The organism is Companilactobacillus jidongensis (genome assembly GCF_003946575.1).
Taxonomy (GTDB): Bacteria; Bacillota; Bacilli; order Lactobacillales; family Lactobacillaceae; genus Companilactobacillus; species Companilactobacillus jidongensis.
Genome location: NZ_RHOP01000010.1, coordinates 1 through 57671, shown reverse-complemented (window position 1 = coordinate 57671; position 57671 = coordinate 1). Strand labels below are relative to the sequence as shown.

The 57671-nt window shown below is 36.6% G+C and carries 61 protein-coding genes and 2 tRNA genes (1 of these 63 running past the window's edge); 24 read left to right on the top strand and 39 right to left on the bottom strand.

Going from position 1 to position 57671, the window contains the following annotated elements; translation table 11 throughout:
* The 20 genes from EKM68_RS07705 to EKM68_RS07610 form a co-directional block, all read right to left on the bottom strand.
* Positions 1-1101: the 5' portion of an FtsW/RodA/SpoVE family cell cycle protein gene (locus EKM68_RS07705; protein WP_125589467.1), read on the bottom strand. Its footprint begins 102 nt before the window's first position; 1101 of the gene's 1203 nt are visible here — the first part of the coding sequence; the start codon lies at positions 1099-1101; its stop codon lies beyond the left edge, outside the window.
* Between the two features lie 11 nt (positions 1102-1112).
* A complete protein-coding gene (locus tag EKM68_RS07700; RefSeq protein ID WP_125568574.1) occupies positions 1113-1334 on the bottom strand; it encodes a DUF2969 family protein in 222 nt (73 codons plus the stop codon).
* Positions 1335-1343: 9 nt separating this feature from the next.
* Entirely contained in the window at positions 1344-1637 is a 294-nt protein-coding gene (gene yidD, locus EKM68_RS07695) for a membrane protein insertion efficiency factor YidD (RefSeq protein WP_125589550.1), read from the bottom strand.
* Positions 1638-1642: 5 nt separating this feature from the next.
* The gene (locus EKM68_RS07690) at positions 1643-1825 is read right to left on the bottom strand and encodes a DNA-directed RNA polymerase subunit beta (RefSeq protein ID WP_125589465.1); all 183 of its coding nucleotides are present in this window, start codon (positions 1823-1825) and stop codon (positions 1643-1645) included.
* Positions 1826-1833: 8 nt separating this feature from the next.
* Positions 1834-2823 (bottom strand): rod shape-determining protein, encoded by a 990-nt coding sequence (gene mreB / locus EKM68_RS07685; protein WP_125589463.1) that lies wholly within the window; start codon positions 2821-2823, stop codon positions 1834-1836.
* Positions 2824-2929: 106 nt separating this feature from the next.
* On the bottom strand, positions 2930-4252 hold the full coding sequence (gene murA / locus EKM68_RS07680) for a UDP-N-acetylglucosamine 1-carboxyvinyltransferase (RefSeq protein ID WP_125589461.1): 1323 nt from the start codon (positions 4250-4252) through the stop codon (positions 2930-2932).
* A gap of 29 nt (positions 4253-4281) precedes the next feature.
* Positions 4282-4512 (bottom strand): DUF1146 family protein, encoded by a 231-nt coding sequence (locus EKM68_RS07675; RefSeq protein ID WP_025024258.1) that lies wholly within the window; start codon positions 4510-4512, stop codon positions 4282-4284.
* A 159-nt stretch (positions 4513-4671) separates the two neighbouring features.
* Positions 4672-5103 (bottom strand): F0F1 ATP synthase subunit epsilon, encoded by a 432-nt coding sequence (locus EKM68_RS07670; protein WP_125589460.1) that lies wholly within the window; start codon positions 5101-5103, stop codon positions 4672-4674.
* 15 nt (positions 5104-5118) lie between these two features.
* The gene (gene atpD / locus EKM68_RS07665; protein WP_125589458.1) at positions 5119-6573 is read right to left on the bottom strand and encodes a F0F1 ATP synthase subunit beta; all 1455 of its coding nucleotides are present in this window, start codon (positions 6571-6573) and stop codon (positions 5119-5121) included.
* A 20-nt stretch (positions 6574-6593) separates the two neighbouring features.
* Entirely contained in the window at positions 6594-7511 is a 918-nt protein-coding gene (locus EKM68_RS07660; protein WP_125589456.1) for a F0F1 ATP synthase subunit gamma, read from the bottom strand.
* Positions 7512-7528: 17 nt separating this feature from the next.
* The gene (gene atpA / locus EKM68_RS07655) at positions 7529-9055 is read right to left on the bottom strand and encodes a F0F1 ATP synthase subunit alpha (protein WP_125589454.1); all 1527 of its coding nucleotides are present in this window, start codon (positions 9053-9055) and stop codon (positions 7529-7531) included.
* A gap of 15 nt (positions 9056-9070) precedes the next feature.
* Positions 9071-9619 (bottom strand): ATP synthase F1 subunit delta, encoded by a 549-nt coding sequence (atpH, locus tag EKM68_RS07650; RefSeq protein ID WP_125589452.1) that lies wholly within the window; start codon positions 9617-9619, stop codon positions 9071-9073.
* Complete coding sequence (atpF, locus tag EKM68_RS07645; RefSeq protein WP_125589450.1) at positions 9606-10127, bottom strand: F0F1 ATP synthase subunit B; 522 nt, start codon at positions 10125-10127, stop codon at positions 9606-9608. The genes atpH and atpF overlap by 14 nt, the downstream gene beginning before the upstream one ends.
* Before the next feature lie 76 nt (positions 10128-10203).
* Positions 10204-10416, bottom strand: a complete 213-nt coding sequence (gene atpE / locus EKM68_RS07640) for a F0F1 ATP synthase subunit C (RefSeq protein WP_025024264.1) — start codon at positions 10414-10416, stop codon at positions 10204-10206.
* Between the two features lie 24 nt (positions 10417-10440).
* Positions 10441-11151: a F0F1 ATP synthase subunit A gene (atpB, locus tag EKM68_RS07635; protein WP_125589448.1), complete on the bottom strand. Its 711-nt coding sequence runs from the start codon at positions 11149-11151 to the stop codon at positions 10441-10443.
* Positions 11152-11240: 89 nt separating this feature from the next.
* The gene (gene upp / locus EKM68_RS07630; RefSeq protein WP_125589446.1) at positions 11241-11870 is read right to left on the bottom strand and encodes a uracil phosphoribosyltransferase; all 630 of its coding nucleotides are present in this window, start codon (positions 11868-11870) and stop codon (positions 11241-11243) included.
* A gap of 46 nt (positions 11871-11916) precedes the next feature.
* The gene (locus EKM68_RS07625) at positions 11917-12927 is read right to left on the bottom strand and encodes an L-threonylcarbamoyladenylate synthase (protein WP_125589444.1); all 1011 of its coding nucleotides are present in this window, start codon (positions 12925-12927) and stop codon (positions 11917-11919) included.
* Positions 12928-12930: 3 nt separating this feature from the next.
* The gene (gene prmC / locus EKM68_RS07620) at positions 12931-13815 is read right to left on the bottom strand and encodes a peptide chain release factor N(5)-glutamine methyltransferase (RefSeq protein ID WP_125589442.1); all 885 of its coding nucleotides are present in this window, start codon (positions 13813-13815) and stop codon (positions 12931-12933) included.
* The gene (gene prfA / locus EKM68_RS07615) at positions 13760-14857 is read right to left on the bottom strand and encodes a peptide chain release factor 1 (protein WP_125589440.1); all 1098 of its coding nucleotides are present in this window, start codon (positions 14855-14857) and stop codon (positions 13760-13762) included. Before prfA ends, prmC begins: the two co-directional genes overlap by 56 nt.
* 18 nt (positions 14858-14875) lie before the next feature.
* Complete coding sequence (locus EKM68_RS07610) at positions 14876-15457, bottom strand: thymidine kinase (RefSeq protein ID WP_125589438.1); 582 nt, start codon at positions 15455-15457, stop codon at positions 14876-14878.
* A 151-nt stretch (positions 15458-15608) separates the two neighbouring features.
* Here EKM68_RS07610 and EKM68_RS07605 point away from each other — a divergent pair, with 151 nt between their 5' ends.
* Complete coding sequence (locus EKM68_RS07605; RefSeq protein ID WP_125589436.1) at positions 15609-16952, top strand: Mur ligase family protein; 1344 nt, start codon at positions 15609-15611, stop codon at positions 16950-16952.
* A 46-nt stretch (positions 16953-16998) separates the two neighbouring features.
* On the opposite strand, the gene EKM68_RS07600 is transcribed toward EKM68_RS07605, so the two are convergent.
* The 4 genes from EKM68_RS07600 to EKM68_RS07585 all read right to left on the bottom strand — a co-directional run bounded on the left by EKM68_RS07600 (position 16999) and on the right by EKM68_RS07585 (position 22465).
* Entirely contained in the window at positions 16999-17982 is a 984-nt protein-coding gene (locus EKM68_RS07600; RefSeq protein WP_125589434.1) for a serine hydrolase domain-containing protein, read from the bottom strand.
* A gap of 62 nt (positions 17983-18044) precedes the next feature.
* Positions 18045-18683, bottom strand: coding sequence for an NAD(P)H-binding protein (locus tag EKM68_RS07595; protein ID WP_125589432.1), 639 nt, complete (start codon positions 18681-18683; stop codon positions 18045-18047).
* A gap of 180 nt (positions 18684-18863) precedes the next feature.
* Positions 18864-20744: an ABC transporter ATP-binding protein gene (locus tag EKM68_RS07590; protein ID WP_125589430.1), complete on the bottom strand. Its 1881-nt coding sequence runs from the start codon at positions 20742-20744 to the stop codon at positions 18864-18866.
* On the bottom strand, positions 20744-22465 hold the full coding sequence (locus tag EKM68_RS07585) for an ABC transporter ATP-binding protein (protein ID WP_125589428.1): 1722 nt from the start codon (positions 22463-22465) through the stop codon (positions 20744-20746). Before EKM68_RS07585 ends, EKM68_RS07590 begins: the two co-directional genes overlap by 1 nt.
* A 94-nt stretch (positions 22466-22559) precedes the next feature.
* Between EKM68_RS07585 and EKM68_RS07580 the strand changes: the two genes are divergently transcribed.
* Both EKM68_RS07580 and EKM68_RS07575 read left to right on the top strand, forming a co-directional pair.
* The gene (locus EKM68_RS07580) at positions 22560-23237 is read left to right on the top strand and encodes a CPBP family intramembrane glutamic endopeptidase (RefSeq protein ID WP_125589426.1); all 678 of its coding nucleotides are present in this window, start codon (positions 22560-22562) and stop codon (positions 23235-23237) included.
* On the top strand, positions 23237-23446 hold the full coding sequence (locus tag EKM68_RS07575; protein WP_125589424.1) for a hypothetical protein: 210 nt from the start codon (positions 23237-23239) through the stop codon (positions 23444-23446). The genes EKM68_RS07580 and EKM68_RS07575 overlap by 1 nt, the downstream gene beginning before the upstream one ends.
* A gap of 209 nt (positions 23447-23655) precedes the next feature.
* Here EKM68_RS07575 and EKM68_RS07570 read toward each other — a convergent pair whose 3' ends face one another.
* Complete coding sequence (locus EKM68_RS07570) at positions 23656-24834, bottom strand: site-specific integrase (protein WP_125589422.1); 1179 nt, start codon at positions 24832-24834, stop codon at positions 23656-23658.
* A gap of 54 nt (positions 24835-24888) precedes the next feature.
* A complete protein-coding gene (locus EKM68_RS07565; protein WP_164509388.1) occupies positions 24889-25464 on the bottom strand; it encodes a helix-turn-helix domain-containing protein in 576 nt (191 codons plus the stop codon).
* A gap of 236 nt (positions 25465-25700) precedes the next feature.
* Here EKM68_RS07565 and EKM68_RS07560 point away from each other — a divergent pair, with 236 nt between their 5' ends.
* The 15 genes from EKM68_RS07560 to EKM68_RS07490 all read left to right on the top strand — a co-directional run bounded on the left by EKM68_RS07560 (position 25701) and on the right by EKM68_RS07490 (position 36435).
* Positions 25701-25877, top strand: coding sequence for a helix-turn-helix domain-containing protein (locus EKM68_RS07560; RefSeq protein WP_125589420.1), 177 nt, complete (start codon positions 25701-25703; stop codon positions 25875-25877).
* A gap of 44 nt (positions 25878-25921) precedes the next feature.
* On the top strand, positions 25922-26113 hold the full coding sequence (locus tag EKM68_RS07555; RefSeq protein ID WP_125589418.1) for a hypothetical protein: 192 nt from the start codon (positions 25922-25924) through the stop codon (positions 26111-26113).
* A 2-nt stretch (positions 26114-26115) separates the two neighbouring features.
* The gene (locus EKM68_RS07550; protein ID WP_125589416.1) at positions 26116-26337 is read left to right on the top strand and encodes a hypothetical protein; all 222 of its coding nucleotides are present in this window, start codon (positions 26116-26118) and stop codon (positions 26335-26337) included.
* Between the two features lie 117 nt (positions 26338-26454).
* On the top strand, positions 26455-26706 hold the full coding sequence (locus tag EKM68_RS07545; RefSeq protein ID WP_125589414.1) for a hypothetical protein: 252 nt from the start codon (positions 26455-26457) through the stop codon (positions 26704-26706).
* Between the two features lie 39 nt (positions 26707-26745).
* Entirely contained in the window at positions 26746-27543 is a 798-nt protein-coding gene (locus EKM68_RS07540; RefSeq protein ID WP_125589412.1) for a bifunctional DNA primase/polymerase, read from the top strand.
* A complete protein-coding gene (locus tag EKM68_RS07535) occupies positions 27543-28946 on the top strand; it encodes a virulence-associated E family protein (RefSeq protein WP_125589410.1) in 1404 nt (467 codons plus the stop codon). Before EKM68_RS07540 ends, EKM68_RS07535 begins: the two co-directional genes overlap by 1 nt.
* 290 nt (positions 28947-29236) lie before the next feature.
* Entirely contained in the window at positions 29237-29659 is a 423-nt protein-coding gene (locus EKM68_RS13620; RefSeq protein ID WP_191987378.1) for a hypothetical protein, read from the top strand.
* A 40-nt stretch (positions 29660-29699) separates the two neighbouring features.
* Positions 29700-29918, top strand: coding sequence for a hypothetical protein (locus tag EKM68_RS07525; protein WP_125589408.1), 219 nt, complete (start codon positions 29700-29702; stop codon positions 29916-29918).
* A 2-nt stretch (positions 29919-29920) separates the two neighbouring features.
* Complete coding sequence (locus tag EKM68_RS07520; protein WP_125589406.1) at positions 29921-30307, top strand: HNH endonuclease signature motif containing protein; 387 nt, start codon at positions 29921-29923, stop codon at positions 30305-30307.
* A 107-nt stretch (positions 30308-30414) separates the two neighbouring features.
* The gene (locus EKM68_RS07515) at positions 30415-30876 is read left to right on the top strand and encodes a phage terminase small subunit P27 family (protein WP_125589404.1); all 462 of its coding nucleotides are present in this window, start codon (positions 30415-30417) and stop codon (positions 30874-30876) included.
* Positions 30873-32591, top strand: a complete 1719-nt coding sequence (locus EKM68_RS07510) for a terminase large subunit (RefSeq protein WP_125589402.1) — start codon at positions 30873-30875, stop codon at positions 32589-32591. Before EKM68_RS07515 ends, EKM68_RS07510 begins: the two co-directional genes overlap by 4 nt.
* A gap of 272 nt (positions 32592-32863) precedes the next feature.
* Complete coding sequence (locus tag EKM68_RS07505) at positions 32864-34057, top strand: phage portal protein (protein ID WP_125589400.1); 1194 nt, start codon at positions 32864-32866, stop codon at positions 34055-34057.
* A complete protein-coding gene (locus tag EKM68_RS07500; protein ID WP_125589398.1) occupies positions 34050-35597 on the top strand; it encodes a phage major capsid protein in 1548 nt (515 codons plus the stop codon). Before EKM68_RS07505 ends, EKM68_RS07500 begins: the two co-directional genes overlap by 8 nt.
* A 228-nt stretch (positions 35598-35825) precedes the next feature.
* Positions 35826-36113 (top strand): head-tail connector protein, encoded by a 288-nt coding sequence (locus tag EKM68_RS07495; RefSeq protein ID WP_125589396.1) that lies wholly within the window; start codon positions 35826-35828, stop codon positions 36111-36113.
* Positions 36097-36435 (top strand): phage head closure protein, encoded by a 339-nt coding sequence (locus EKM68_RS07490; RefSeq protein ID WP_125589394.1) that lies wholly within the window; start codon positions 36097-36099, stop codon positions 36433-36435. Before EKM68_RS07495 ends, EKM68_RS07490 begins: the two co-directional genes overlap by 17 nt.
* A gap of 383 nt (positions 36436-36818) precedes the next feature.
* Here EKM68_RS07490 and EKM68_RS07485 read toward each other — a convergent pair.
* From EKM68_RS07485 to EKM68_RS07465, 5 genes are all read right to left on the bottom strand, one after another.
* Positions 36819-36891: transfer RNA gene (locus EKM68_RS07485), tRNA-Glu, on the bottom strand.
* A gap of 67 nt (positions 36892-36958) precedes the next feature.
* The gene (locus EKM68_RS07480) at positions 36959-38725 is read right to left on the bottom strand and encodes a hypothetical protein (RefSeq protein ID WP_125589392.1); all 1767 of its coding nucleotides are present in this window, start codon (positions 38723-38725) and stop codon (positions 36959-36961) included.
* A 129-nt stretch (positions 38726-38854) separates the two neighbouring features.
* Entirely contained in the window at positions 38855-40081 is a 1227-nt protein-coding gene (locus tag EKM68_RS07475) for an L-lactate MFS transporter (protein ID WP_125589390.1), read from the bottom strand.
* A 283-nt stretch (positions 40082-40364) separates the two neighbouring features.
* Positions 40365-42782 carry a flavocytochrome c gene (locus tag EKM68_RS07470; RefSeq protein WP_125589388.1) on the bottom strand — a complete coding sequence of 806 codons (2418 nt, stop codon included), beginning with the start codon at positions 42780-42782 and terminating at the stop codon, positions 40365-40367.
* Positions 42782-43405 (bottom strand): NADPH-dependent FMN reductase, encoded by a 624-nt coding sequence (locus EKM68_RS07465; protein ID WP_125589386.1) that lies wholly within the window; start codon positions 43403-43405, stop codon positions 42782-42784. The genes EKM68_RS07470 and EKM68_RS07465 overlap by 1 nt, the downstream gene beginning before the upstream one ends.
* Positions 43406-43597: 192 nt before the next feature.
* Between EKM68_RS07465 and EKM68_RS07460 the strand changes: the two genes are divergently transcribed.
* Positions 43598-44554: a LysR family transcriptional regulator gene (locus tag EKM68_RS07460; protein ID WP_125589546.1), complete on the top strand. Its 957-nt coding sequence runs from the start codon at positions 43598-43600 to the stop codon at positions 44552-44554.
* Between the two features lie 3 nt (positions 44555-44557).
* Here EKM68_RS07460 and EKM68_RS07455 read toward each other — a convergent pair whose 3' ends face one another.
* The 5 genes from EKM68_RS07455 to EKM68_RS07440 all read right to left on the bottom strand — a co-directional run bounded on the left by EKM68_RS07455 (position 44558) and on the right by EKM68_RS07440 (position 50056).
* Positions 44558-45496 (bottom strand): FAD:protein FMN transferase, encoded by a 939-nt coding sequence (locus EKM68_RS07455; protein WP_125589384.1) that lies wholly within the window; start codon positions 45494-45496, stop codon positions 44558-44560.
* A 108-nt stretch (positions 45497-45604) separates the two neighbouring features.
* Positions 45605-45754 (bottom strand): DUF5945 family protein, encoded by a 150-nt coding sequence (locus EKM68_RS13695; RefSeq protein ID WP_225422981.1) that lies wholly within the window; start codon positions 45752-45754, stop codon positions 45605-45607.
* A 164-nt stretch (positions 45755-45918) separates the two neighbouring features.
* Positions 45919-47691 carry an oleate hydratase gene (locus EKM68_RS07450; RefSeq protein WP_125589382.1) on the bottom strand — a complete coding sequence of 591 codons (1773 nt, stop codon included), beginning with the start codon at positions 47689-47691 and terminating at the stop codon, positions 45919-45921.
* A 236-nt stretch (positions 47692-47927) separates the two neighbouring features.
* Positions 47928-48752, bottom strand: coding sequence for an aldo/keto reductase (locus EKM68_RS07445; RefSeq protein ID WP_225422980.1), 825 nt, complete (start codon positions 48750-48752; stop codon positions 47928-47930).
* Between the two features lie 185 nt (positions 48753-48937).
* The gene (locus EKM68_RS07440; RefSeq protein WP_125589380.1) at positions 48938-50056 is read right to left on the bottom strand and encodes a serine hydrolase domain-containing protein; all 1119 of its coding nucleotides are present in this window, start codon (positions 50054-50056) and stop codon (positions 48938-48940) included.
* Positions 50057-50239: 183 nt separating this feature from the next.
* Between EKM68_RS07440 and EKM68_RS07435 the strand changes: the two genes are divergently transcribed.
* The 4 genes from EKM68_RS07435 (at position 50240) to glyA (ending at position 53923) form a co-directional block, all read left to right on the top strand.
* Positions 50240-50788 carry a LemA family protein gene (locus EKM68_RS07435; RefSeq protein WP_125589378.1) on the top strand — a complete coding sequence of 183 codons (549 nt, stop codon included), beginning with the start codon at positions 50240-50242 and terminating at the stop codon, positions 50786-50788.
* Positions 50789-50799: 11 nt separating this feature from the next.
* Positions 50800-51717 (top strand): zinc metalloprotease HtpX, encoded by a 918-nt coding sequence (gene htpX, locus EKM68_RS07430; protein ID WP_125589376.1) that lies wholly within the window; start codon positions 50800-50802, stop codon positions 51715-51717.
* Positions 51718-51861: 144 nt separating this feature from the next.
* Complete coding sequence (locus tag EKM68_RS07425; RefSeq protein WP_125589374.1) at positions 51862-52680, top strand: DNA/RNA non-specific endonuclease; 819 nt, start codon at positions 51862-51864, stop codon at positions 52678-52680.
* Positions 52681-52693: 13 nt separating this feature from the next.
* Positions 52694-53923, top strand: coding sequence for a serine hydroxymethyltransferase (gene glyA, locus EKM68_RS07420; RefSeq protein ID WP_125589372.1), 1230 nt, complete (start codon positions 52694-52696; stop codon positions 53921-53923).
* Between the two features lie 58 nt (positions 53924-53981).
* Here the strand turns inward: glyA and yjeM are convergent, their stop codons facing one another.
* From yjeM to EKM68_RS07405, 3 genes are read right to left on the bottom strand one after another with little or no spacing between them, the layout of a single operon-like run.
* Complete coding sequence (gene yjeM, locus EKM68_RS07415) at positions 53982-55520, bottom strand: glutamate/gamma-aminobutyrate family transporter YjeM (protein ID WP_125589370.1); 1539 nt, start codon at positions 55518-55520, stop codon at positions 53982-53984.
* 39 nt (positions 55521-55559) lie between these two features.
* The gene (locus EKM68_RS07410) at positions 55560-56990 is read right to left on the bottom strand and encodes a C69 family dipeptidase (protein WP_125589368.1); all 1431 of its coding nucleotides are present in this window, start codon (positions 56988-56990) and stop codon (positions 55560-55562) included.
* 11 nt (positions 56991-57001) lie between these two features.
* Complete coding sequence (locus EKM68_RS07405) at positions 57002-57328, bottom strand: heavy metal-binding domain-containing protein (RefSeq protein ID WP_125589366.1); 327 nt, start codon at positions 57326-57328, stop codon at positions 57002-57004.
* A 155-nt stretch (positions 57329-57483) separates the two neighbouring features.
* On the opposite strand from EKM68_RS07405, the gene EKM68_RS07400 reads away from it, so the two are divergent.
* A tRNA-Gln gene (locus EKM68_RS07400) sits at positions 57484-57555 on the top strand.
* Positions 57556-57671: the final 116 nt, after the last annotated feature.

Here is a 57671-nt window from a genome sequence, read left to right as displayed (position 1 = left end):
TCCACCTTGTGATATGAACGGCAAAGGAATACCAGTCAACGGTAAAAGTCCAACACTCATACCAATATTTTCAAAGACATGGAACAAAATCATCATAATTACACCAGTTGATACATATGCGTAGAACTCATTCTTTGTATCGAAAGTAACTTGAATCATTTGATATATCAATAGAAAATACAAGAAAATAACCACACAAGAACCAATAAATCCAAAGTTCTCACCTATAACTGAAAAGATCATATCTGATTCTCTAACCGGAACATAAACGTTAGATACATTAAAACCTTTACCGAATAACTGTCCTGAACCAATTGCCTTCATGGTTTGCCAAATTTGATATCCATTCTCAGATGTATCCTGCGATGGATTCAACCAACTATCAATACGGGCAAACTGATATGCTCTAAAGCCAAAGTGAGAAAGTATTTGACGGCCCCAATCAGTTGTAGCAAAGGTCAGGGCTGCGCCACCAAAGACCGCGACTACCAAGAAGGCTGTCAAAATAATGCGCCAATCAATTCCCGAGACAAGAATCATTCCACCGAGAATTGCCGCGAAAACCAGTAAAGTACCAAGATCATTTTGTAATTTCAAAAGAACCATTACCGGAGCTGTCCATAAAAGCATTTTACCTAATAACAAAAAATCGGTTTTCAAAGTATGAACTTGATATTCACTATTATGATTCGTTATAACTTTACCCATCATCAATATAAACGCGGGTTTCATAACTTCAGATGGCTGAAAAGTAAATGATCCAAGTGCAAACCAACTCTTAGCACCAGTCGTTGCAGCATATGATCTACTATAAAAGATCAATACCAGCACCAAGAGCGCAAGTCCACCATAATAAGCATAATTTGCCACTTGCCAAAGTTGTTCAGCATCAAACTGCATTATAACTGCTACAATAATTGCTCCAAGAGTAAACCAAGCCACTTGGGAAATAACATTTCGCGTAGGACTCTGAGAATCTTGGATAGTCGCAACGTAAATAGACATTAAGCCAATCAAGGCTAGCATCATTACGGAAAATATTATTCCGTAATCAATTCGTGAATCCGTATCATTTGCTTTCTTATTATTTCTAATTTGCATTTTTACACCTATTAATGATTATGCAGATTATACTGCATCAATAATTCATTTATAGCATCATCTAACTTAACTGATTTGAAAGGAGTGTCAGTGCTTTCAACGAATGATAGATAACGTTCTCCTTCTTTAGTAATGGTACCAATATACTTTTTACCATCCCAGAGCTCGTACTTTTCTGGATCATCGCTAATATCTTTTAAGTTAATTTCAACTGCTTTTTTTGATTTTGACATTAAATCTTCCTATTCTTCTTTACTATGAAATTTCTGAGCAATAATTTCATCCTCGTAATCTTCAGGATGAGGATTTCGAAAGATGGTGAAATTATCCGGAACAGGATCAACACCACCACGAACAAATGGATTACATCGTAAAATACGAGCAATACCCATAATTGAGCCTAAAATTGCACCATGTTTTTTTACCGCATCAATGAAATATGTCGAACAAGTTGGATAATATCTACAACTTGGTGGTAACACTGGTGAAATAAATTTTTGATAAACTCGGACTAGACCGATTATTATTTTTTTTATCATTGTCATCTCAAGAAATCAAACATGTGCATCCAGGTTCCAGGCCAAAGAACTGCCAACGGATTAGATCCACCTAATGCAGAACCTATCAACATTCCTAAAACGAGAAAAATAAGCATTAGCAATAAGACCCAACCAATTTTTTTGAATATATTTCGACGATATTCTTTACCAAAGTCTCGTTTCATTTTTCACCTTAATATTTCTTATGTTTTTCTATGTTATCTAATAATATTCCAGTACCTAACGCAACTGAATCTAGTGGGCTTTCTGTCATCAAAACGGGAACCTGTAGTTCGTCTGACAAAAGCTTATCCAAATTCTTGAGTAAGGCGCCACCACCAGTCAACATGATACCACGATCAATGATATCAGCTGATAATTCTGGAGGAGTTTGTTCGAGTACGCCCTTAGCAGCTTCGATGATTTGTGTAACGCCATCACTCAGTGCTTTTTCAACTTCTTTTTCGTTGATAGTGATTTCTTTAGGCAACCCACTAACAATATCAATACCACTAGCTGAGAATGTAACACTTTCATCAGCGTCCATGGCACAACCAATTTCAATCTTGATTTGTTCTGAAGTTCTTTCACCAATGATCAAGCCATGATTTTGCTTCACAAAGGCTTGAATGGCACTAGTCATCTTATCACCGGCAAATCTCAATGAACGGCTTGTAACGACGTCTCCCATTGATAGAACGGCAATATCACTAGTACCACCACCAATATCAATAACCATATTACCTTGTGGTTTAAAGATATCAAGTCCCGCACCAACTGCGGCAACTTTTGGTTCAAGTTGTAGATAGACCTTACCACCACCGGCTTGTTCAGCGGCTTCAATAATAGCCTTTTGTTCAACTGGAGTAACGTTTGTGGGTGCACAAATCATAATTGTTGGCTTTGAAAAACGTCCTCCAACATTCAATTTATCAATAAAGTACTGAAGCATTTTCTCTGTTATATTAAAATCAGCAATAACACCATCTTTAAGTGGACGAACAGCCTTGATATTTGCTGGTGTTCTACCAACCATCATATAGGCATCTTTACCAACCGCAACGACATCGTCGTTTTTAGTGTTTATTGCGACTACAGAAGGCTCGTTTAAAACGATACCTTCTCCTTTTACATCTATAAGTACATTCGCTGTACCCAAATCAATTCCTAGATATTTTGCCATGCTATATCCTCCAAAATCTAAACACAAAAAGTATATCATAAACCAACGTATCATTTTAATTTATCAATAAAAAAAGAAAGTGGAGAGCCACTTTCTTAAGATACTTTTAAGCTAACTTCGTAACACTAGATACTGTATTCAATACTAGACTTTCACGACCACTTTCGTCAATCGATACACGTCTAACATTAGCACCTAATTCTCTTAATTTTTCAGTGAAACGATAATATCCACGATCCAAATATTGAAGGTTTGAAACTCTAGTTTCACCTTCAGCAACTAATCCAGCCAAAACCAATGCAGCAGCAGCACGCAAATCTGTCGCAGCAACATTAGCACCTGATAATTGTGCAGGTCCAAACATAATCACAGAGTTACCCTCTATCTTATAATCAGCCTTCATCTTACCAAATTCTGGAAAATGCATGAAACGATTTTCAAATACAGTCTCCGTCATAACGGTTGTTCCCACACTTAACAGTTGTGCAAGTGTCATTTGAGCTTGCATGTCAGTTGGAAATCCAGGATGTGGCAATGTCTTAACATCAACTGGTTTCAATTGATTAGTTCCAATCACTCTAATTCCTTCATCTGATTCTTCAATCGTAACACCCATTTCTTCTAACTTAGAAATCAATGGTTTGTTATGAATTGCAACGGCATCTTTAACCATAATGTCACCGTTTGTAACGGCAGCAGCAACCATAAATGTACCGGCCTCAATACGATCTTGCATGATCATGTGTTCACAGCCATGCATAGATTCAACGCCAGTAATACGAATAGTATTAGTACCAGCACCACTGACTTCAGCACCCATTTTGTTCAAAACATTAGCTAGGTCAACGATTTCTGGTTCGCGAGCAACGTTATCAATAACTGTAACACCGTCAGCCAAAGAAGCTGCCATCATAATGTTTTGAGTAGCACCAACACTTGGAAAATCCAAGTAAATATTAGCGCCGTGTAGACCATCAGTTTTGGCATCGATATAACCGCCATTTTGACTAAATTCTGCACCCATTGCTTCAAGTCCCTTAATATGCAAATCAATGGGTCTAGAACCAATTGCACAGCCACCAGGCATTGCTACATGTGCTTCTTTACTACGAGCTAAGAGGGGGCCTAAGACGACGATAGAGGCACGCATCTTGTCAACTAGTTCCTCCGGAGCTGTTGTAGAAATCCCATGGGATGTATCAACAGTTAAAATTTCATCATTTTTATCAAAAGTAACGTCAGCATTCAAAGCTCTTAGAACTTTTGCCATCGTTGTAACGTCTGAAAGCGGAGGGATATTGGATAAGGAAGTCTTCCCTTCAGAGGCCAACAATGTTGATGCTAAAATTGGTAATGCTGCATTCTTGGCACCTTCAATTCTTACTGTTCCCTTTAATTGACTAGGTCCATTTACGATTATTTGTTGCACTATATTCTCCTCCAAAACGTTGGAATCATTTAAAAAAGTAAGGTTAGGTTTTGTGAAACACTGATAATGTTCAAAAAGAATGAACTAACAGTATACCCTAGAGCGATTGAAACAAACGCTACAAGTAATTGTAACATTCTAGGATTGGATTTGTTATAAATTTTTCGCCAGTCTACAACTTGTAAAGCATTGAAACTGATCCAGATAAATACCACATGGCTAACCAGCGTAATTATCGCATGTATTCCTAAACTTGTCATTTTATAAACCTCACTTTTTTAGATTTTAACACTTGTAATATGACTTTTAGTAAATTATAAAGATTATTTTAAAATTTTGATGAATTATTTGACAAACAAAAAAAGACTGACACTTCTTCTAATTGAAGACAGCGTTAGTCTTTTTATATAAAACATATTTTATTTGTGCGAACTTACATTGATTCTATTCATAGCTTTACGCAAAGAAACTTGAGCACGTGCTAAATCATCAACATTATGTTTCTCTTCGGCTGTTTTAATTGTCTCTTCAGCTTTTTGTTTTTGATATTGGGCACGTCTTAAATCAATATCCCTAGCTCTTTCAGCACTATTAGCTACGATAGAAACTAGATCATTGCTGAACTCCAAGAATCCGCCGTTAACAGCGATGGCATCTTCATGATGCGGATCATCGGTACGCTTAACACGAACCTCCGAAATTTTAATAGGTGCAATAATTGGTTCGTGGCTAGCCATGATACCAACATCCCCATCAATCGCATTCACAATAACTAGATTGCCATGATGGTCATATACAACACCATCAGGAGTAACAATATTGACCGTCACAATATGATTTGGATCAGCCATATTATCTCCTCCTTATTAGTTAGCGACTGCCTCAGCAGCGTTATCATCATTTTGTTCATCAGCAGGTGTCCAACCCATATCCTTAGCCTTGTCAAGAACATCTTGGATTCCACCAACACCATTAAAGGCGTCTTCTGGGACATCATCATACTTACCATGAAGAATATCCTTGAAATCTTTAACTGTTTCTTCAACAGGGACATAAGAACCTGGTCTACCTGTAAATTGTTCCGCAACACTGAAGTTTTGTGACAAGAAGAATTGGATACGTCTTGCACGTGCAACAACAGTTTTTTCTTCATCAGATAATTCATCCATACCAAGAATTGAGATAATATCTTGCAATTCACGATATCTTTGAAGAACTTGTTGAACACTTGTAGCTACATCATAATGTTCTTCTCCAACAACTGATGGGTCAAGAGCAGATGAAGATGAGGCTAGTGGATCAACAGCTGGATAAATACCTTGTTCAGTTAACTTACGTTCCAAGTTGGTTGTAGCATCCAAATGGGCGAAAGTTGTAGCTGGAGCAGGATCAGTATAATCATCGGCAGGAACATAAACGGCTTGAATTGAAGTAATTGAACCCTTCTTAGTAGAAGTAATTCTTTCTTGCAATTGACCCATTTCTGTAGCCAATGTTGGCTGATAACCAACGGCTGAAGGCATACGACCTAGTAAGGCTGAAACTTCAGAACCAGCCTGTGTAAATCTAAAGATGTTATCAATAAACAATAGAACATCTTGTCCTTCAACATCACGGAAATACTCAGCAATTGTCAAACCTGTTAAGGCAACACGCATACGAGCACCAGGTGATTCATTCATTTGACCATAAACCATGGCTGTTTTTTCAAGAACACCGGATTCCTTCATTTCATAATAAAGGTCATTACCTTCACGTGTTCTTTCACCAACACCAGTAAATACTGAGATACCACCATGCTCTTCAGCAATATTATGGATCAACTCTTGGATAAGAACGGTCTTACCAACACCGGCACCACCGAACAATCCAACTTTACCACCACGAACGTAGGGTTCAAGAAGATCGATAACTTTGATACCTGTTTCAAGAATTTCTGTTGATGTATTTAATTCATCATATGCAGGAGCTGAACGGTGAATACTGTCTCTTCTGAAATCGGCAGGGAATTCCTTACCTCCATCAATTGTTTCACCCAAAACGTTAAACACACGGCCTAATGTTTCTTTTCCAACAGGAACAGAAATAGACGCATTTGTATTAACAACTTCAGCACCTCTTTGAAGTCCATCAGTAGAACTCATGGAAATAGCACGTAAGGCGCCATCACCTAGTTCTAGAGCAACTTCTAGGGTAATATTTGATCCGTCGCTTTTCTTAATAACCAAAGCGTCATTAAGTTCGGGAAGATCTCCGTCTAAAGGAAATTCAACGTCAACAACTGGACCAATTACCTGAATAACTTTACCTTTGCTACTCATTTATTTGGCTCCTTTCTAAACTATTCTAGTGCAGCAGCACCGCCGACAATTTCAGTGATCTCTGTAGTAATTTGAGCTTGACGAGCACGGTTGTAATGTAACGAAAGATCAGAGATCAATTCATCAGCATTATCAGTAGCACTCTTCATGGCTGTTACAGAAGCAGCATGTTCTGCTGTCTTTGCATCCATCATTGCTCCGAAAATTAAAGATTCAATATATTGAGGTACAATTGCAGACAAGACCGCTTCAGGACTTGGATCTGTAATATACTCACTAGCAATATGTTCTTCTTCATGAGTTGAATCTTTAGCTTGTTCAAGTGGTAACAATTTATCACTAGTGAACTTAGAAACCAAAGAATTAACATGGTGGTTATGGCAAATATAAATTTCGTCAAAAGTACCTGCTTGATATAACTGCAAAATTGTTTTCACAATTGGAGTTACATCTTTAACTGTAGGAATGTCAGGTAAACCACGATATTCATACGAAATGTCAATTCCACGAGCTTTGAAGAATTCTGTACCGGTATTTCCTAATGAAATAACAGTAAATTTACTCTTGTCACTATGATACTTTGTACGGAATGTATCCATCATAGCTTTCAAAATATTACTATTATATCCACCAACTAAACCACGGTCACTAGTTAAAACAACATATGCAGTCTTTTTTACCTCACGCACTTTAAGAAGATTGTTTAAGCTCCATGGATCAGATGAATTCTCTGTCACAGGGATTTCCTTAAATAAATTACCCATCGTCAAATGACGGATAATATCCTCAACTTTTTTTGCGTACAATTGATAAGCAATAGATTTCTTTTCAATACGAGAGAGTTTAGCACCAGAAACCATTTGCATGGCTCTTGTTATTTGACCGGTTTTCTTAGTAGAAGAGATTCTTCTTTTTATATCCATAAGTGACTCAGCCATAATTTAAACCTCCTGTATTATTTATCTTGCTTTTCAGATTTTGAAGCCAAGAAGTTTTCAGTGAATTCTTTGACACCGGCATTCATCTTGTCTTCGTCAGGTAATGTACCTTTTTCTTTGATTTCTGTTAAGAGATCAGCATGATTTGCGTCGAAAAATTCAGAAAGTGAAGTTTCATACTCTTTGAGATCATCAACTGCAACTTTATCAAGGAAGCCTCTTGTCAAAGCAAACAAGATCAAGACTTGTTTTTCAACAGCCATAGGAGCATGTACAGGTTGTTTTAGAACTTCAACTGTACGGCTACCACGATCTAGTTTAGCCTTTGTAGCTTCATCAAGGTCAGAACCAAATTGAGCAAATGATTCTAGCTCACGGTATGATGAAAGATCTAGACGTAATGTACCAGCAACTTTCTTCATAGCCTTGATCTGTGCGTCACCACCAACACGAGAAACAGAGGCACCAGCATCGATAGCTGGACGTGTACCTGAATAGAATAGATCACTACCCAAGAAAATCTGTCCATCAGTGATAGAAATAACGTTTGTTGGAATATATGCGGAGATATCACCGGCTTGTGTTTCGACGATAGGTAAGGCAGTCATTGACCCACCACCTAAATCATCACTCAACTTAGCAGCACGTTCTAGTAAACGTGAGTGTAAGTAGAAAACATCACCAGGATATGCTTCACGCCCAGGCGGTCTACGAAGCAATAGTGACACTTCACGATAGGCATTAGCTTGTTTGCTTAAGTCATCGTATACGATAAGAACGTGCTTACCATTGTACATGAAGTATTCACCCATAGCTGCTCCAGCATATGGTGCGAAATACAACATAGGAGCGGGTTGACTAGGACCAGCTTCAACAACGATAGTGTAATCCATTGCGCCGTTCTTTCTTAAAGTTTCAACTTGACTTCTAATTGTTGATTCCTTTTGACCAATTGCGACATAAACACAAATCATATTTTGGTCTTTTTGATTGATAATTGTATCAATAGCGATTGAAGTTTTACCAGTCTTACGGTCACCAATGATCAACTCACGTTGGCCACGACCGATAGGTACAAGCGCATCGACAGCCTTCAAACCTGTTTGTAATGGTTCAAAAACTGACTTACGTTGCATAACACCAGGTGCAGGTGATTCAATAGGTCTTGTCTTATCTGTCTTAATATCGCCTAAACCGTCAACAGCTTGACCCAAAGAATTAACGACACGTCCAATAAGTGCATCACCTACTGGAACTTCCATGATACGACCAGTTCTTTTAACTGTATCGCCTTCACGAATTTTATCGTAATTTCCCAAAATGATAATACCAACATCATCACTTTCAAGGTTTTGAGCCACACCATATGTACCGTCTTGGAATTCAAGTAACTCAGATGCCATAGCATTTTCAAGGCCATTAGCACGAGCGATACCATCACCGACGTATGTAACTGTACCTACTTCATCAACTGAGAGTTCATTTTTATAGTTCTTCAACTGTTCTTTGATCAGTGAACTAATCTCTTCAGTTTTGATGCTCATTCTTTTCACCTCGACTTATTTGTTAACCAATAGCATATGTTTAATCTCGTTAAATCTCTTAACGACACTTCCATCAATAACTTGATCACCAACACGGATAACAATCCCACCGATGATGGATGGATCTACTATTTTTGTTAAATTTACTTTATTTACTGAAAATCTATTTTGAACGACAGACTTTAATTTGTCTTCTTGATCTGAATCCAATTCAACTACTGACTTAACAGTGACTTCAACGATACCGTTATCGGCATCATATCTTTGAACAAAAGCGTCAGTGATCTCGTCTACGCAATTCAATCTATCTCGGTCAAAAAGAATACTGATGAAATCTTGAAACAACTCACTATGTTCAGATTTCAATGTATCGACGATCTTAGACTTTTCAGTGCGAGAAATTGAACGTCCTGAAAAAGCAATATTTAAACCAGGATTTTCTGAAAACACAGTTGCTAGAGAATTGATCTCTTCCAAAGTATTATCAACTGAATCTTGTTCTTGTGCCACTTCATAAAGCGCTCTACTGTAACGTTTTCCCACTTGGAATTTACTTAGTTTCATTGTTTAAGGTCAACTCCTTAATATAAGAGTCGATCAGTGATTTTTGGTCATTTGCATTAAGCTCTTTGGAAATAACCCTTGAGGCTACTTCTAGAGATAAGCTAGCGATGTCGTTTTGCGCATCGTTCATAGCTTCTTCTTTAGCTCGTTCAGCATCTGACTTAGCTTTTTGTCTTACCGATTCAGCTTCACTATGAGCATCAGCCATGATGGATTTCTTTTGATCTTCACCATTTTCTTTGGCCTTATTTACGATGTCAATAGCTTCAGCACGTGAATTTTTAAGTGCATCTTCACGTTCCTTCGCAAGCTTGTCAGCACGTGCGCGTTCTTGATCAGCATAATCCAGATCACCGGATATCTTTTCTGATCTAGCGTCCATCATCTTAGTGACAGGACCCCAGGCGAACTTACTAACAGCTGCTGTTAAAAGGACGAATGAAATAAGAATAAAAAGCATGTCACCCAAAGCTAATTTACCTGCTCCAAGCACTAATAAACTTGCCAATATTCTCCACTCCTTCCTTTCCTACAAAACATAAAAAGGCGATTTAATTTATTATCGCCGGATTAATCTGTATGTATTATACGAAAAGAATAACGAATGCAATAGCAATGGCGATGATAGGAACAGCTTCAATCAAACCAACACCAATGAACATTGTAGCTCTTAAGTCACCAGAGATTTCTGGTTGACGAGCCATACTTTCCATTGTCTTTGAAATAACAAGTCCGTTACCGATAGATGCTCCAAGAGCTGCAAAACTAGCTGCAATAGCTGCCGCGATTTCTTTCATGATGTAAAATTCCTCCAATAAAAATTATTCTTTTTCCAGTTTACGTGAAATATAAACCATTGATAATGTGGTAAATACATACGCTTGGATGGCTCCAATAAAGACTGAAAAGCCTTGCCAAATCATTTCCAGTGGTAAAGCGATCACTAGTGAAACAACTCCAAAACTCTTAGCAACAGTTCCAATAAGTGCAAGAAGTACTTCACCGGCAAATATATTACCGTAAAGACGTAGTGATAACGTCAAGAAGTTGGTGAACTCTTCCAAAATATTTATTGGTAACAAGAAGCCTACGGGTTTTACGTAGTTGCTTACATAACCGCCAAATCCAAACTTCTTCACTGAATAATAATGTGAAATCAGCAACGATATCAAGGCAAGTGCCATGGTTACCATTGGATTTGTTGTAGGAGATTTAATATAAGAATAACCGCCTACCTTAACTTGGAATATTAATCCCAGTTGGTTTGCGAAGAAAACGAAAGTAAACAGTGTAAATGCGTACAATCCGAATTGCTTCACCGCTGAATCAGGCATTAATGATTTTATAATATTATTTGTAAAATCAATAATCCATTCTAACACATTCTGAGCCTTACCAGGCCTCATCGTAACCTTACGAGATAACGAGAAGACGAAGATAAATACCAGTATTGCGGCAATCAATGCTGACAAGTCATTAGCAACATTGAATCTTAAACCAAGAAAATCAATAAACTTATATTTATCATCCAATAATACCCCCCCTTTCTTCGCTTATTGAAAACAATTGATACCACAAAATAATAACACTTCTAAAAAGATATTCAAACAGTGATTTTATTTTATTTAGTTCCAAATAGTCTATCACCAGCATCACCCAAACCTGGGAAAATATATCCACTATCAGTAATTCTTTCATCAAGTGAAGCAGCATAGATATCAACGTCAGGATGTGCTTCTTGAACGGCCTTAACACCTTCTGGAGCTGCTACTAAAACAACTAGACGCATGTGCTTAGCACCACGTTTCTTCAATGCTTCAATAGCCATGTTTGCTGAACCACCAGTTGCAAGCATTGGATCAACGATAAATAATTCACGTTCATCAATATCATTAGGTAGTTTTACAAAATATTCGTGTGGTTGTAATGTCTTTTCGTCACGATACATACCAATATGACCCACCTTAGCTGCAGGAATCAACTCTAAAACACCGTCAACCATGCCTAAACCGGCACGAAGAATAGGAATAACAGCTAGTTTCTTACCAGCAAGTACCTTTTGTGTTGATTTGCCCATTGGAGTTTCAATTTCGATATCCTTCAAAGGTAGATCTCTTGTAATTTCGTAAACCATCAATTCACCAATTTCATTAGCAACTTCACGGAATACTTTCGTACCAGTATGTTTGTTTCTAATAATTGTTAATTTGTGTTGAATCAATGGGTGATTTAGTACTTGAAATTTAGACATTTTGTAACTCTCCTTTTTTAATCGGCTTTTTATGATAGCCGTTTCATTACTTAGCGAAATGTTTTTGACCAGAGGATTTGTTCAACCGGTTTCTGTATGCCTCGCCATGATCGGCATCTGGAAAGCCCTGGGCAAGTATGTATTCAACGCCTTTACCATCTAGCCCACGTAAGCCTGCAAATAGTTCTTGCGATGCACTGTAAATATCTTTGCCCAAAGAAAACTTAATAAAGTTATCTTCATCAGTAATTGTAGACAAGATGTCATCTGTTGCCATGATTCCCAACTTTGCATTTCCATATTGAGAAATCGCAGCCGAAAAATCGTCAGTATTATCAACTATGATTACTTGTGCACTTGGTGCGTAATGCTTGTACTTCATACCTGGAGCCTTAGGAATCTCTCCTGCGGCAACTTTATGATGATCACTATTAACATTATCAAGCACCTGTAATAAGTCCTCAACCGTGATCATCCCTGGGCGCAGGACAGCTGGTATATCAGTTGAAAGATCGATAACTGTTGACTCTACACCTAATTTAGTAGGTCCATCATCCAAGATAGCTGAGATTTTACCATTCAAATCATGATAAACATGCTTTGCCAAAGTTGGACTTGGCTTGCCACTAGTATTAGCTGATGGTCCAACAATAGGTTTACCAAATGTTTTGATCAGATTAAGTGTCGTCTTATTCTTAGGCATCCTAAAAGCAGCTGTAGTCAAACCACCGGTTACTGCCTTTGACAAACTACCTTCTTGAATTGGCATAATGATAGTCAATGGACCCGGCCAAAACTTATTCATTAGTTTCTCAGCCATTGGTTTATAACTGTTATCGGCATACTTCCAGACCATCTCTGGACTTGAAACGTGAACGATCAGTGGATTATCACTTGGGCGTCCCTTAGCTGCATATACATCTTTGACAACATCCGGACGCGTGGCATCAGCACCTAATCCATAAACCGTCTCGGTTGGAAATGCGACCAGTTTACCATCAGCAAGAAACTTTACGGCTTCCGCTATTTGCGTATTTTTTAATATCTCTGTCTCCAAAATCTATACCCTCTCCTTTTCAGCTTTAAGATATCGATAATTGCCACTCATATCCTTATGAAATTCTACAGTATATTCTGGCATATTCTTAGCAAAAATTTCTTCTAAAGCAGATTTTTGATGATAACCAAATTCCATATACAAAGTGCCATCATCTGTTAAATACTTATCAGCATTTTGTGATATGTCTTGATAAAATTCTAGTCCATTTTCCTCTCCATATAAAGCTAAATCAGGTTCATATTTAATAACACTTTGATCCATGACCGATTTTTCTTCTTGAGAGATATATGGCGGATTAGAAACAATAATATCGAATGACTCTGGTTCAATATTCTGAAACAGATCACTTTGTTTCAAAAAGACATTATTGGCTTGATAATTATCAGCGTTCAGTTGCGCAACTTTGAGTGCACCTTCCGAAATATCTGTCGCCAATATGTCATCTTCTGGAAATGCCAGCGCCAAACTAATTGCGATTACGCCTGAACCAGTGCCAATATCCCAAATATTTTTGATTTTCTCATCATGATCATCAATGATTTTTTGAACCATTTCTTCAGTCTCTTGACGTGGTATCAGAGTATCAGGGCTAACAGTAAAACTCTTATTCATAAAATAACCATAGCCTAAAATGTATTGAACCGGTTCGTCCATTCCTAATCTGACTATGCCATCCCTGAATTGACGCATTGTCTTCCCAGGTACTGGTTCATTCCGATGCAATTGTAACTGTGTGTAATTGAAGCCAGTCAATTCTTCCATCAAATATTCAGCATCTTCTGGATACTTATCCTGCTGTTTCAGCATTAAAAAAGCCCTTTTCAGGGCACTAGAATAGCTTAGTCTCTCCACTTTGAATTTGCTCCAATTTTTGAGTTTGATCATTAACAATCAAGGCATCGATGATTTCGTCAAGTTCTCCGTTCATAATGCGATCAAGTTTGTTCAATGATAATCCAATACGGTGATCTGTCACACGGTTTTGTGGATAATTGTAAGTTCTAATTCGCTCAGAACGATCTCCGGTACCAACAGCTGATTTACGTTTTTCGTCATATTCACTTTGGTTTTCTGATTCATAGTAATCGTAAACACGTGATTTTAGAATTTGCATAGCTTTTTCACGGTTTTGTTGTTGTGAACGTTGATCTTGCATGGCAACAACAATACCAGTTGGTAAATGGGTCATACGAACAGCTGATGAGGTCTTATTGATATGTTGACCACCAGCACCAGATGAACGGTAAACATCTGTCCTGATATCCTTCGGATCAAGATCAATATCAACTTCATCATATTCCGGCATAACTGCGACTGTGGCAGTCGAAGTATGTACACGACCGGCTGATTCCGTAGATGGAATACGTTGAACACGGTGTGCTCCATTTTCGTACTTCAATTTAGAATAAACACGTTTTCCTGTAATCATAACAGCGACGTCTTTGTATCCACCAACTTCAGTCGAATTTTCATCGATAATATCGAAACTCCAACCTTGTTTTTCAGCATATTTGCTATACATACTCAACAAATCAGCAGCAAACAAACTAGCCTCGTCACCACCAGCAGCTCCACGGATTTCCATAATTATATTCTTATCATCATTAGGGTCTTTAGGAAGCATCAATAAAGTGATCTCGTGTTCTAGCTTTTCGGCCTCTTCCTTAGATGAATTCATCTCATCCTTTGCCATAGCCTGCATTTCGGCATCATCAGTTTCACGCATGATTTCATCGCTATCGCTAATGCTTTGTTGTAATTCTTTGTAATGATTGAAGGCATTAACAATATCACGCATATCAGCTTCTTCTTTGGAATAAGCCATGTAACGTTTAGTATCATTAATAACTTCCGGATCACTCATTAATTCTTGTAATTCGGCATATCTTTCAACTAGTGTTTCAAGTTGTTCTAGTATTTTGTCCAATTAATTTATTTTCCTTTCTTAATCGTTATTTATCACTGGAGGATGATTGTAATGACGACGACATACTGGGTAATATGCCTCATTGCCGCCGATAGACACTTGTTGTCCCTCATATACTGGTTTGCCATCAGACACACGCATATTCATCGTTGCCTTCTTCGTACAGAACCAACAAATTGTCTTCATCTCTTCCAATTTATCAGCGTACAATAACAAATATTTAGTTCCTTCAAACAATTCATTCTTAAAATCATTCTTCAGGCCAAATGCCATAACCGGTATTCCAAGATCATCTACAACTTGAGTTGCTTCAAGAACTTGATTCTTGTTCATAAATTGACATTCATCAATCAACACACAAGCCGCATCAGGATTCTCACTCTTAACAATATCATAAATATTCGAGTCTTTCTTCAATGCAATGGCTTCTCTAGTCAAACCCATTCGACTTTTTATTTTACCAGTTCCTGATCGAGTGTCCAAAATACTCGTCATCAGAATAACTGACTTACCTTGTTCTTCATAGTTATGTGCTACTTTTAAAATCTCAATTGATTTTCCACTATTCATAGCACCATACTTAAAAAATAATTGCGCCAATACTCTGCCTCCAAATTTACGTCCTTGAAGATTATAACTAAAAAAATGGCGCTTGAACATATTAAACATTGACTAAATTGAATCAAAATTCGATAAAATGTAATTTAGGTGTGATAATATATTTTTAATATAAACTAATTGGGGTTTTAAAATGACATTTAAATCAAGTATTGCAACACTTACTGGAAAAACATCTTATTTTATTCTAAGCAAGTTCTTTAATGGTGGATCTTCATATCCGGGAAAAATTGCTTATAAGATCGATCCAGATATTTTACAAAGTCTCGGCAGAAATTATGATCTGGTAATCGTAACTGGTACAAATGGTAAAACTTTGACAACTTCATTGATCAACAAAATGGTCACGCAAAAATACGACGATGTCTTAACCAATCCAACTGGATCAAACATGATCCAAGGAATCGTTACTAGTTTCGTTACTCATCATAAGAAGAGTAAGCGTCCTTTAGCCATTCTCGAAGTCGATGAGGCCAACGTTGAGATCATCTGTAAGTACATCAAGCCTAAGTATTTTGTTTTGACAAACATCTTCCGTGATCAGATGGACCGTTACGGTGAAATCTACACAACTTATAAAAAAATTCTCGATGGTATCAAACTAGCACCTGATGCAACAATTATCGCTAACGGCGACGCCGCAATTTTTTCATCTAAGAAATTGCCAAACAAAGTTGTCTATTATGGCTTCTCAAGTAAGGGGCATGAAAATGATGACATCAAAGCACCGACTAACACAGATGGCGTTTTGTGTCCTAACTGTAATCACATTATGCATTATCATACAATTTCATATGCTAACCTTGGTAGTTACTTCTGTCCTAACTGTGGCTTCAAGCAGAATGACTTGAAATATCAAGTAACTAATATCAAGACGCTACTACCTAACAAGACTGAATTTGAAATCGATGGTCATCCCTTCACAATGAACATCGGCGGCAAGTACAACGTCTACAATGCTTTGGCAGCTTATGCTATTGCATCAGAAATGGGTATCAGTATTGATCAAATGGAAAAAGCCTTCTCGTATGATGAAAAAGTCTTTGGACGTCAAGAAACGATTGCGGTCGATGATAAAAATGTCAATATTATCTTGGTCAAGAATCCTGTTGGTTTGAATCAAGTTATCGAAACAATTCTTAGCGATACATCAGATTATTCATTAGCATTTTTACTCAATGCTAACTACGCCGACGGTATCGACACAAGTTGGATCTGGGACGCAAACTTCGAAGACCTCGACTACGATAAGATTCCCTTAGTAATTACTGGTGGAAAACGCGTTAAGGATGTCACCTACCGCTTCAAGATTGCTGGATTAAATATGGACAAGAATATCGAAACAGTTGAAATTGAAGATTTTGTTAAACAAATTCCAAAAATTCCTACTAAAAAAATTTACGTGCTGGCTACCTACACCGCTATGTTAGGATTGCGTAAGGCATTGATAGATAACGGTTATATTAAACAAAAATAAACAAAGAGCCCTCTAAATTGGATAATCCAATCAGAGGGCTCTTTGTTTATTTGCTCTCATTCAAAAATGAATTCAAAATTGTTTCTCTTCGTTTTAAGAAAATTTGATTATGCTCAATTGGATGTACACGATTAGTCAACACAACCATCGCATTCTGATGGATATAATCGAGCGCAATGAAGTGACCTGTATAACCAGTGTGGAATAAAACATTTCCAGGTTTAATATCCCATCCCAATGAACGACCAGGATTCAAATCAGTAAAGTCCTTATAGAGGAACTTGTAATTCTTCTGCAGCATCGCCTTAGAAAATTGCATAACATCGATTAGGCTCGAAAACATACCGGCTGATCCACAATGTTTGCCCAACTGACGAGCTTTTGGATCATTTGGTATTCCTATCAACATTTTCCCATTAACTTCATATGTAGGCGTGCAACGGCCAATTTCAGGGTCAAACGTCGTATCCGTCAGATTCCAAGCCATTTGCACAAATTCACTAATAACTTCCTGAACAGATCTTTTATATATCTTTTCAATAATCAAGCCTAGAAAAATCATTCCCGTGTCAGTGTAGACAACTTTTTTATTAAAATTGTCAGTGACCGGTAGAGTGAAGAGTGCATCTATCAACTGTTGATCATTCAAACTGTCACGATCAGGAATATATCCTGCAATACCTGATGTATGTGTTAATAAGTGAAACACTTCGACGCGATCGTCTTTGAACTGTGGTAAATACTTGTTGATAGGGTCATGCAACTTGATCTTCTTCTCATCAATTAATTTCAAAATTAATGGAACAGTTCCCATAATTTTTGTTAAAGAAGCCAAATCATACAGTTCATTACCTCTTAAAGGTGTGATTTCTGGAACCCAAGATTTGTTACCAGCATAATTTGACTCATCATAACTCGTTTGCATGTCTCCATTACCGTGATTACTAATAAATCCATAACTAACTCCTGGAACAATTTGTTGATTAACTAGATCTAAGATTTGTGCTTCAGTTTGTTGAAATTTTTTCATACTGTTATCTCCACGATTGTTAATAGTCTAATTGTATCGTAAAAATAACTTTCGAACATAACTTAATAACCTGCTGGTTTGTTACCATCAGTACCAGGTTGATCAATACCTAAACTTGAATATTTATGTAGATCAGGATCCTGCATAATCTTGATGATCAGATCCGCGATACTCTTTCGTGAAATAATTGTACCTTTGTATTCTTCACCTTTTTCAGTTAATTCATAATCGACTTTATCTTCATTTGTCATGTATGCGCAACGGAGAATCGTAAAGTCGATATCTGAATCCTCAATTATTTTGGCTGCACGACGAGTATCTTCCATCACTTCATGACCAATAATATTCTCATTCCATTCCTCAAATTTTTTCGGTAATTCGTGATATAGACCTAATCCAGTTACATATATCAGACGTTTGACATTATTATTATCCATAGCTGTAATGATACTCTGAACCATTGGTTCAAATTTACCACCTAAGTTGGCATAAACTATATCTTGGTCTCTCATTACATCCATTAGCTTTGTCGTATCATTGACATCGCCCTCAATAATTGTCTCCCTGTTAGCATCCTTAATTTGTAGTCTATTAGAATTTCGTAAGTATAAAGTAAGTTTGTTATCCGTTTCCTTTAATAAACGATCACGTACTAATTTAGCTATTTGTCCATTGGCACCGAGAATTAATATCTTTTTCATTTTTTATCTCCTATTAATTATTATAAGAGCAGCTTAATACTTGAAGTTCACTTTAAGTCAATGACTTTAACACAAAAATAGAGCATACATACTTTTAAAAAGTACATATGCTCCATATTTTATTCTTTTAACAAGTTACGAAAATCAGATTCCTGATTCTTAATTGAAACACGTTCTAAGTTACATCGCAACATTTCCGGCGAATTGTGAATTATAAAGATCTGCATAGAACCCGTTTTTAGCCATCAATTCATCATGATTTCCGGTTTCAATAATTGAGCCGTGATTCATAACGATAATGCTGTCGGCATCTCTAATTGTTGACAATCTATGTGCAACAACGAAACTTGTTCTATTATTCAGTAATCTCTCCATAGCGTGTTGAATATGAACTTCGGTTCTTGTATCAACTGATGAAGTTGCCTCATCAAGAATCAATATTTCTGGATCAGCAACAAAGGCTCTGGCAATTGTAATTAATTGTCTTTGTCCTTGAGAAATATTCGATGCTTCTTCATTAAGAACTGTGTCATATCCATCTGGCAATTGTCTGACGAAGTTATCGACATGGGCAGCCTTAGCCGCCGTAATGATTTCTTCTTTAGTTGCATTCTCATTACTATACTTCAAGTTGTCATAAATCGAACCAGTGAAGAGCCATGTATCTTGAAGAACCATTGCATAATGACTTCTAACTTCTTCACGTGTCATGTTTCTGACATCCTTACCATCAATCTTAACTGAACCACCACTAACATCGTAAAAGCGTTCCAACAAATTGATGATGGTTGTCTTGCCGGCACCGGTAGGTCCAACAATTGCGACCATCTCACCTGGTTTGACATGTAAGTTGTAATCTTCTAATAAGATCGGCTTACCTTCATAACCAAATTTGACGTGATCGAGTGTTACCTTATCGTCAGTATCTTCATCTGGAATATCGACTTTGTCATTCCCCATCTCTGGTTCATCAATAATTTCAAAGATACGTTCGGCTGAGGCAATGGTTGCTTGGATCGTATTAGTTAAGTTGGCCAACTGTGAGATCGGTTGTGAGAATTGGTTCATGTATTGTAGGAAGGCTTGAATATTACCAAGTGACAAATTACCATTGGCCACTGAAATACCACCATACATTGCTACAAACACATAACCCAAGTTATTCAAGAATGTCATTAAAGGCATAACAATACCTGAAATCATCTGTGCCTTCCATGAAGCCTTGTATAACTTTTCGTTTTCACTTTCGAATACTTCAATCGAGTCGCCCTCATGGTTAAAACTCTTAACAACGACGTGACCAGAATAATTCTCTTCAACTTGATTATTCAATAGACCAAGTGATTTTTGTTGTCTCTTAAAAAACTTTTGTGATTGCGGTGCGATAACACCAACAACTAACAAACTGACAGGGATCGTTGCCAGAGCAATCAGTGTCAATTTCCAACTAATGGTGAACATCATCCACAAAACACCGATAAAAGTAACAGTACTTGTTACGACTTGCGTAACACTTTGTTGCAATGTACCAGCGATATTATCCATATCATTAATAGCACGTGACATGATATCACCGTTTGAATGTGAATCATAATAACTAATTGGTAAACGTTCCATCTTAGACTTCAAGTCACGTCTTAACTTATAAACCGTCTTCTGTGAAATACGAGTCATAGTGAACTGTTGTAAAAAAGTAAATACAGCTGAAGCCAAGTACATCAACATTACGATTAGAATAATATGTTCAATCTTTGTAAAGTTGATCGGCAATTGACTAACTTGTATACCAGCCTTCTGTTGAGCTGCACCTGTCATAACACCCTTGTATATTTCAGTTGTAGCTTCACCCAAAATCTTAGGAGTTCTAATTTGGAAAATAGCTGAAGCAACAGCTAAGACCAAAACAATTGTAATTCCAACAACATATGAAGACATATACTTAGCTAATCTTCCAGTTGTCTTCCAAAAATTCTTAGGCTTCACAACTAAACCTGCACCGTGGCCACCAGGACCATGACCGCCAGTTGTTGGTTGTGGAGCTTTAGTATCTTCTTTAGCCATTACTTAGCCTCCTTAATTTGAGACTCGATAATTTCTTGATAAGTCTTATTATTTTCTTTCAATTCCTCATGAGTACCTAGTCCAACCATCTTACCGTCATCAAGAACAACGATTTGATCAGCATCGGCAACAGTTGAGATTCTTTGACCAACGATAACAACAACACTCTTACTGATTTTTTCATCGTTTTTAAGTGCCGTTCTTAGATTCAAGTCAGTCTTGAAATCAAGAGCTGAGAATGAATCATCGAAGACATAGATTGAAGCATCTTTGACAAGCGCACGAGCAATAGCTAAACGTTGCTTTTGACCACCAGAGAAGTTATCTCCACCTTGTTCAACGATAGCATCTAGTTGTCCATCAAGTTCTTTGACAAAATCAGCAGCTTGCGCAACCTCTAGCGCGTGCCAAATCTCATCATCAGTTGCATTGTCCTTACCATAAGTCATATTCGATTTAATTGTACCCTTAAACAAAATAGCCTTTTGTGGAACCATAGCAACCTTTTTGTTAATATCTTCAGTATTCAATGCTTTGACATCAGTACCGTTCAAACTAACAACACCAGTTTCAGAGTCAAAAAATCTTGGGATCATATTGACTAAGGTACTCTTACCGGAACCTGTACCACCAATTATGGCCAAAGTTTGACCTGAATCGACTTTAAAGTTTAAATTAGACAAGGCCAAGTTTTCTGCACCCTTGTAACGGAAATTCACATCACTGAATCCAAGTGATGGTTCATCTTTAACCTTTGCAGGCTTAGCAACAGTGTCAATTGTGCTTTCAGTAGCAAAAACTTCTTGAATACGTGCAGCTGAAGCTGAAGCACGAGGGACAAACACAAAGACCAACGATAAGATCATGAAACTCATTAGAATTTGCATTGCATATGTCATAAAGGCAATCAAATTACCAACTTGCATTGATTGATTAGCAATGTATTTTGCACCTAACCAAGTGATTCCCACATTAGTTCCACTCATTACTAATGTAACGATTGGGAACATCAATGCTACAATAGTAAATACCTTAATAGCGTTGCTGGTATAATCAGCATTAGCACCTTTGAAACGATCTTGTTCGAAAGGATCCTGACGAAATGCTCTAATAACACGAACACCAGTCAATCCTTCACGGAAAATCAAGTTCAATCTATCAGTTTTCTTCTGCATTGCTTTGAATAATGGCACAGCAAAAAACATGACTAAACCAATCAAAACAATCAGAATTGGAATAGATATCAAAAAGATCTTTGTCATTTCTGCATTCTTTTGATAAGCCATGACACTGGCACCTATTAACATAATTGGTGCCATGATCATCATACGGAGCATCATGATCATAACGTTTTGAATTTGAATAACATCATTAGTAGTTCTAGTTGTTAATGATGACGTATCAAATTTATCAAATTCATCGTTTGAAAAGAACAATATTTTTTTAAACAAATCAGATCTTAATTTTTTACCTAAGCCCTGAGATGCTTGTGAAGCCATTAGAACATTACCAACGGCTGCTATAACACTGACAATCGAAATCAAAATCATTTTCATCCCGGCATGCATAATATAATTTGTGTCACCGGTTGAAACACCATTATTAACGATGTCAGATGTGATGTTTGGCAGATACAATGTGGTAATTACTTGTACAGTCATAAATAAAACCGCACCAAGCACTTGCCAAGCATTTATCCTGCCACGAGCAATCTTAAACAATCCATTCACTCCTTTATAAAAAAACTCATTATAGTATTAAAGCACTTCTTTAATCAAAATACTAATAATAATTATCAATAAGGTGGTCTTCCCATTGAATAATAAAATTAATACTCTCAATCCATTTAAGGGACTGTTTCGTATTATAGCATTTATATTACTATTTTTAGCAGAACAAATTCCATTAAGCATACTTACTTTAACAAAAAAAGATTTAGGCTCAAAATATACAAGTTATCTAAAATTTGCGCCAATCATAACCTTAATCCTTTTAGTCATTGTTGCAATCCTTTTGTGGTTCACTTTTAAGCGAGCTCAAAAATTTAAGGCAGTTAAATTCAATAGCTCCACTTGGACTATAATAATTGTCGCATCCGTACTAGTTTTTGCCGTAAACCTAATAACTGTACCTATGATGAAATCAACTAATGATAATGTTGCGGCTCTAGAATTAGTCGCAAAAAATAACATAGTTATTCTAGTCTTTTTCACAATCATTGTCGCTCCAATATTAGAAGAAATCCTTTTCCGAGGAATCTTTATGAACTGGTTCTTCGTCAACAATCCATTAGTATCAGTGATACTTAGTGGGATTGTCTTCGGATATGTTCATGCGCCCTTCTCTCCAGGAACTGATTGGGTCTACGCCTTATCAAAAGTATTACTTGGAATAATTCTTGCAGCGGTGTACGCACGTACCAAAAATATAAAGGCAAATATTACTGTTCATTTCTTGAACAACTTTCTTGCCATCTTGGCAGGCATATTATAATGAGAGAACACGATCGAAAAAAAATGAATGAAGCATACCAAAGTGTCCTTAGAAAAGTAGTGATCTGGGGCGTGTTGTCCATGCTACTGCTGGCAACCTCCAAAGTTACTGGTTGGATCATTATGGAATTTGCTGGATTGGCCAGTGTTATTTATACAATAGTATTAGTTGGTATTTTATTCTACATAGCGTTTATAAAAAGTCACTGATGATCAGTGGCTTTTTATATTTCACAAATATTGAGAAAATAAAAAAGCCGCAGACACACTGTCCACGGCTTTCCTAGTATTACAATAATTCACAAACTATCACCCGTATGGGGGTTATATCCCCACATGATGAAACCTTATAATACCAGTGCTTACAAGGGTTTAATAGCGCTCAAACACCTAATGGCTCCGCTCGTGGCTCCGAAAATTTAGAAGTCCACATAACTGGTGAATTTATCTATTGTTTCCTCGGTGGCTTGTTTGGTAACATGAGCATAGGTCGATAGGATTACGCTCACATCACTATCCCCAGCTTGCTTTTGAATTTGTTTTATTGTTAGTTGATTAGATTCAATAGCAAGTGTTATCCAAGTGTGACGTAAACCGTGTGGTGTAATACGTTTCAATCTCTTTTTGTTATCATTATTGTATGAGTCAATAACTGCATCCATCCACTTGTTTGGTTTCATCATAGATAATAGTTGGTTGTGAGTATTAGGAAATATCCATTGGTTCCGTGAACCAGTATTATATCCAAGTATAAACATTTCTTTGTGCATTGTACTTATCCAATGGTTCAAAATATCCGCAGTATTTTGATCTAAGTGTAAAGTACGATAGCCATTAATAGTTTTAGGTGTACCAATAACCTGGTGGTTATCAATATCTCTTGTAACAGTTTTATTAATTAATATTGTCTTATCTTTATAGTCAAAGTCAGCAACCTGTAAAGCCAATATTTCAGCTTTCCTGGCACCCGTGAATGCAAGTAATCGAAACAATGCTACTGCTTTCTCGTTTCTACCACCATAGTATTTATTAGTTTGATTTATGAAAGCCTGTAACTCGTTCTTATCCCAAAATTTATTATCATCAGCATTTTGTATTTTAGCCTTCTTTTTTGGCATAATTACAAGATCCATAGGGTTTTCATAGATGATACTCAAACGTCTGGCTTCTTTAAAAACAAGATTGGCATAGTTCTTAATCTTTTTATAGTCTGAAAAATCATCATACCAACCGTTTACTATCTTTTGACAGGTAGTAACGGTTATTTTTTTTATCTTATATTTCCCGAAAGCTGGCAAGATATGTATTCTAAACATTCCTAAGACGTGGTTTAGCGTGCTTTCCTTGACTGTTTTCTTATAAGACTCAATGAAACTATCGTACACGTCTTTGTACGTTGCGTTAGTGTCTTCTTTAAAACCGTGATTATCTAAGTCAGCCAATTGATGAGCTACATAAATTTCACATTCTTTGCGTGTCTTAAAACCACGTTTTTGTCGTTTAGTTCTTTTACCAGTTAATGGATCAGCAGCAATGGTGTACTGGCAACGCCAAAATTTACTACCATCTTTTGTTTTGTATTGTGTAAAACTTGCCATAGTTTAGTTTCCCCATTTCTAGCTTTGCACGGCGCGTTATGGGGAGATGGTTAATTAGTTAGTATCTTTTTTATTTGTGTTTTCTAATATTGCATTTGTGAGTTCTGTAAAATGTTTACGAATTTCTTCCTTAGAATTTTTAGACTGTCCTAATTGGTACAAATTAAGAGTATTTATTAATTCGCTAAGTAATCTGATATTGAACCTATGTATATCTATATCTTTACCTTTACCGTTAATCCGTGCAAATCTAACAGAATTAGAAATTAATTCCATTGAATCAATCCCATAACCATCATTTAAAACGTCTTCTTCTAAAAATGACAAAACATTGTTTATTCCATTGTAATAAGAATTATTGATGAGTTCGTCTTTATCCTTTTGGATTCTTTTTTGAGTTTCACGATCTAATTTTTCAAAAGCATCGTCTTCATTAGAATTACCTGATATATAAGATAAGGATACATCAAAAAAATCAGCCAATTGTTGCCAAGTTCCTATATTAGGTTCAGTTTTACCATTTTCATAGTTGCTAAATGTTCCTCTTTTGATACCAGTTTGTTCTTCTACGTCGTCTAAAGTTAGTTTTGCTTTCTTTCTCAGCATTTTTAGCCGATTTTTATTATTCATATATTATTAATACACCTTTCTATATTCATGGTAAGAATATCAACTTTAAGTAAAGTGTACAGCAAGAACATTCAAAAAAATAGATTAAATCAAAAAAAATCAAAAAAATAGATAAAAGCCATTGCAAAACTATGAAACCAAGGATATACTGTTAAAGAAATCTAAATATTAGATTGTAAAAATATCAATCTAAATATTAGATATGAATTAACCATAAAGATTAGGAAGTGAATAAAATGACTGAATTACCAAGATACATGAAACTTGGTCAAGCCTTAAAGTATTTGAATATTGGAAGTTACAACACTTTATACAAATACATTGACCAGGGTCTTAAAGTTTCAATTGTTGGTGGTGTTAAAAGAATAGATCAAATAGATTGTGACAAGTTCTTAGAATCTAAAAAAATATAACAGTAGCTTTGCACGGCGCACAGTTATATATGGAGATGGTACCAATGGAACAAGAACTTATAGATGCACTCCAGGCATTAGGTGCAGACATCAGCGAAGTTACTCGTGATTACATATTGTTTGAACACGATGAGTTTTTAACTGATGGTACATCAGACCTATGCCAGGATATTTCTGACAATGCAATGAAGGCAAAAGAGATTTTTAAAATTTATGAATCAATGAAGGAGAAATAATTATGTTTGAAAGTGACGAAGAAGAAATGAATTTCCTTAAAGCACAAGATGAGGATATTCAAGAACACATTAATAATATTGAAATGAACTTAGAGGCTTTAAAAGGAAATAGCACGATCACAGTGAACGATGGTGAAAAGAAAGTAGTTGTACCAGCTATCGTATTAGCAGATGAAATTGCTCAAGATGCTAAAGCTATCAGTGATGCTATTTTATTACAGTAATGAATCAAAAAAAGGCAAGAAAAAAGGACTTGCAAATACCCACCGAGGGTTGTAAGTCCTACACATAGCAATTAATACTTGCCTTAATTATACCAAAAATTAGGGAGATTTTAAACAATGGAAAATGAATTAGAAGATATTATTTGTATGAATTTGAACAATAAACAAACGATTGATCTAGCGACAGCGTTTATAGATGCGGTTCAAACCGTGTCAACCAATGATACAGAGACGGCTAGAGAATTATTATTTTCTCGAGGATATATTTCAAGATTGTATGAAACACTTGCTACCGTGTCGGCTTCAATTGATACAGTTGATAGTCGATTAGGTGATTTAATTGAAAAACTCCCCAATGAGGATAAATAAATTTGTTTGTGTACGCAACAATAATAAGGAAGTGAGAAATTGACCACTTATGAAATAGCTTTAGAACTAGCCAAAAGAAATATATATTACTATCCTACCGCACCTGGTAGTAAGTCGGGTATGAAAGATACCCACGGTTTCAGTGATGCCGTAAATGATGATTCTATGGCGCAGGAATGGTTTCAAGAAACTAATAACAATATCGGTATTAATTTAAAGAAGTCGGGCTTAATGGTGGTAGACGTTGATATGCACGGCAATGGCAACGGCAGACATAGCCTATTGAAGGTATTTAAAACATATGGACGGTTACCAGATGATACGTTAATAGAACGAACACCCCACAATGGAATACATTTCTTTCTAAGAGTTCCGTCGGGAATCACGACTAAAAGTAAGACAGGTGCTTTCTTTGACCAGTCTGGTATTGATTTGATGTGCAATAACATTCTTATTGCTCCTAGTACCATTGATGGATCTAGTTATGCTCACGTGTCTGGTTCTTATGATGATATAAAACAAGCCCCCACCTGGTTACTAGAGTTTGTCCAGGATAAGCCAGCTAATAATATTAGTTCTGGTACGCCACGATTTAAGAAGTACACAGGAATTTTGCTGGACAAGATTGTTAAAGGAGCCACCAAGGGACAACGCAACGATTTCATTACAAGTATTGCAGGTTCAATGTTAGCAGTTGGTACCAGTGCTAGTAATGTTTATGAATTATTGTCGGTTATTAATAATAGTTTCGTGTCGCCAAGTTTACCACAAAAGGAACTTGAAACTATTTACAGATCAGTTCTTATGAGGGAAATAGCAAGATTGAAGGCGGACTGATGGAAGAAAAGCTAACAAGTTTAATGCAAGAAGCAGACCAATTAAATAGTACGAAAATAGTAGAAATTGAACCATGGAAGGAACAATTCCTTAAAACTGATAAAGGTACGATGCGATCTAGTTCAAGCAAAAATGTATTCTTAATACTTCAAAATGATGCCAGATTGAAAGACCTACTTCAATACGACGAGTTTTCAGAACAGCTTCAAAAATTGAAGCCTAACCACTCACTTGATACTAAACCAGGTGATTGGCTAGATAGTGATGATTCTAAACTCAAATTGTTTATTGAGGATAATTACAATTACGTTCCTACTAAAGATGCTATCAGTGATGCAATTGTAAAGTTTGCTATGGATCACTCTTTTAATCCCGTCAAGCGACGTATTGAATCGGTCACATGGGACGGTGTGAAACGAGTTGAAACTTTTTTCATAGACTACTTAGGTGCAGAAGATACCGAATATACACGTGAGATATGTAAACGTTGGTTAACAGGTGCAGTCGCTAGAGTTTATAACCCTGGTGTGAAGTTTGAAATTGTTCCTATCTTATTTGGCGGTCAAGGTATTGGTAAAAGTACCCTAGTAGGTTCTATATACCGTGATTACTTTTTAGATGAGCTAGAGTCCATGGGTAAAACTAAGGACGACTTCCAGCAACTAAAAGGTAAATGGATTGTAGAAATTGGTGAGTTATCAGCCATGCGTAGAACTGATGTGGATCACGTCAAGGCTTTTATATCATCACAGTTTGACAATTACAGACCGTCGTACGGACACTACACGACAGATCACCCACGTAAAAATGCTTTTATTGGTACTTCGAATCCACCAGAGTTCTTGAAGGATAAGACAGGAAACAGACGTTTTTTTCCTATTGAATGTAATGTTCAAGAAAATAAAAAGGACCCGTTCAATATAGATGATGCTGATATTCTGCAAGTTTTGGCAGAAGCCAAAGTTTTATATAACAATGGTGGACAAATCTTTATAACAGATTCCTTACAGAAGATTGCAGAGAAATATCAAAAAGATGCTATGATTCAAGATCCTAGCGAGGAACAAATATTATCTTATCTTGATATGCCAGTACCAACCAATTGGAATGAATATCCTACTGAAAACAAACGTTATTATTTTAACGATTATATGAACGATCGTACTTGTGTTGACATGGACAAAAAGCCAGTTAAGGAAACTACACCCATTGACCAGGTAACCACCAATGAAATTCTACAAGTTGCTTTTCATATTAATAACGATCAGCTGATTTCTGCATCACGTGGAAATGTTGGTAAACAGATTTCTGATGTTATGAATAGCTTACAAGATACCTGGCACCGTGATAATCATGTAAAAGTTAACGGTAAAAATAAACGTGGGTATAAACGTAAACAATAAGAATGGTACATGTGTACATGTTAGGTACATGACATGTACCATCGTTAAAGCCCGACATATCAGACGTTACGGAGTTAGGTACATGTGGTACATGTAAATACCAAAGTATTAAAAAAAGGATAGTAAGGACGTACAAGCGTGCGTTATTTAAAAGTTTCATACCCACATGTACCATGTACCCAGCTGGTAAATAACTTCTCTATCCTTTGTGGCTCAATGACTACATACGTGGTACATCACATGTACATGATGTACGACATGTACCAACTCACTAAGAAAGGAACACACAAATGGAACTACAAGATAATTACACCCGACTATACAGGTGGATAAAGCAACGACACCACTTGGTTAAGAATAAATTACCCCCCACTATCGGGGTATTAGATCCCGATGGTTACGATGATCCCATTAGATTTTTAGACCTGTCACCGTTGGAGCAAGTGGAGCTGGTTACGTGGGTACTCAATACATTGGCACCCAGTAAAGGAATTAATTACGCTGATGATTCTTACAGTCTTAAACACTATTTCAGTGATTCAGGTTGTGGCTTTTACATTATGAATGGAATGTTTAAAGGTGCAATGTTGGTCGCTGGTTTTAAGGTTGCGGACAAGCAGAGTAAGAACTGGTGCTTCAATATTAAAACGTCCAGTACCACCAACCTATATCGTACGAAGGCAAACATTATTGATAAGAAAATTAAATATTAAATTAATTGATTGATCTAATTTAAACAGAAGGTAAATAAAAATGATTAGAGTATTAAAGTATTTTGATGGTAAAGATATTCAAGAAATTAGATTGGTTAAAGATAAATTGAATATTGATGAACATGATGGAAGTTTAAATATTTATCACAACGATCAATTAGTTAAGACAATCTTTACAAGTAATTATTCGATTGACTTCAAAGATGAAGATGAACAACGTACTGATGAAGACATTATGAGCGATGAGCACGGGTTCTAGTTATGGCTAAACCAAAGAAGTTTTGTGCTAAAGCAGGTTGTAATGCTTTGATTGATTTCGATAAAACTTATTGCGACAAACACAAAAGTAAATATCAATGGCGAAAGTCTTATGAAGGAAAGTATTTACAGTTTTATCATTCAAAAGAATGGAAAAAACAATCAAAATTATTCTTATTACAAAATTCGCTTTGTATTGAATGCAAAAGAGAAGGAATTATAAGAAAAGCTGATTTGGTCGATCATATTATTCCACTAAAAGACGATTGGAGTAAACGCCTAGATTGGAATAATTGGCAACCCCTATGCCAGTACCACCACAACGAAAAAACCAGAGCAGAACAATATTCAAAGCCCCATCACAATTTACCCCCCACCCAAAATTTTTAACAGATGAACGCACACAACTTTTCTGTGTGTAAAAACTTAAATAAAAACGCTGTTATATGGCGATTTAAGCCGTTTTAAGGCTATTTAATAGAGAAAGGAATGATTTAATGGCATCAGGCGGAAAGCCTAAATTAACAGGCTTCACAGGCGATACAACTAAGGAAACACAAGCCGAAAAGAAGCAAGCAGAGCAACAATTATTCACATATGCCGAACTAAACAGTACGCCCCCTACCTGGTTAAAAGGAACGGCAAGAAGTGAGTGGAAACGGCTTGTACCACTACTCAAAAAAGATACTCCCATCAGTGAATTGGATCGTAATACATTGGTTAGTTACTGTAATACCAGTGCTTTGATTATTGATTGCCAAAAAGAAATCAATGCTCATGGTTCATTCACTGAAAGCGGTAAGAAAACAAGCTACCTTATCACACAACAACAAGCACAACGCGATCTTAAAGGTTTCGCAACGAGTTTAGGACTAACGTTAGAAAGTCGCGCCAAACTTGAATATGGCAAGGCAAAGAATACTACTCCAGATGATGATTTTAAGGACTTACTAGCGTGAGTTATGCCGAACAATACACCGATGCAGTCCTAAACGGTGACATCATAGCTGGTAAAAAGATTATCCAGGCTTGTGAGCGATTCAAGAACGATCTAAAACGTCAAAATACAAATGAGTTCCCTTATTATTTTGATGAAGAAATTGAAAAGAAAATAATAAAATTTGTGGAGTTGCTACCTACCACCGATGGTAAGAAGTTACACCTGGCGACGTTTCAGAAATGGATATTATCAAATATTTATTCCTGGCGTGAAGTCGACACTGGCAACAAGCGTTTTGACCGTGCATTTATCAGTATGGCACGTAAGAATAGTAAGACCTATATAGCTTCTACAATGGGTGCTATTGCCTTGCTGATGGAGAAAGAACCGCAACAAGGTAGACAGATACTATTTACCGCAAACGCCTATAAACAAGCTAGATTGGCTTATGACATGATGGCTAGTGAGTTAAGACAAGTGGTAAAAGCATCACCATATATAAGGCAACGTTTAAAAATTGGAAAGATGCAGATTACTGATAAGGATAGTAATAGTTTTGCAATGGCTTTATCAAGTGACACCACAACATTAGATGGTTATGGTGCAACTCTTGGAATTGTAGATGAGTACCACCTAGCTAAAAATAGAAAAGTTCTTGAAGCAATCAAAACTGGTATGAATAATCAAGCCAATGCGACACTGGCGGTTATTAGTACCAGTGGTGATGATACTAATTGCCCGATGTATGAAGATTATCAATTTTTGAGTAAAGTTCTTGAAGGCAAAGAACATGCAGACCGCTACTTTATAGCTATATGGGAGATTGACCAGGAAGATAAAGAAACTTTACTAGAACACCCAGAAATATGGATTAAGGCGAACCCATTGTTTGAAATTGAAAGTGTTAGAAAAACCATGACAAATACGATCCGTGATGATTTACAACTAGCCATTAAGCAAGAAAATGTTGCGGGTGTGTTGGTTAAGAATTTTAACACCTGGCAAAATGCTAAAACTAATCAATTTCTTAATATTGAAGATTGGCAAAACACACTTGTTACCGACAAGCCAGACATTAAAGGCAAACCAGTCTATATCGGTATTGATTTATCCAAGACTAACGATTTATCCGCGGTCAGTTGGTTAGTTCCTTTAAGCGGTGGCAAGTTTTATGCTGATAGTTTTAGTTTTGTTGGTAGTAAAGGTGGACTTGAGCGGAAAGAGCGACGAGACAATATTAGTTATACCAAGTTACAAGACCGTGGAGAGTGTGACATTACAACGCTTGATAGTGGCGTTATTGATTACTCTAAAATTTACGACTTTGTAAATAATTTAATTGATAACAACGACCTAGATTTACAGGCAATTTGTTACGATCCCTACAATATGAACACCCTTCTTACAGACTTTGAAAAGCAAGGCTATCCAATGATAGAAGTACGACAAGGTGCTATCACTCTATCGGTTCCTATTCGGGAGTTTAGAGAAGCTATTTATAACCGTGACATCATTCATGGTGATAACCAACTTTTGGAGTATGCCGTTAATAATTCGGTTATAAGATACGATTCGCAGAACAATGCCTTACTTGATAAGACACATTATGAAACTCGTATCGATCCAGTAGCAGCGTTATTAGATGCCTGGACAGTTGGAAAATCATATTTCAAAGATGTTGAAGGGAGTAAAGCAAACAATGACTTTTATAAATCAGATGATTTCAGTTTTTAAAAGCTATCTACCTACATGTGTATTAATTATAGGAATGATTTTATTAGTAGTAGCACTATTCTTATTGTTCGGTTTCAAGTGGGCTTTGTTATCACTGGCTTTATGTGTGATAGCAATTGCCATATTAATTAATAGAGGGGTGTAACTGTATGGAACGCCCTAGGTCTCCGACAAAATGAACTCGGCTGAAAACTCAGCTCAGTACAGCGGAAAATTCCGCTCTTGTTCAAAACGATAGCGAAAAAACCAATTAGAAAGGAGGTGAAAAATAGATGTTTTTTAAACCAGTAAAACAAGACCCTGGAGATGCTTTTCTTGATGCCGTTGTTAGTATGCAGACCGATGATTCTAACGTTTACTATGGTGCAAAAGCTATTAATAATAGTGATGTGTTTAGTGCAATTAGAATTTTAGCCAGTGACGTAGCTAGTAGTCCCATTCAATTATTGCGTGGTGAAACCCTGGCAAAACAGGATAAGTATTATAACCTACTAAACAACAAACCTAACGACTTAATGGACGGCTTCCATTTAAAGTTTGCATTGATGGCAAATCTATTACTTAATGGCAACTCATATGCAGAAATTGATGATCCAAACGATCCAAAAGAATTAAAGTTTATCAAAAATTCTAGTATGACTGTAAAGCAAGATGAGGACACAGGAACCTTAATATATGAAATTTCTGATTCAAGAAATCATACACGTCGTGTAAAGCCAGACCACATTTTACACTTCAAGTATTTTAGTCAAGATGGTGTAACTGGCGTTAGTCCTTTGATGAGCTTGAGAGATGAATTAAACATTCAAAAGTCGGGCAATAAAATGTTAGCTGGCTTCTATAAGAATGGTATTAATTCAAACGGTATTTTGAAAGTAAACAAGTCAGACCTAGATGCAGAGGCTAAAGGCAATATCAGAAGTGAGTTTGAAAAATCTAATGCTGGAGCTGGTAACAGTTCAAGAACTCTAGTAATGGATAGTTCAATGGACTATACCCCACTAGAAGTAAATACCGATATATTGAAGCTAGTTAATTCTAACGACTGGAGCAGTAAACAAATTGCGAAAGTATTCGGACTTTCAACTTATCAATTAGGTGTAGAAGAAAATCATTCCAGTGTTTCCCAAACTAATATGAACTATATCAATGGTACTTTGAGCCATTACTTCAATGTATTTACCGCCGAACTAGACTTTAAGTTTTTAAGTCATGCTGACAAGCAAAGTTTCAGATTCAATACTGATAGATTGTTTAGCGTTGATCCTGAAACGACCACAGAGAACGTGATAAAAGCAGTTCAAGGTGGTGTTTTAACCATCAATGAAGGAAGAAAGAAAATGAACCTTCCAGCCGTAGATGGTGGCGATAGTTTACTTGTAAGTTTGAATTATGTTCATCTGGATAACATGGACAATTATCAAAATAATAAAGATAACAAAGGAGAAAATTCAGTTAATGAATAACGATGAAAAAGAAAAACGCTTGAACACAGATGCTAGCTTATCCGCTCAACCTACCAAAGAAGATACGGGAAATAGCACTGATTCAAACGCCAATAAAGATGATAACACAAAGGACGACCAACAAAACGGCAAGTCTTTAAGTGGATACGCCATAACATTCGGACAACCTAGCAAGGACTTAGGTGGGTTCACAGAAGTTATTGATAAAAACGCCCTTGATGATGTGGACTTGTCAGATGTATACATGGTTTCAAACCATGATTTTAGTAAGGTATTAGCAAGTACCAAGGCTGGTACTTTAAAGCTCAATGTGGACGATAAAGGTTTACATTTTGAAGCACAACTACCAGATACAACAACCGCTAATGATACGTATGAAAATGTAAAAGATGGCAACCTATCAAGTATGAGTTTTAGTTTTGCCGTTGCAGATGATGGCGATACATTTACCAAAGATGATGATGGCAATGTAATTAGAACTATCAAGCAAGTTAAGTCATTATTTGATGTATCAGTTGTGGCAATTCCAGCGTACGATGATGCAAATGTTCAAGTAAATAAACGATCTTATGAAGAATTTATTAAAACATTCAATAAAAAGGAAGTTAAAAAAGATATGACAGAAAAAACAATTTTAGATGGTAAAAACGTGGAAACAAGAAGTTTTGAAGACTACATTCGCTCCGAAGGTGAACAACGTGACGGACTTACAACAGAGTCTGCAAAAGTTGTTGTTCCTAGTGAAGTTATCAATGATGTATTTGACTTGAAACAAAGCAAGTATAATCTGGCTCAATATGCAACTGTTAAGAACGTTGGTACTCCAGTGGGAACATACCCCGTAGCAATTTCTCAAACAGCCACACTAGCAACCAAGGAGGAACTTGCACAGATTGCAGACGTTAATGCTGAAATGTTTAAAGGTGTCGATTATAAGGTATCTACTAGAGCTGGTAAGATTTATCTATCTAATGAACTTGTGGAAGATTCAGAAGTTAATATTATTCAAGAAGTAAAAGCCCAACTTCAAAAGATGGTCGAAAATACAGATAATCAAAATATCGTTAAATTACTAACTTCATTTACTAAGGTTTCAGCAACTAATCTAGATGACTTGAAGAAAGTTTACAACGTTGACTTAGATCCAGCTCTTGATAAAAGTGTTATTACTAACCAAAGTGGTTTTAACTGGCTTGATACTTTGAAAGATACAGACGGTCGTTACATTCTACAACCAAGTATCACTGCTGTAAGTGGTAAACAATTATTCGGTGCTGATGTAATTGTAATCAGTGATAAATTGTTACCTAGTCCAAAAGCAGGCGTACTACCAATGGTTATTGGTGACATTGCTCAAGCTGTATTTGTTGCTCGTAAGAACCAAGTACAAGTTCAATGGGATCAATTCGATTCATATTCTCAAGGACTTGCTGTTATCATCAGAAATGATTATGAAAAGATTGACGAAGATTCAGCAAGATATATTGAAGTAACACCTGCAACCGCAGTAACACCTGCAACCGCTGAAAAGACAGCCTAGCCAATAAATTGGTATTGCCACTTTTGGCAATGCCTTTTTTGATAGATGAGGTCGTTTCAACCGACCACAAGAGGTCTGCACAATTTTGCGCAGTCCCCTCTTTTAAGTTGCTCAATACTTTTCCCCGAAATTGGGGTAAAGGACAAAATTGTCCTAAACGATCTGTTTTAACTAAAATACCTGGACTGTCAAAATGGAGGTTCAGCTCAAGAAAGGAATTTAATATAAATGGTTACATTACAAGATGTTAAAAATAGTTTGCGTGTGACACACGCGCTAGACGACACTCTTTTACAAAATTACATAGACACTGCACAAGATTACATTGTAAACGCCGTTAATCACAACGTATCAGTAGATGAATTTGATAAATATAAACAATTTGATTTTGCTATCAGTTTACTGGCTCAATATTGGTACAATACCAGGAACACCGACACTGATAAACAAGTACCAACAGAAGTATTAGCGATGATACAACAGTTACGGGGGCGCTTAAATGAAACAGCTGGTTAATAACCCTAGTGAACTAACAGAAGTAATAGATTTCTATGGCAAGACTTATGAACAAAATGACGATGGTGTAATGGTTCCTAGTGAAGGTAAAGTATTTACTACCTGGTGTAAAGTTCTAAGTGATTTATTCAATGACTATAAGACGGAAGCTGGCAATTTTATGAGTAGTAAAACTTCCTTTGTTATCCGACACGAACAACCAGAAGAAATTGATACATCTATGGAAGTTCATTGGAATGGTAAAAAGTATAAGATTGATAAAATATTAAAAGATAATAGCTATAAACAGTATGATACTGTGGTTTGTACGTTTGTAAAGTGATATAATATACTTATGGTAGATATAAGAAATATCTATCAAATAAAATGATTCAAGCTTTGTAGGTCTCGTTTTATCGAAGTTTTGCAATACAGTGAGTTTTTTCTTGTTGGTAAGAAATTCTTTCGTTTAGCAGTAGCACTCCTTAATGCTACACAATATTTAATTTTCTAGTCTGGTAGAGATGCCAGACTTTTTTTTATGCACAAAAAAAGAACACCGATCAAGTCGATGTTCAAGCGCCGTACAAACTTAAATGTTTTTTCGTGGCTCCGTCGTGGCTCCGCTTTATTGTAAATAAGTGATAACCAGTGAAGAACTCAATTTATAAAACGTTGATTTATCAAGGGCTTTGACGACCCATGACAATCTGTAAAACTCAATTATCACCCGTATGGGAATCGAACCCATAACTCCACCTTGAGAGGGTGGCGTCTTAAACCATTTGACCAACGGGCAATCAAACAACAAATAACATTTTACCTGTTAATATGCTGTTCTGTCAATACATTAATTACTATTAATTTCAATCCAAACTCTTATTACTAATATCTTTGACGACGACAACCGTCTTACCATCTTTATAGCCGGTAAAACTAACTTCATCCCCATTTTGAATAAACATGTTCCGAGGATAATCTGTTATCGAAGCATAGAAGACATTCGCATTATTATTCATCAAAAAAGCAACTTCATTATTATTAACTTTAACAACACGTTTAATAGTTCCATTAAACTTCTGTTTCTTACCTGAATGTGATGAACTTGCCGTACCTAGGTCAGAGTTAAACAAGTTACGATATTTTTGTAATGTCGACTTGGCATCGGTCCCAACAGCAACAGTATCTTGAGTACCATTACCATTTGCTAACAAATAAACATATGACATGAAGGCACCATTATCATCGATCATCGAAACAACCCAAGTTGGCTTACCATCAATTCGATACAGCAATGGCATATTGGCCTTCCATTGCGTTTGTTTCATTCTATTCTCAGCCAAACTATCGGCACGATTAGGTGTCATAGCATCGGCTTCTTCACGATAGTAATAAGTTTTACCAGTCTTGGCATTAACGTACATATATCCCAATACCGAAGTTTGTTTCTTATTATTACTTGTCATTGATGTAAAGTAATAAATATCATTTTTGTAGGCAATCGGAGTAAAAACATCCTCTTTACCTTCAGTACCAACGTTATCAACCGACTTCATTACTCCTAGACGCGAACCACCGAATCCATGGGCATTCCACCAACCATTACGTTCAGTAGCATAAGAATAAATTTTATCACTCGCAATATTTGGATCAAAGGTAACATCGACCCATTTTGGTTGATCTCCTTGCTTATAAATGTTTACCTTACCAGTTACTGAATCTAAAACGGCTACATAAATTTTTCGATAATTTTTACGATTCGATAACCCATATTGTTTGTACAACGTTTGCACATAATATGGATGTCCAGACTCATTGATTTCAAGTTGTGGAGCACTTCCAGAGATCACCAGACCACGGCCAACGATTGAAGCATATATTTTACGCCCAGCATCATGACCAAAGTACGCTGAAGGAGTATATCTCATACTCTTACGAATGAACTTTGGCTTAGCATTTTTGGAAGTTGCGTCAACAATAAAATAACCAGGAACCTTTTTGTAATGATTATATCTAAAGAATGAGCCATCAAAATCCAGTGGCGAAACATAAACTAACTTGTTGTGATAAAACTGAACTCTAGCATGATTCAACGAATAAACATTTGAATCCGGAACGTTCGATAATGAATTTTGCATTTGATTACGAACCGTCTTATATGAATTAACGACTGGTACTTCTTTACTTTTTGAATTAATAAGGGGCATCGGAGCATTTTTTGTCGTTGAGTTCTCAGTGACATCAGTAATTTTGGCAACTGACTTAGTCGTCGCATAACCTGCGGCAATAATAACAACTATCAAAAGTCCTAGTGCCAACATGGATCCAATAGCTGTTAACAAAAATTTGCCTTCAATTTTATGTAATTCACGCTTTGAGATTGCTAAAATGGCTCCGTGAATCGCTGAAGATATTGCTAATGTTAACAGGTTTACCTCAAGGACAACCTTCCAAGTTTGATCTGGTCCCATAAAATAAATAAAAAATAATGAAACTAAAAATAATAATATCTGTACACCCACGTGAAATTGAACTCGTAAGTTAGAACTGTGATTCTCGATCAATGCATACACAAATGGAACAAATGACAACGCTGTAAACTCAAGCGTCAATAACAAAAATAATAAAAACATACTTCATCCCCCATAATTAAAATTTATTCTACATAGCTCTTATCCAGGTAACTTGCCGTGATTTAAGTGTAACAAAAAAACTGCTTATATCTAGTACATAAGCAGTTTCAGAAACTATTATTATTTTAATTATCCAGTAACAACTTCGACAGATTCTCTCTTCTTCAATTGCATATAAACTAGATTAAATACTAATCCCATTAATGCAACAACAATTGCTACATAGAATGCTTTAGAGAAATCTCCACCGTTAGCTGCGGCCATATTAGCTGCAACCTTGGGTCCGAAGAAGGCGGCACCAGAGTATCCACAGAAGATAATGCCATAGTTAACACCTTGGTTAACTGGTCCATAATTTTCCATTACAAGTGGTGGGAAGACTCCCATTACACCACCGAAACAAAGTCCTAAAACAATGATTCCAATTGCAAATCCCGCTTGTGATGACATCGTAACTAAGACGATAAATGCTAGCACAATAACTCCAAGAATAATATTTAAAGCATTGTTACGACCGAATTTGTCAGAAACTGTTCCCCAAACAACACGTCCAGCACAATTACTTAATGAATAAAGACTTACATAGAGTGCGGCTGTGCCTGCTGAAAGTTTGAACATCTGTTGTCCAATAACAGCGGCATTAGATGCAATCATTAGTCCTGAAAAGGCACCTGTAAATAGCATTAAGAAAATCAAATAGAAATATGGTGTCTTTAACATAGCAATCCAATTCTTGTTAGGAAGACCTTTTCCATGTCTTTCTGGAGGATTCCAGCCTGCAGGTTTGAAATCAGCGGGTGCTTCTTTGATGAAGAAACTAGCAATGGCAACGATGACCATATAGGCAATTCCCAACATACGAAATGCGTACAATGCATCATGACTTTGAATGAAACTATTGGCAATAGGTGCGGCGATGATAGCAGCTCCACCCATTCCGGCAGTGATGATACCTGAAGCAAGTCCCTTTCTATCTGGGAACAATTTAATAGTATTACTTAAACAACCTGAATATGCTAATCCCTGACCAAGTCCACCGATCAAACCATATGTTAGATACAACATACTTGGACTTGTAACTAATCCAGTTAAGAAGAAACCTAATCCGAACATCAATCCACCGACAACAACGGTCCATTTTGCCAAATGCTTATCAGTCAAAAATCCACCTAAAATCATCGGAATTGGACTGATTGCAGAATTGATGGTAAAAGCTAACATAATTTCTGGCATGCTCCAGCCTTTGCTGGCACTCAATGGTCCAGCGAAAACACTAAAAGCATATACAGCTCCGGTACAAAGTAAAATTGCAGTTGATGCGACTAACACTTGCCAACGATTAATTTTTTTAGTCATTGTAGTTCACCCCTATTCAATTTTCTCCACTCTCTAAACGAGTTGCACAAAACACCTTCCTGCGCTTACTACGATTAATAATTGCACCAACTTCGTTGGCACCATCATTAATCTAGGTAATGCTCAGAAGCTAACCGTTTTGTTCCACTCTCTATTAAAACGAGTTGCGGAAAACAAATTTCTCCGCTTAGCTACGGTATGTAAAAAATGCACAAACCACATCGTTCACTTACCTATGCTATGCTCAAAGCTATGCTCAAAATTTCCCGTTTTCCTCCACTCTCTAATCTAATACTTTATCCTCAACCGAATTCTCTCCAGCAATACGACCAAACGTGAAGATATCTGCTAACGAATTACCGCCTAGACGATTACCAGCATGTAATCCTCCGGCAACTTCACCTGCGGCATATAATCCATCGATGATCTCGCCATCTTTGTTCAATACATGCGTACCTGTATCGATCTTCAAACCACCCATTGTATGATGAACAGCTGGTTTTCTTGGTGTGGCATAGAATGGTGCTTTGACAACTTTCAAATCAAATACATCTTTACCAAACTCCGGATCACTTCCAGCATCAACATATGAATTATATTTCTTGATAGTATCCACTAATACCTCTGGATCTATCTTCAATTGTTTTGCTAACCCTTCAAGTGTATCGTCACGGAACAGTGTTCCTGCTTTAACTTGAGCATCAAGTTTTTCTTGAGATGTGTTATATGCCGTCTTCTTAATTTCATCATCCGCAATTAAGTAGAACAAACTGCCATTATCAATAGCTGCTTGAGTTAATTGATCACGACTACCATATTCATTAACAAAACGTTTGCCTTGTTGATTTACCATAATAAAGTTTGCTGGTGGAACTTGTAATCCAGTGAACAGTTCACCTGTATCTGGATCAGAAACTGGCATCATTTGTGAGAAGCCCATGCCGACTAAGTCGGCTCCAGCACTCAAGCCCAATTTGATACCATCACCTGTAATAGCCGGTGAATTGGAAGTTTGAATATCATCATCAATCTCAGTCCAATAAGTGTTGTATTTCTTCAACATCTTCGTATTGGCACCATAGCCACCTGAAGCTAGAACAACTGATTCTGCATGGATAGTAATTTTCTGTCCGTTAGCTCCACGAGCAATAACACCATAGATCTTGCCATCTTCGATGATCAATTCTTTAACAGGAGTTTCAGTCATCAATTTGGCACCATTATCTTCAATATACTTTTGTAATGCTTGGATATAGGCAAATCCTTCCGGACCCATAGGTTTGTGTCCACGACGCCATAAGGCACCAACTGGCATAGTTACTTCATTCTTATCAAATGACACGCCAACTTTTTCAAGCCACTTAACTGATTCTAATGCATGATCCGTCAAAATTTTTACTAAGTCATATTGTCCATGAATTTCATTACCTTGAAGGTCGGTTCTCTTACCACCTAAGTAGGTTTGAATGCGGAATAACAACTTGGAGTCAAACAAATATTTGCCATCACTATCAAGATAATCACCGATTTGTTTTTGTAATTTTTTGAAGTCGTCACGATATTCAGGATCAATATCATCCAGCTTCATATCCTTAATTTCCTTAAGACGATGTGCTTCTCCAGGAATAGCATCAAATTTATTTTGCCATTCAGGATCAGCAGCATTCATTGGACCACCAGCACGAACTGTATTACCACCCGGTGATGGGAATTTTTCGGCAACAATAACATTCTTGCCTTCATCCAGAACCTTGGCAGCCGCTGTTAATCCAGCACCACCGGCACCGACAACAACCACATCTGTCGTATACTCTTCATCTTTTTGAACGATATTTGAAGCCTTTGGACGTTTCTTCAAAATTTCTGGATTACCGCCGGCCATTTTAACAGCTCTTGCAACCCCATCGATGACCCCATGGCTAGTGATCGAGGCTCCGGAAATAACATCAACATTTAAAGTCTGACCTTTAACAATTTCTTGCGGAATTCTGGTAAAGACAACATCGGCGATACCTTTTGTTTCAGTTGAAGTGTCAATGTCGATATCTTCAATACGGTCTTTTGATAAGGTGACGGACATTGGCAGATCACCATTGTGACCCTTCGCAGTAACTTCGAATGTACCTGGTTTGAAGTTCAAATCTTCAGGAACATTCAATAGATTGGCAATCTCTGTGAAACGCTGGAACTTAGTAAAACAGCTCTCCAAGAAATCAACTGTCCCTTCGGACTTCAAATCACCATTATCATCGAAGGCTTTTTGTGCTTGTCCTAATAGAAATTCTGAACCGGGCATGACTGTCGCATTGACACCTGGAGCATCAAGAATTTGTCTCAAATGAAGCTGAGCACGTGACGAACCTTGTGGATGTAATGAAGCTCCAACAATCATAACTGGCTTGCCATCGAACGGATGCAGGTTGAATGACATCCACTCGAGAATACTGTTCAAAGCTGATGGAACTGAATGATTATGTTCAGGCGTGGCGATGATAACCCCATCAGCATCACTGATCTTAGTGTTAAACATTTGAATAATATCACTGTCTGATTGATCGTCCGATTCGTCAAACATTGGTACATCAGTCAATTCAAGAATCTCTATCTCGGCCTTATCACTGAAATGCTTCTTCATGAATTGCAACAACATGCGATTATATGATTTTGCAGCGTTTGTTCCGACGATTCCGATAAATTTCATTAGTTGTTGCCTCCTTCACTTACTTTTTCCCAACTAAAATTCTTGTTTTTTTCTGTTTGGAAACTGTGATTCTTGATTAATTGATCGGTGATATCTACAAATAATAAGAATTGATCAAAACATTCTTCCAATTCAGTAACTTTGTCTGCATAAACTAAATCACCATTATCATCAAAAGCTTGCAGTGAATGTCCTAACAAAAATTCTTCACTTGGCATAACACGAGCTTTTAATTCTGGAGCATCAAGAATTTGTCGCAAATGTCCTTGGGCACGTGATGATCCCAAAGCTCCATATGAAGCTCCAACAATCATTACTGGCTTATCTATGAATGGGCGAGATGTGTAAGATAACCATTCCAAAACACTCTTCAATGGTGCCGGAACTGTATGATCATATTCTGGAGTGGCAATAATTACACCATCTGCGGATTCAACTTTATCTGATAATGCTTGAATTTCTTCTGGAGCAATGCGATTTTCTGGTTGATTAAAAGCTGGTAGACCTTTAATCTCACAAATCTCAATTTCTGCTTTTTTCGAGAAATGCTTTTGCATAAATTGTAGCAATTTACGGTTAGTTGACTTGGTAGCATTAGTACCAACGATGCCGATGAATTTCATATTGGTGCCCCTTTCATTATTTGTTCTTTATTTCACAAATAATTTCAAAAAAATTGGATTCCTTTTTGTACCTTTGAAGAATTCCTTAATTCAAAGTGTAGATTATAAAGTTATTCTTGTGAAATATTTATTTAATTATTAATCTATAACAAATTTGTTATAATGAAATTAACTAAGACTGGAGTGTTGATAATGCCTTTGATCGATTCACCAAATATGCTGCAATATCTGGATACTTTACTCAAATATGGGAACTATACCAAAGCCGCAAAAAGTCTGTATATTTCTCAACCTTACTTAACTCAGACAATAAAAAAAGCCGAGAAAGAACTCGACATCGAAATTATTAATCGACATGATACCCCGTTGCAACTAACTGAGGCTGGCCGAATTTATTACCAATATTTGAATTCCATGGAAGTTGAACAAGATAACTTCCGAAAACGTATTTCACAATACGCATCCACTGAACATACAATCATTCGTATTGGCGTACTTTCTAGTTTGGGAACATATTTGTTGCCATTATTTTTGCCCACATATCTTAAATCACATCCCAACGTGAAGATTGAACTACATGAAGCCATTCCTGATATCAATGAAAAGAAAACTCTTAATGGTGATCTAGATTTCTTTATTGGTCAAAATCCCGAAACTATTTCGCCTCGATTGACCGTCTATGATCAAGGTAAGCACGGTTACTATGCTATCATCCCTGAATCATCTACACTTTATCAACCTGGAGAAACGTTTTTAAAACCAGAAAGTATTTCTATCAAAGAACTACTTAAAGAGAAACTTATTCTTACCACTCATGGTTCCGCAATCAGACGTCAGGTCGACTATCTAATTCACAAATTCAAGATTCAACCTGATGTGGCTTTGGAAAGCAATAATATTTTTACTATCGTAGCTCTGGCTACCAATAATTTAGGAGTAACATTCTTGCCCGAAAGCGTCCCTATTCCTAATACCGATGCTGATATTAATATCTACAAACTGCCACTAGATTTAATTTCGTTAAATTATTTCATCGCTCATCCAGCCGACAAAACTTTAATTGCGGCCGAAACCGAATTAGTTGATTCTTTCTTACATTATTTAAAATTTGATATCGAAGTAAAAGACGCCAGTTCAATGATAAGTTGATTATCATTGAACTGGCGTTATTTTTGTCTTCAAATCATTTGAATAAGCCATTTGGCCATCGGTCGTAATTACCACTCCATCAATTCCATCAAGAGTATTGAGTATCTCAATAGCCTCTAATGCATTATTACTAAAAAGCCGTGTTGTCCAAATTTCACAATCAATCGACTTATCAGCAACTATTGTAATACTAGCCAGATCAGTCTTAATAGGATAGCCTGTCTTACTATCAAAAATATGATGATACGTGTGCCCTTTCCAGACAAACTTACGCTCATAAATACCTGATGTTACAACTGATTGATTCTTAATCTTCAACGCCGCCACAAAATTACCTCGTGGCAGAAATGGATTCTGAACTCCGATTCGCCACAAGCCATCATTGTGTTCAGGTTCATCACCAAAAGTTAAGACATTGCCACCCAAACTTATAAAAGCCGCCTTGGCACCTTGTTCATTGAAGTACTTGATGATTTTATCGGCAAAATATCCTTTGGCGATTGCACCCAGATCAATCGACATTTGTTTGTGCTTTAAGAAAACCGTTTGATTAGCTTCGTTCAAAATAATATCAGCTGGATCGATGACTTTAAGCAATTCATCGATTCGCGATTGACTAGGAAACTTAGCATCATCAAATCCGATACGCCATTCTTGAATCAATGGACCTATGGCAATATTCATAGCACTATTTCGAATTAAGCTTTGTTCTTTGCCAATGGTTACCAATTCAAACAGGTCAGCTTCAACCTTAACAGGTTCAATCCCAGCATTTTGATTGATATGCATCAAATGTGAATTATTATCATTAGCACTGAAACGTTTCTCGTAATCCACCAATTTTGTTTCAGCAACGTCCAATAAAGATCCAGGATCATCGGCTTCAACCCAAATAGGTATTATCGTTCCCATTAAGTGCAATGTACGGCTAGCTGTTCTCATTACTTGTCTCCTAATCAAATTATATAAACCAAACTATTCTAGTATTATAATGCATTTAAATAAAAAAGATGATGAACGGTGTTGCCATTCATCATCTTTTCAAAGTGCCTACGCACTTTTTTTAATTAATTTATTAACGGCCTCTTCGATCGATTTACCGCATGCAGAAATTTTTTTGTTATTTTTCTCTACGACGGTAAACAGATGTTTCTTTTTATCCATTGAAACAGTATATTTTTTCATATTGTTTACCTCCACGTTCGAATTTTTAATTTCTAACTATACTAGCTTTATCGAGAATGTCAAGTTCGCATCTTGATAACTGCAGTTTACGACCTTCCAAACCTTTTTATTAGTTATTTGCCCAAACCATACAAAAAAGCAACCTCAGTTGAGATTGCTTTCGTTAAAATACATTCAAATTATAGAAGTTTTGCTTCTTTCAACAATTCTTCAATATATGTTCCGTGAATCTTTTCTAGAACTTCTTTTTCTACCATACGCTCCTTGAATGGAAGTTTGACATCTTTCAAACCTTTTTGATCATTCAAGTAATAAACAGCTTTCATCAATACACGTGTATCAAAGGCTGAAGCAAATACTTCAGGAACTCCACGATCAACGTCTAACAATGTGTAAACAGCTTCCATAGCTGTACGTACTGAATACTCAGTTGTGAAGACTGTGTCACGTTCTGTTTCAGAGAAGTTACCAATGAATGCCAAGTTCTTTGAACCTTCTGGCACTACTAATGGACGATCTCCAACTTTTCTAGGCATGAAGTATGAAGTGATATATGGCATATGTGTTGGAATTGTGCTTGCGTGATTTTCAGCAATATCTTTAATCTTATCAGTAGGAACACCAATGTGATATAGCCACTCTTCACATAGTTCTTCACCAGAACATTCCGTAATCTTCTTATTAACGAAGTTACCAGGTTTGTCTGAGAATAATCCATAGACCCAGACTACCAATTCATTAGGTTTTTGAGCCTTAAAGTGTGGTTGACGACTAATTGAATATCCGTACAACCAATTAGAATCCTTAATACTTACGGGACCACTAGTTACGATTGAACCACTGTGTGGATCTTTCTTACTGATCTTCTCGATATAAGGAACTGCTTCATCATCTGTCAGAGTGATAGTTCCAGAAATTACCCAGTTAGCATCAGGAATATTCTTACAGAACTTGTCTGGGTGACCGAATGCAGAATCTTGTTTTGCCAAGTTCTCCCATAGTTTCCAACTATCACCCAATTCATGTTCTACTGGTGCTGGATGTGTCTGATCACCATAAGTTGTACTCTCAGTGATTGAACCATTGGTTACGAAGACCAAATCATTTTCAGTTAGATCAACTGAAGTATCTTTGCCATCAGTTGTCATATCGATCTTCTTAGCGACTTTTTCGTTATTGGAAGTATCAACTTCGATATTCTCAACATGAGTATTGTATACGAAATGAACTCCTTTGCCTTCTAGGAACTTAACGATTGGCAAAATCAATGATTCATATTGATTGTACTTTGTAAATCTCAATGATGATAGATTTGGCAATGAATCGATATGGTGAACGAATCTCATCAAATAACGTCTCATTTCCATAGCACTTGCCCATGGTTCAAAGGCAAACATCGTTGACCAATATAGCCAGAAGTTTGACTTAAAGAATTCTTCTGTGAATACTTCATCAATTCTCTTGTCATCTAGGTCTTTTTCAGGTGTTAAAACTAAATCTAATAATTCTTGAACTGCCTTAGGTGTCAAAGTCAATTTGTCAGGTGTTTCAATTGCCTTCCCTTGATCTTGGATAGCTCTACCACTTGAATAACTTGGATCTTTTTTATTCAACCAATAGAATTCATCCAAAATCGAAACACTAGGATCCTCAAGTGTTGGAATTGATCTGAACAAATCCCAAAGTGTTTCGAAGTGAGGTTCCATTTCTCTACCACCACGGATAATATAACCTTTTTGTTCATTCCAAATTCCGTCCATACTTCCACCAGGAAGTCCTAATTCTTCAAGGACATGAATCTTGTCACCCTTCATTTGACCATCACGTACAAGGAATGTTGCAGCAGCCAAACCAGCTAATCCAGAACCAACAATATATGCTGACTTATTGTCAACACCTTCTGGTTTTATTGGATGTGCAAATGCTTCATAATTACCGTTACTTCTATACATAAGAACCACCTCTTGAATTATGATTAACACGTACTGTAAGTGTTTACACCTACAATATAGTTCCAATACCTTAAAACTACAATAAAAATATATGAATATTCTGATTCTTTTTTTGAATAATTATTTATAAATTTTTGATAACAATTTTAATACACAAAAAGAGCAGAATTGAGTATTATCTCTGCTCTTAAAATAACTAATTATTAATAATAATCATTTTCTCTAATATTTAAAGACTAAAATTCTTCATATTCAGCAGGATCTTGATTTTTAACCCTTCCATCAACCTTGGTTAGACCATTGATTCTTTGCATGTCTTCATCAGAAATTTTAAAATCAAAAATATCAATATTATCAAGTTGTCTGCTTGAATGTGTAGATTTAGGAATTGGCAGCGTATCAAGTTGATGTTCCCATCTTAAGATTAATTGACCAACTGATTTGTTATATTTTTTTGCTAATTCAACCAAAGTTGGATCTTTCAAAACAGCACTGGCACGACCTAGTGGGCTCCAATCCATTGTCACAATATTGTGTTCAGAATCATACTTGCGCATATCCTTTTGATTGAAGTATGGATGTAATTCAATTTGGTTAACTACAGGAACTACGCCGGTTTCTTTTTCCAAACGATCCAAGTGTTCTGGTAAGAAATTACAGACACCAATTGATTTAACTAACCCAAACTTCTGAGCATCAATCAAAGCATTCCAGGCCTCGACATACATGTCACGTTTGGGATTAGGCCAATGCAACAAATATAAATCAAAATAATCCAAGTGTGCACGATATAGTGACTCTTGAATTCTCTCAATTGCGTCATCGTAATGATAATAACGACCAGGTAGCTTTGAAGTAACTGTCAATTCAGTCCGCGGAATGGATACATTTGCAATCGCATGACCAACAGCTCCTTCATTTTCATAATTATATGCGGTATCAAGCATCCGATAACCATTATTAACAGCTGACACGATACTCTGAGCACCCTTACTACCATTTAATTTATATGTTCCAAAACCAACTTCAGGGATAATTTGACCATCATTTAATTTATACATTGATATAACCCTCCTCATGAATAAGTTACACCAAATAAAAAAAATGCACAAAAAAAGACCTTCCATCAATCCGTGACAGAAAGTCTTGAAAGTCACCTTACAGTAAATCTTTGGAATGTGTAAGATGACCCTTGTGCAGGTAGGCTACCTGCTCTATTAATAATACACGTTTCATAACCAAATAGCTAATTATTATTTAACATACTAAAAATTTGTGATGCAGTTGGCTTAATATCAGCGGCTAATCTTTGATAATTTTCCAATACAATTACTGAATTATTACCATCGTCGGAAATATGAGCGACTGTTTGGAAACCATAGCCCCAACCATTAGCGAACTTATTATTGTGACCATTGTAGAAACCGCCGCCGTATGAGCTACTGCTACCAGCTTTGAATAATTCATCTTTAGACTTCTTAGACAAAAGATTTCCTGCAACAATATAATGTTCAGCTTTATATAAATCTAAGGCACTCATATATACCTGGCCAGTGCCCAATTCATCATATGTGAAATAACTATTAGTCTTGAAGGCCCGATGATAGTCGGCCTTTGGTGAAAGTGGATCAACGTTACTATATCCCGCGGCCTTTTCAATTTGTGGCGACTTGTCATAAGCAAAAATAGTATGCTTCAAATCCAACTTATCAATGTAAGTCTTGGTAAACATATAACGATATGACTTGCCCGTAGTCTTCTCCAAGATTCCACTGAGTAAATTGAAATTAACCGGAGAATAATACCATCTATTATAATATAATTCTGAGAAATGTAATTTTTTAATATCATTTTTGAGAATATGATCATCGGACATGACCGCCGACGGGCCAATTTGATTAGTCATTACCAATCCTGACTTCATATCTAGCATCTGACGTATCGTTATCTTTTTACTACCCGGTATTGCTGGATAAAACTTATGTAATTTGTCATTTAAACTTAATTTCCCTTTTTCAACTTGTTTCATGATCATAGCGGCTGTCAATGATTTTTGAATTGAATCTATCTCGTAAGTGGTGTTATCAACGTTCATTCTACCTTTGCCAAAATCAGAATAACCACGACTAGTTTCATAAACAACTTTGCCGTCCTTAACCGCTAAAATAGTTCCAGAAAAATCCTTTTGTGTTAGCAGACTGTCCACTTTGCTAGCAAATTCGTCTTGATTAATATTTTCACTTGTATCAGTTGATTGATTGGCACCAGTTGTGTCATCTGCACTAATGAGTTTCAAAGGTACAGTAGGAATTAATAAAATAAAACATAACAGTGAAATCAAACCTACTTTAATTTTATTTTTCATATTTGCATCTCTCTAAGAATAATTTATAATTATATTTCTTTTATCAAACAAATTATAAATTATTTTAAATTATTCAAATAACAATATTGTCTAAATATCCAATTTGTCCATAGTCTTGAATTATAGGCTCTTATATGCAGATATGGTAGAATTAGATTTAATAAAAGCTAAAAGGAGAAATTTATGACCACAATTATTATTGTTGTTATTATCGTTTTACTAGTGATTGCATACGCAGCCATGTACAACGGCCTTGTTAAGTATCGCAACCGTGCCCGTGAATTCAGTTCACAAATAGACGTTCAACTAAAGCGTCGTACTGACTTAATTCCAAATTTGGTAGAAACTGTAAAAGGCTATGCCACTCATGAAAAGGAAACACTTTCTAAAGTAGTCGAACTTAGAAATAGTGTTGCTAATGCTGGTTCGCTACAAGAAAAAGTTGACGCCGACAATCAACTTACTGGAGTATTGAGACAAGTTTTTGCTTTAGCTGAAAATTATCCTGATTTAAAAGCTAATCAAGAATTTGGTAAGTTGATGGAAGAATTATCAAATACAGAAAACAAAGTTGCCTATGCTCGTCAAGCATATAACAGTCAAGTTCAAGCATATGACACGGCAATTCAAACCTTCCCAAGAAACATGGTTTCAAAAATTCATGGATTTAAAGAAATGGACTTCTTACAAATTCCTGAAGCAGAAAAAGAAGCCCCTAAAGTTAAATTCTAGGGAGTTAAATTATGATTTACCAGCAAATTGATAAGAATAAGCGTAAAACTTATTTCATTTTTGCATTCTTCTTCATTATCCTTGCTGGGATTGGAAGTTTTATTGGTGATTTCTTCATGAACAACATCTGGGCTGGTATCATAATTGCTCTAGTTGTTGCGCTAATTTATACACTGATAACTTACTTTCAATCTACCAGTATTGTTATGCAGATGAATGGTGCCAAAAAACTAAATTCAGCTGAGGAGGCTCCCGACCTGTGGCATATCGTTGAAGATCTGTCGATGGTGGCTGATATTCCTCTGCCTGATATTTACATCATCAATGATGACAGTCCCAATGCCTTTGCAACGGGACGTGATCCACAACATGCGGCCGTTGCCGTTACTAGTGGCCTATATAAGATGATGGATCGTGAAGAATTGGAAGGTGTTTTGGCTCATGAAATATCTCACGTCAAAAACTACGATATCCGTGTCTCGACAATTTCACTTGCCCTATCCTCAGCCATTATTTTTTTAAGTTACTTGATTGGTAATGCCTACAGATTTGTGTTGCCATTCGATAGAGATGATCGTGATTCAAACAACGGTGGCTGGTTAGCCGTCCGTGCTGTACTTTGGCTGATCGGAATCATCTTCATGATACTTGGTCCGTTCATTGCCAGTTTGGTTCAATTAGCTGTCTCTCGCAATCGTGAGTATCTGGCTGACGTTTCTGGTGCTGAACTGACTCGGAATCCACAAGGACTAATAAATGCCTTAGAGAAGCTAAAATCAAGTACACAACCAATGAAAAAAGTTGATGACGCTAGCTCCGCACTATATATTGACGATCCAAATAAAAAGAAAAAACATTTTTCAGGTCTATTCGATACTCATCCACCATTGGATGACAGAATTGCAGCACTGAAGAAGACTTTCATGTAAGATTCAATCTCTTTTGATTGAATCTTTTTTATTTGCTCATCGAATTACTAATTTAGCAGTCTTTCGATTAAGAAATGCTAGTGTTGTATGATAAAATTACAGTTGAAGATTTTATTATAAATCTTTGGGTTGAGGGGAAATTTTATGTATATGTTATTACTGATCCTATTAGGGGTCATAGTTCTATTTACCACATTTATGACAAAACCAAAGAAACGTGTCCATCATCGTCTGGTTTCATTGGGATTATTGTTGATAATCGCTGGTGGATCGGGAGTTTATGAGAGTTATCAAGGAAATACTCCAAAGGCTGGAGATAATCCAAGGCAAGAGGAAAAGACAAAAACTGATTCATCAACTGATCTGGCAAATTTAGATTATCAAAATTACCAGAATCAACAAGAAATTAATGTGAACAACAATAAGCCTACTTTTACCACTTCTGATTTAAGTATTTCTAATGGTGCTTGGCAGGACTTCGCAAACTTAGATAATCTAAATCGTGCAATTCAAGCCGATGCCTTACTAAGTAAGAGCCTAATGCCAACTGCAAAGCGTGAACCTTTGTATGTCAATCCAACTGGATGGCATAACAAAAAGCTCAAAACTGGATGGCTCTACAATCGTTCTCACTTGATCGGTTATCAATTAACTGGTCAAAATAACAATCCTAAGAATCTGATGACTGGTACGAGATCATTAAATTCTCCAGAAATGTTAAAACACGAGAACGACATTGCATATTACTTGAAGCAGAACCCTAATAATTTCATTCGATATCGCGTCAAACCGATTTATCGTGGAGATGAATTAGTTGCTCGGGGTGTTCAGATGATGGCTGAATCACTTGATAGTCAAGGAAATGCAGATGGGCAAGTTTCATTCAATGTTTATATCTTTAACATTGAAAGTGGAGTAACAATTAATTACTCCGATGGTACTAGTGTGGTCAATAACAATTAAGGAGATGCTTTGAATGCAATATAGTTCAGGTGATAAAGAAATTTTTGATTTAATTGGTAAAGAAGAAGATCGTCAAAATCGTAATATCGAATTGATTGCTTCTGAAAATATTGTTTCTGATAATGTTAGAAAGGCACAAGGTTCTGTTCTAACTAACAAGTATGCTGAAGGTTATCCTGGCAAACGTTATTATGGTGGCTGTGAATACATCGATCAAATCGAAACACTTGCCATCGAACGTGCCAAAAAATTATTCAACGCTGAATATGTTAATGTTCAACCGCATTCTGGTTCACAAGCCAATGCTGCAGCTTACCAAGCAGTTCTAAAACCTGGTGACTCAGTTCTAGGTATGGATCTTAACGCTGGTGGACATTTGACTCATGGCTCAAAAGTTAACTTCTCAGGTAAGATGTATCAATTCCACTCATATGGTGTTAACGCTGATGGATTCATCGATTATGATGATGTTCAAAAAATTGCTGAAGAAGTTCAACCTAAGTTGATTGTTGCTGGTGCTTCAGCATACAGTCGTATTATTGACTTCAAACGCTTCAAAAAAATTGCTGAATCTGTGGATGCACTATTGATGGTCGACATGGCTCATATTGCTGGTCTAGTTGCCGTTGGCTTACATCCCACTCCAATTGGCGTTGCAGATATTGTTACAACAACTACTCATAAGACACTCAGAGGTCCTCGTGGTGGTATGATCATTGCCAAAAAAGAACTTGGCAAAAAGATAAATTCCGCAATTTTCCCTGGAACACAAGGTGGACCACTAGAACACGTTATCGCTGCTAAAGCCGTCGCCTTCGGTGAAGACTTGCAACCACAATTTAAGGATTACATGGAACAAGTAGTTAAAAATGCCACTGCAATGGCAAAGGTCATTAATGATTCTGAAGACCTATCAGTTCTAACTGGTGGTACAGATAATCATTTATTGAACGTTGTTCTTACTGGTACAGATATGAACGGTATGGAAGTTCAAGACTTGCTTGATACCATTCACATCACATCTAACAAGGAAGCCATTCCTAATGATCCATTGCCACCTAAGTACACATCAGGTCTTCGTTTAGGAACACCTGCTATTACTTCACGTGGATTCAATGAAGACGATTGTATTGAAGTTGCAAAAATAATCGTTGAAGCTATCAAATATCATGATGATGCTGACAAGCTTAAGGAATTGGATGCACGTACTAAGGCACTTACTGACAAACATCCCATTAAATAAAAATCAAATTTTTCCACAAAAAAAGGACAAAACTCAAATCGAGTTTTGTCCTTAATTTTTATCCTAAATTAGCATCTGAATCACTATCTTCTGCCTGTTTAGCTTTTTCCTTACGTTCATACCTATTAAACATAAGCAACGCAATCACACCGAAGACAACTGGTCCAATGATAGTCCAGAAGGCATCCATGTATGCATGCTCAATGATTGGTTGTACCAAAGTAAAGACGACTGCTAGAGCAAGAACAACGAAGACGACGATTGAAACTGTCCACATCGCTGTCCTATTCTTGTAGAAGACATATGGTTTTTCAATTTTATCATTTATGTTGAAGAATGGATATGCTCCAACTAAGAATAAATATGGAATAGTTGTAGAAACGTTAGCCATCAACGTCAAAACATTATATAGTTCCTTAGCATTTCTACCACCGAAAGCAATTAAAACAACCATAACACCAACGACTGCGGCTTGAATCCACATTGCGTTAGCTGGCATACCATGTTTATTTAATTTAGTAACTTTTTCAGGCCAGAAGTCCTTAGGTGTACCTAAAATAAATGACTTCAATGGTGAATATGCTAGAACAAAGAATGCTCCCATATACAAGACAAACATGTCAAAACCAGTAAATCTTGCTAGCCATTGACCGGTCGTAATTGCGGCCGCATGACTCCAACCAATACTGTCGGCAAATTGATAACCTAAGTTACTCATCATAACGTAGGTAATATTACCCAAGTTAACATTAGACTTACCTAAGATTTGGCTCCAGTTAGTACTAATACCCCACATAAGAATTGTTAATGAGTATGTAATAGCAATAACAACAGCTGAAATCAAAATACCACGTGGGAAGTCACGCTTAGGGTTCTTCATACTATCAGTAACGGCACCCATTGATTCCATACCACCGTATGCGAAGATTGCATAAACGACGAATGAAACCATACCGATTGGCGAAGCGAAGGCAGGGTTAGCTGAATGAATAAATGTATTCATACCTGTAATAGGTTCAGCTGTGTGGAATCCTGTCGTGAATAATAAGATCAAACTCAAAATGAAGAAAATACCATTCAGAGCAATTGTCATAATACCACCAAAGTTAGAAACTTTGGAAATCTTATCCATTCCCATGCTTGAGAAGGCTGTGACAAAAACGATCCATAATAGTCCTAAAATACCAATAACTTGTGTTCCACTTAGTCCCAACACACCCCATGATTGAGTTGTATCATGACCTGCGAATGCAGTTGAAAGTGGGATCCACACCTTTGTTGAAGTGGAAACCAACCATACTTCCCAAGAAGCTAGCCAGATAAATGTACCAGTGAAGGCAATTTTTGGTCCCACAGCTCCTTCGATCCAAGAATAGATACCACCTTTAGCTTCGTTAAAGGCAGAACCATATTCGGCCATCATAAATCCTGCTGGCAGGAAGAAGAATACAGCCGCGAATACATACCAAATAATACTTGCTAATCCCATCTGTTCATAAGCAACAGTTGTGTTAGCGAATCCGAAAATCGCCGAGAAAATCATCATTATTAAACCAAATAACGTAATGGTTTTCTTGGTCGAATTACCATCATCCATTTTCATAATCCCCTTATTTTTATTTCAAAGTTCAAATATTTATAAATTCATATCTGTCTTAAAGTTTAGAGGCGAAAAATTAGTCGAGTCCGTAATTAACTGTGCAATTAATTCTTTATACGCATCCATTGATGTCTTTGCCATCTTGAATGATGCTTCAGTTAAAAATTCAGGTAATTCCTCAGAGTCTTTGCTCAAGGCTTTCATATCAAAGTCACGTAACATATTACGAAGAGTGATATTAATATCTTTTTGTTTTGCTTGGTAATCCTTGCCAAGCTCTTTGTAATGATCATCTAACAAGACGCCTGCCAACTTGTATGTCCAGTAAGCTGACTTGCTATCATATGGTAATTCACCGATCTTGTAGTCTTTAGGAGTATCTGTCATTCCCATATAGAATGGAACATAGATACTTTGTGAAGCTACACCCATAGCGAGCCATTGAACACAAGCAACTTCAGGATCCATGTCTGGACGAATCTGTAAGACATGTGATTCTTGCGTCTTGGCCAAACTAATTGGACGATAACGCTTGTTGTTGGCGCCATTATTCAATGGATCATACTCAGTCTTTTGGTAATGTGATGCTAGATAATCTTGAGCATCATCGACACTTAATAATCGATTTGCTTTTTTAACGAATGATAATTCTTCACTTTCAGGGCTTTCATCAGTTTTCCCTGAAAATTGTTGCTGTCCCCACCAAACACGTGGAGTACTATAGATCTCATCTGAAAGGGTGTGAGTTCCAAAAATATTTCTAAAATTAAAGCCCTTTGGATCAGGATTCAAACTATTATCGTTCACAAATTCTTGTAGATCATTTCTAAATAAGAAATTATCTGTATCGTTAAAGTCAACTTCTTGAATTGCTAATTGATTGGCAACAACCGCATAACTGTCGTCGGGAATTCGTTGTGCAACCCAATAGTGACCCGAACCACTTTCAAAATACCAGACTTCATCCTTATCGGAGAAAAGCACGCCGTTTGTCTCACATGTTCCGTGCTCTTCGATGATTTTACCAAGAAGCAAAACACCCTCCCGAGCTGTTTTCACATATGGCAAAACTACGGTGATCATTGCTTCTTCACCAATACCATTTTCGTCAAGCGGATCAACTCCTAAGACACGTTGGTTAGAATAAGCACTTTCTGTAGCACTCATTCCCACCCCATATTCGTTGAAACCATCTTCCTCAAATAATCCTTCTTTGAAAGTCCATTCAGGAGTAGCTGAATATTTAAAGCGAGTTTTGGGTAGATCCATTGAAAAATCATTAGCTTGAGAAACAAACTTTTGGTCATCGTCGAACTCTTTATGTTCATGAATCACAAAATGCTTAGGCCATGAGGCCTGTGAATCCTCATTTCTTCCGATAATAGTTGACCCATCAAGTGTGGCCTTTTTACCTATTAATATGCTTGTACAAGCTGAAAGAGAACTTTTGTTATATTCTAATGACATATAATCTCACCTTACTTAAATTTTACTGCGGTACCGTAAGCAGCAACTGTTTCCATATCGGCACTTATCGAATCAGAATCGAATCTCATCATTACTACGGCATCAGCCCCCATCTTTACAGCATTATCACGTAAACGCTCAATCGCTATATCACGAGCTTCAGAAAGTAATTCAGTGTAGGCTTTGATTTCACCACCAACGATGTTCTTCAAGCCAGCACCAATATTCTTGACTACATTCTTCGATTGAGTTGTTAATCCAAACACCTCACCGATGATCTCGTATTCTTTCCCTGGAATACGTTCAGTTGTAGTTACTAATATCTCGCTGTTATCCATATATTCACCTCACAAATATTTTTTTATCACTCCCATAATAAAGATAACACAAGAATCATTATTAAATACCATTATTAACCAAATTTTTCACATATTTTTACTTGACTTTATTGCTGTTTTTTATTAATATTTTATTGTTAATCATTAAGTGTTAATGGGCAATCGCCAAACGGTAAGGCAGCGGACTCTGAATCCGCAATTTGTAGGTTCGAACCCTACTTGCCCAATTGATACAGCAATTTAAGGGACGTTATTAGTATTTTTACGGTTCTATACTTTCTGGTATTGATGAATAATCAATACCAGTTTTTTTGTACTCTTTTAAAACAAAAAGAACATCACT

Excerpts from the sequence above, each read along its gene's own strand:
- EKM68_RS07700 (WP_125568574.1), bottom strand. The coding sequence starts at position 1,334 with ATGTCAAAATCAAAAAAAGCAGTTGAAATTAACTTAAAAGATATTAGC.
- EKM68_RS07690 (WP_125589465.1), bottom strand. The coding sequence starts at position 1,825 with ATGAAACGAGACTTTGGTAAAGAATATCGTCGAAATATATTCAAAAAA.
- mreB (WP_125589463.1), bottom strand. The coding sequence starts at position 2,823 with ATGGCAAAATATCTAGGAATTGATTTGGGTACAGCGAATGTACTTATA.
- EKM68_RS07675 (WP_025024258.1), bottom strand. The coding sequence starts at position 4,512 with ATGACAAGTTTAGGAATACATGCGATAATTACGCTGGTTAGCCATGTG.
- EKM68_RS07670 (WP_125589460.1), bottom strand. The coding sequence starts at position 5,103 with ATGGCTGATCCAAATCATATTGTGACGGTCAATATTGTTACTCCTGAT.
- atpD (WP_125589458.1), bottom strand. The coding sequence starts at position 6,573 with ATGAGTAGCAAAGGTAAAGTTATTCAGGTAATTGGTCCAGTTGTTGAC.
- EKM68_RS07660 (WP_125589456.1), bottom strand. The coding sequence starts at position 7,511 with ATGGCTGAGTCACTTATGGATATAAAAAGAAGAATCTCTTCTACTAAG.
- atpA (WP_125589454.1), bottom strand. The coding sequence starts at position 9,055 with ATGAGCATCAAAACTGAAGAGATTAGTTCACTGATCAAAGAACAGTTG.
- atpH (WP_125589452.1), bottom strand. The coding sequence starts at position 9,619 with ATGAAACTAAGTAAATTCCAAGTGGGAAAACGTTACAGTAGAGCGCTT.
- atpE (WP_025024264.1), bottom strand. The coding sequence starts at position 10,416 with ATGAAAGAAATCGCGGCAGCTATTGCAGCTAGTTTTGCAGCTCTTGGA.
- upp (WP_125589446.1), bottom strand. The coding sequence starts at position 11,870 with ATGTCTAAATTTCAAGTACTAAATCACCCATTGATTCAACACAAATTA.
- prmC (WP_125589442.1), bottom strand. The coding sequence starts at position 13,815 with ATGATCAAACTCAAAAATTGGAGCAAATTCAAAGTGGAGAGACTAAGC.
- EKM68_RS07605 (WP_125589436.1), top strand. The coding sequence starts at position 15,609 with ATGACATTTAAATCAAGTATTGCAACACTTACTGGAAAAACATCTTAT.
- EKM68_RS07600 (WP_125589434.1), bottom strand. The coding sequence starts at position 17,982 with ATGAAAAAATTTCAACAAACTGAAGCACAAATCTTAGATCTAGTTAAT.
- EKM68_RS07595 (WP_125589432.1), bottom strand. The coding sequence starts at position 18,683 with ATGAAAAAGATATTAATTCTCGGTGCCAATGGACAAATAGCTAAATTA.
- EKM68_RS07590 (WP_125589430.1), bottom strand. The coding sequence starts at position 20,744 with ATGGCTAAAGAAGATACTAAAGCTCCACAACCAACAACTGGCGGTCAT.
- EKM68_RS07575 (WP_125589424.1), top strand. The coding sequence starts at position 23,237 with ATGAGAGAACACGATCGAAAAAAAATGAATGAAGCATACCAAAGTGTC.
- EKM68_RS07570 (WP_125589422.1), bottom strand. The coding sequence starts at position 24,834 with ATGGCAAGTTTTACACAATACAAAACAAAAGATGGTAGTAAATTTTGG.
- EKM68_RS07565 (WP_164509388.1), bottom strand. The coding sequence starts at position 25,464 with ATGAATAATAAAAATCGGCTAAAAATGCTGAGAAAGAAAGCAAAACTA.
- EKM68_RS07560 (WP_125589420.1), top strand. The coding sequence starts at position 25,701 with ATGACTGAATTACCAAGATACATGAAACTTGGTCAAGCCTTAAAGTAT.
- EKM68_RS07555 (WP_125589418.1), top strand. The coding sequence starts at position 25,922 with ATGGAACAAGAACTTATAGATGCACTCCAGGCATTAGGTGCAGACATC.
- EKM68_RS07550 (WP_125589416.1), top strand. The coding sequence starts at position 26,116 with ATGTTTGAAAGTGACGAAGAAGAAATGAATTTCCTTAAAGCACAAGAT.
- EKM68_RS07545 (WP_125589414.1), top strand. The coding sequence starts at position 26,455 with ATGGAAAATGAATTAGAAGATATTATTTGTATGAATTTGAACAATAAA.
- EKM68_RS07535 (WP_125589410.1), top strand. The coding sequence starts at position 27,543 with ATGGAAGAAAAGCTAACAAGTTTAATGCAAGAAGCAGACCAATTAAAT.
- EKM68_RS13620 (WP_191987378.1), top strand. The coding sequence starts at position 29,237 with ATGGAACTACAAGATAATTACACCCGACTATACAGGTGGATAAAGCAA.
- EKM68_RS07525 (WP_125589408.1), top strand. The coding sequence starts at position 29,700 with ATGATTAGAGTATTAAAGTATTTTGATGGTAAAGATATTCAAGAAATT.
- EKM68_RS07520 (WP_125589406.1), top strand. The coding sequence starts at position 29,921 with ATGGCTAAACCAAAGAAGTTTTGTGCTAAAGCAGGTTGTAATGCTTTG.
- EKM68_RS07515 (WP_125589404.1), top strand. The coding sequence starts at position 30,415 with ATGGCATCAGGCGGAAAGCCTAAATTAACAGGCTTCACAGGCGATACA.
- EKM68_RS07505 (WP_125589400.1), top strand. The coding sequence starts at position 32,864 with ATGTTTTTTAAACCAGTAAAACAAGACCCTGGAGATGCTTTTCTTGAT.
- EKM68_RS07500 (WP_125589398.1), top strand. The coding sequence starts at position 34,050 with ATGAATAACGATGAAAAAGAAAAACGCTTGAACACAGATGCTAGCTTA.
- EKM68_RS07495 (WP_125589396.1), top strand. The coding sequence starts at position 35,826 with ATGGTTACATTACAAGATGTTAAAAATAGTTTGCGTGTGACACACGCG.
- EKM68_RS07490 (WP_125589394.1), top strand. The coding sequence starts at position 36,097 with ATGAAACAGCTGGTTAATAACCCTAGTGAACTAACAGAAGTAATAGAT.
- EKM68_RS07480 (WP_125589392.1), bottom strand. The coding sequence starts at position 38,725 with ATGTTTTTATTATTTTTGTTATTGACGCTTGAGTTTACAGCGTTGTCA.
- EKM68_RS07475 (WP_125589390.1), bottom strand. The coding sequence starts at position 40,081 with ATGACTAAAAAAATTAATCGTTGGCAAGTGTTAGTCGCATCAACTGCA.
- EKM68_RS07470 (WP_125589388.1), bottom strand. The coding sequence starts at position 42,782 with ATGAAATTTATCGGAATCGTCGGAACAAACGCTGCAAAATCATATAAT.
- EKM68_RS07465 (WP_125589386.1), bottom strand. The coding sequence starts at position 43,405 with ATGAAATTCATCGGCATCGTTGGTACTAATGCTACCAAGTCAACTAAC.
- EKM68_RS07460 (WP_125589546.1), top strand. The coding sequence starts at position 43,598 with ATGCCTTTGATCGATTCACCAAATATGCTGCAATATCTGGATACTTTA.
- EKM68_RS07455 (WP_125589384.1), bottom strand. The coding sequence starts at position 45,496 with ATGAGAACAGCTAGCCGTACATTGCACTTAATGGGAACGATAATACCT.
- EKM68_RS07450 (WP_125589382.1), bottom strand. The coding sequence starts at position 47,691 with ATGTATAGAAGTAACGGTAATTATGAAGCATTTGCACATCCAATAAAA.
- EKM68_RS07445 (WP_225422980.1), bottom strand. The coding sequence starts at position 48,752 with ATGTATAAATTAAATGATGGTCAAATTATCCCTGAAGTTGGTTTTGGA.
- EKM68_RS07440 (WP_125589380.1), bottom strand. The coding sequence starts at position 50,056 with ATGAAAAATAAAATTAAAGTAGGTTTGATTTCACTGTTATGTTTTATT.
- EKM68_RS07435 (WP_125589378.1), top strand. The coding sequence starts at position 50,240 with ATGACCACAATTATTATTGTTGTTATTATCGTTTTACTAGTGATTGCA.
- htpX (WP_125589376.1), top strand. The coding sequence starts at position 50,800 with ATGATTTACCAGCAAATTGATAAGAATAAGCGTAAAACTTATTTCATT.
- EKM68_RS07425 (WP_125589374.1), top strand. The coding sequence starts at position 51,862 with ATGTATATGTTATTACTGATCCTATTAGGGGTCATAGTTCTATTTACC.
- glyA (WP_125589372.1), top strand. The coding sequence starts at position 52,694 with ATGCAATATAGTTCAGGTGATAAAGAAATTTTTGATTTAATTGGTAAA.
- yjeM (WP_125589370.1), bottom strand. The coding sequence starts at position 55,520 with ATGGATGATGGTAATTCGACCAAGAAAACCATTACGTTATTTGGTTTA.
- EKM68_RS07410 (WP_125589368.1), bottom strand. The coding sequence starts at position 56,990 with ATGTCATTAGAATATAACAAAAGTTCTCTTTCAGCTTGTACAAGCATA.
- EKM68_RS07405 (WP_125589366.1), bottom strand. The coding sequence starts at position 57,328 with ATGGATAACAGCGAGATATTAGTAACTACAACTGAACGTATTCCAGGG.